The sequence below is a fragment of the Enterovibrio makurazakiensis genome, assembly GCF_050336585.1.
Taxonomy (GTDB): domain Bacteria; phylum Pseudomonadota; class Gammaproteobacteria; order Enterobacterales; family Vibrionaceae; genus Enterovibrio; species Enterovibrio gelatinilyticus.
Window position 1 is genome coordinate 1 of sequence record NZ_JAKJSE010000025.1, and the last position, 57,671, is coordinate 57,671.

The window sequence follows — 57,671 nt, forward strand, 5'->3', positions numbered from 1 at the left end:
TATAGCATTACTCCGAAGAGCTCAACCATCTTGGGTCACTCAGTTCATTGATAAATCTTATGTCTATCAAGTACGAGTGCCCACACAGATTGTATAGGTCAAATTGTTAAAGAACGTTGACTGTAGAAGCGGCTCATTTCGAGTCATCTTCTCATCGTCAGGGCTGCGAATTCTACGCTGCCAGGCGATGAAGTCAAGAAGAAATTTTGAGATTTTTCAACGTTGCTTTCGCAACCTTCAAAACGTCTTGTTGACTCCCTTCAACCGCGAGAAGCACTGGGCTTTTCCGTTGAAGCAGGCGGGCATTCTACTGATTGAGCCGTTAACGTCAAGCGTTTATTTTCAATCAAGTTTTAAGCCGTTTTCGCCATACTGATTGGGTAGGTAGCACTTGAATCATGTGCCGCTCTCCGTGTCAGTGAGGCCGCATTATAGAGACTGAGATCACATTGGCAAGGCTTTTTATCTGTTTTTATTCCGACTGAACACAATTCAACCTAAACTTTAAAAAACACAACAAATTGCAACATTAGATAGGCGTCACATTCACTTACTGGCAATAACACTTCAATAACCGTAATATCGAACCGACAATTGTATTTATTTTAGTCAGCATTGATTTCGATCCTTCATGCTATTTCTTCTAACCGACTTTTAAATTTAATGATTATGAAAACATCTATTAGTTTGTTAATTACCGCTGCCATTGCTTTGATTGGCTTTTTTATCCTTAACAGTTCACAAACTGTGATTACAAGTAACGGGGCATCATTTGCTCTAGGCGCTATTTCTGTTGGTATTGCCCTTTCTCTTCTTTCTACTAAGTCTGCGGGCGAAAGTTCATCTGAACTACCAACTTCTACAAATAGTAAAACCATCTATGTCGGCAACCTGCCATATCGCGCTAATGAAAACGACGTAAAGGAACTCTTTGCCAAACATGGTGAAGTATTTGCAGTTCGTTTAATGAAAGACAAGCGCACGGGTAAGCGTCGAGGTTTTGGCTTTGTTGTAATGGCAGCAGCCGATTCACCTGAAGCTATAGAAGCACTTAACAATGCAGAATATGGTGACCGAACGTTGAAGGTACGTGAAGCTAACGATCCTAGAAAATCGGAGCGCGCTTGATCGGTGAGAAGCCAAGCTTCTTCATTTCTTGATTCAACGCGACTTCATCTTCAACGGCAGCACTGCTGAAAACAGAGTGCAGCAACTGACGATTAAAGGAGGCCTTTGGGTCTCCTTCTTCATTTAGTAAGCCATTCACTCTACTCGCAATGGCTTGCCCGGAATCAATAACGACACAATCGCTTCCCATAACCTGCTCGATCTCCCGCTTTAATAGCGGAAAGTGCGTACAACCCAATACGATGCAATCCACGTGATTAACGAACGGTGCCAATATTGTTGAAAGTGTCGATGGGTTAACAGGAACCCCTCTTAGCTTTGCTTCTCCCATTTGCACAAGCTCGGTAGAGCCAACCATAGTCACTTGGCAGTCAGGGGCAAAATCTCGAACGAGTTGCTGGGTATAGTCACGCTTCACGGTTGCAGGTGTGGCCAATAGGCCGATTCGTTTGCTTTGACTGATCGCTGCCGCGGGCTTGATGGCAGGAACAACCCCCACCACAGGAATTGACAGTCTTTCACGTAGTGGAGGAAGAACAATGGTGCTTGCGGTATTACATGCAATCACGACCAAGGCGATATCATGCTCTGCACACAGTGTAGAGACCATGCCACATACACGCCTTACCAATACATCGTCGGCTAACTCCCCGTAGGGGAATGCTGCGTTGTCAAACGCATAGATAATGTGCTGCTCAGGCATCGTTTTCGCTATTTCTTTAAAGACGGATAAACCTCCGACGCCAGAGTCAAAAATCAGCACACTTTTCACTATCATTACCTTTTCTATGGTTTTCGTCGCAATGATACGTTGTGAACGCAGTCTTTTAAATCTCCGGTTCACTCAGTCGGTAAATCTGATGATGAAAACGCCCTTCCAACACCCACTTATCCACTTCCACCGCTAAAGGCCAAGAAAAGCACGGTGCATCGGTAACTAATGTATGAAACTCACCATCCTCACCACAAGGATCACAACTCTGTGGTAATTCGCCTAACAATTGATGCTCATAAAGACGGCCCAAAAACACCGAATCAAGCTGGGAGGTATCTATTGTCGTAAGGTGAGTCACGATACCTTCTTCTATTATTTCGTTAGCCAATCCAACACTCGACTGCCCTAACAAAGGGAAAACACATTCCCATCCTTGCGGCTCAATATAGCTTCGGCGATATGCTTCTATGCCGTTACAAAACATGTCTCCAAATGCGACTGCGTCAATTTCAAGACCACTATCTTTTATACCTTCAATAATAGCTTGTTGATAAACATTGTTTGGCGGGAACACTTGTTCTAATTCGATAAGCACTAAAGGTAAGCCAATACTCTTAGCTTGCGCCTTTACGATATCGATTGGCGTAGCTTGAAAAGGTACTTCCCCATTCACATACGACGTATATAAACCGACGACTTCATAATCAGGGTTTTGTTGAAGCCGACAAAGTGTGAGCGTTGAATCTTTGCCAGATGACCAACTTACAATGACACGTTTTTTCATTATTACTCTCAGATCAAAAAAGCCGCCCGCAGGCGGCTTGGGATTACTAATACTTAGAAGCGATAGTCCATACTTACATAGTAAGCTCGCTCTGGGGCAGGATAGCCACCAGCAGTTTCATAATCTTCATCGAACAGGTTGTCCACGCGACCTCTAAGTGCCAACTCATCGTTTATCCAATACGTTGCAGCAAAGTCCCACAAGCTGTATGCATCAAGCTTGTCTGCGCTAGCATCTAAAGTGCTCAGATCAGAACGCTCACCCGCATAGATATATGTCAGACTTAAATCGAAATCACTCACTGACATTTCTCCAATCCACTTAAGGTTTTCTTTGGAACGTCGAGGTAACTGCGCACCTTTACTATCCTTAGGATCTTTGTATTCCAGCACCAAAGTATGTGCAAGAATGCCAGTATTGAACAAGGCTTCTATTTCCACGCCACGAATGCGAGCATCAACATTGAAAGCATTCCAATCTGGCGCATAGTAAATAATGAGATTATCGATCTCATTATCGTAAGCAGCTACTGAAACCGTCACTGGTTCGAAGTCTCCAGTCCAACCTAATTCAATGTTCTGAGCTTCTTCTGCCTTTAAGGACGGATTGTCGGCGAACTCTTTATAGTTAGGTGCTTTGAATGAAGTACCTAAGCTCGCTCTCAATTGGTGATTCTGATTCAGTTGATAAATTGAGCCTACAGACCATGTTGTATAATCATCATATACATCATGCTTATCGAAGCGGATATTTGATAGAAGGGTCAGATTACCAAACTTACCAGTCGCACCAACATACGCACCAGTATTCTCTCTTCGTTCACCAGCTATAGATGCATTCCAACCAATAGAGTCACTATCCATTTTCTCGGTACGCCAATCCAAACCACCTTGGATACCTACATTTTCGTTCAGTTGATACTGGTTAGCCCACTGGATATGAGTCTGTTCTGTTTCAATCTTAGAGAATGGGGTTGTCTGGCCTGGCAAACTATCAATAGAAGAATCATCCTGATAATTGAATACTAGAAATGATTGATAGTTATATTTGTCATATTCCAGTTTCGCGGTATAGCTAGTGCTCTCAGAATCTGAATTTGCAACTTTGTATGACATAGAATCAGAGTCAAAATTATTGTATTGACTCGTATTTTCATACCATCGAATAGACGCAAAACCAACCCAGCCTTCTGCGATAGCGTGCTCATAGTTAACCATCAGTTGGTTCCCATCAAAGCCGTGTTTATCACCATCATTTAAACCAGGGTACGGTTGAACATTAAACCCTTCAGTTTCTTGAAAACCACCGGCTACCTTAAGATGACCGTCATCAGAAACATCTGAATTGACTGAGAAGTTGCCCTCTCGGTAATCATTACTACCAATTCCTGCTAAAATTTTCTTTGCTTCAGAGCCGGGTGCTGAACGCGTAATGATATTCAAAACACCACCAATCGCATCTGAGCCATACATCGCAACACCTGAACCACGAATAAGCTCGATACGCTCAATCTGATTCAAAGGAAAACGGTTCAGGTTGATTCCTGCAGTCAATGAGTTGTTCATACGAACGCCATCAACAAGAATCAGAGAGTGACTAGAGTTGGTGCCACGAAGAAATAAAGAGGAATTTTGCCCAATACCACCATTTGAACCCATTTCTACGCCAGGTAAACGACGCAACATTTCGGTTAATGTTTTAGCTTGGCTTTGCTCTATTTCTGCACGAGTCACTACAGATATAGGAGCAACGACATTTTCAACAGGCTGTTCAAATCGAGAGGCGGTAACGACCATTGTGTCGTCGATAGAAGGGGTGGTTGTTTCGGCGTGCGCAAACACAGCCATTGGCAGCATTCCAGCTACCCAATACTTATGAGACATATCAGATCCATTTTCGCGTGTATCTAATGATGTCAGGAAATCCTGAGACCATATTGTAACCCAGCTGATATTCGGACTTAGAGACGACCTACGATGACGACTTCCCATACTCTATGTTCATAGGAATACAGTGTCTGGCTTTTGCCATGTCATTTTCGTTTCTCATTACCGCTGCGCGCCAGTTCTGGACTTACACCAGATTCCCAGCTGGAAGTAAAAAGCGCGCCGATTATAGATAAGTCAGCGCGCCTTTAATACTTAGATTATGAGATCTGCCCCTAATTAGCTTGGAAAGTGCTAGGAAGAAGACATTCGGAAGTTAGTAGTTGATGCTGATGTAATCCACTTCTTCGACATCCAGCTTCATCTTGATGTACACGGTCAAGACAAAGAAGAAGTTTGCAAGTAAGTTAGCAAACCTTGGCAGCGTAGGCTCAAACGTCTCGCCCGACTCATCTAAACGATGAAGTAAGCGGACGGTTTTCTTTGCACCGGTACGACATTGATGTAATGCCATCACAGCAACGGGGCCTCGAGGCAACACGAAGCGCGAGACACGACCGCGACTTTCTTCGTTATAATAGTCATATCGCGCATGCAGCCACTCTAAGTCTTCCTCAAAGATGCCATTCTTGCCACGAACAGAACCATTGAGATGATAAATTTTAGGGTGAAGCGTTTCCAAATCTGCCACGACATCGTCAAAACCCTCAGGCATCTGTGCCAAAACCATCCCTACCAAGCTACACAGCTCATCAGTATGAATTTCGTAATCACACGTGAGTGCAGATTCATAAATAAAGGGGTAACAAATCTCTTTGCGATTTTTCGACTTTTGAATACTCATTGGTCAACTCAGTCTCTTAAGGTTGCGCCAATCTTATCCTAACCGATATGTTTACGCTTCTGCTGGCGAAAAAGTCAGCGAAAAGGCTGGACAATACGGCTTGGCTACATACAATTTGCGCTCATTTTTAGTTATGCAGGTTAGGTAATATGAGCAACACCCTGATTGACACCAGCCAATACCAGGCGCAACTGGACGAAAAGATTGCACGTATGCAATCGACATTTTCCGAGTTCAATGCCCCTGAGTTAGAGGTGTTCCCATCACCAGACAAGCACTACCGAATGCGTGCTGAGTTTCGCGTCTGGCATGAAGGCGACGACCTTTACTACATCATGTTCAATCAGGAAACCAAGCAGAAGTACCGTGTGGATCAGTTTCCACAGGCAAGTCGCATCATCAATGATTTGATGCCACTGCTGGTTGACGCCATCAAACCGATTGAAAGCCTGCGCCGTAAACTGTTCCAAGTAGACTTTCTGTCTACCATGAGCGGTGAAGTACTCGTTTCTATGCTTTACCACCGCCAATTGGATGAAGAGTGGGAGGCCAACGCTCGCACACTCAAACAACGCTTAAATGATGAAGGGTTCAATCTCAACCTCATTGGTCGCGCACGTAAGCAAAAAATCATCCTTGACCGTGATTACGTGTTGGAAAAACTCACTGTCGATGGTCGACCTCTCACCTATCAGCAAATTGAAAATAGTTTTACCCAACCAAACGGTAAAGTGGCTGAGAAAATGCTGGAATGGGCCGTTGATTGCACGCAAGAAAGCACGGGCGATCTGCTTGAGCTTTACTGTGGTAATGGTAACTTTTCACTGGCGTTGGCAGACAATTTCGATCGCGTGCTAGCCACTGAATTGGCAAAGCCGTCGGTTGAGTCAGCGCAGTTCAACATTGCCATCAACAAGATCGAAAACGTACAGATCATTCGCATGTCTGCGGAAGAGTTTACGGAAGCGATGGAAGGCAAGCGCGAGTTTCGTCGTCTGCAACAAGCAGGTGTCGATTTGAAGAGCTATAACTGCAATACCATCTTTGTCGATCCACCGCGCTCAGGCATGGATGAAGGAACCTGTCGCATGGTGCAAGGCTACGATCGTATCCTCTATATCTCGTGCAATCCAGAAACGCTAAAAGAGAACTTAGCCATCTTATCTGAAACGCACACTATTTCGCGTTTCGCATTATTTGATCAGTTCCCATACACACATCACATGGAAGCTGGCGTTCTGCTTGAACGAAAATAAGCCAAGATGACAGACAAAAAAGGAGCCGATAGGCTCCTTTTTTGATATTAGCATTTCGACAATGATGAATTGATACGCTGTGCGAGGCTCAGTTGCTTAACCCCAACAATGACGAATCATGATCGCCACTTACTCGCTGGCTGTTTCTTCTTTCTTGTTCATCGTCAGCCAGCCCATTTTGTGAACGACCCAGAAAGCCAACAGCATGGTGACAATGATCGAGAAGAAGTTACCGCCAAGATCCGGCACTTGCATACGAACAAAAGCGGAATAGCCAAACGCACCCACAAGGAAACAAGCAAACGCGATCAGCGGTGTTCCTTCAGTCAGCGGTTGATTAACGTGTTGCTGGTAAAAGCAGTATACCGACAGCACGAATGCAATAACGGGGAATACGGAGAAGGCAACGCTATCGATAAAAAACGTTGCGAGAGTCGCACTGCCGCACAAACCGGCGAGCACAGCGAGTAGAAGAAATTTACGCTCTGATTGGTGATTCTGTTCCATAATTTTTACCTGCCTGAAGACAACTTATCCTTGAGAGCATTACGTTCACGTTCTTTTCGATACCAATACGCACCTTTTGACAGCATGCGAAGCTGAGTAACCAGTCGCTCTGCAAGCTCAGCACGAGCACGCTTGTCCAAATCCAGCGCTTCAGCACCGGAACTGAACACCAAAGTCACACATGCCTCAGCTTGATTATAGGCTTCTTCACGCGTCAACCCTGCGGTTGCTTCGAAATATTCTGTCAGTTCCGCAACAAAGTGTTGGATCTCTCGTGCGACAGCGGCACGAAATGCCGTCGACGTACCCGAACGTTCACGTAATAGCAGCCGAAGTATATTAGGGCTACTTTCAATAAATTCCATGAAGGTTTCCACCGACGTTCTTACCACACTGCCTTCTGTAGCAATACGTTGGCGAGCTTGGCGCATTAACTGACGCAGCAACAAACCGCCTTCATCGACCATGGTCAAACCCAGTTCATCCATGTCTTTGAAGTGACGATAGAACGACGTTGGCGCGATACCAGCTTCACGCGCTACTTCACGTAGACTGAGGTTGGAAAAGCTCCGGTCTGCGCTGAGCTGGCTAAATGCCGCATCAATCAGCGTTCGCCGAGTTTTTTCTTTCTGTTGTGCTCTTATTCCCATCGCCAGTGTTTACCTCATGAAATCTAAGAGCAAACTATACTCGCTTTTTTTCATCAGTTCAGTGCCTGTGAGTAGCACTTTTTGTAATCCTGAGTTGGATCACCGACTTGGTGATTCATTTTTGCACTTAATGGTACGCACCATCATTGCTCGCGCCACTTTTAGTACATATTGCATTCGATACTTACAAATTTGAGCTATGTCGTTCACATCTTCCACGCTCTAGAATCTGCACTACGTCGTCTTACTCCTGCTCAATAAATAAGGCCAGCCTAATGAAATATACTCATATTGCCGTCAGCTTCCTGCTATTGGGATACTCGTCGATAGGACATGCACAGCTTGCTCCTGAGGAAGGTATCAGTGGCAATTTTTCTTTATTGGCAGCCGTATCGTCGACCGACTCTACTTTATCCACCACTGTTGATGCTCATTTACCAAATGGCGAACAGGCGCGATCTGAAGAGCTTCTCGGAGCCGGACTAGGAAACATCACTTATACCTTTGGCGATGAGTTAAATAAGCAATTATTCATCGGTACATCACGTGAAGATATTGCAACCGGCCTCATCGCATTGGAAATGGGTTACCGCCACTTAACCCATTCAGGCACAACATTCAGCTTGGCATTTTTACCCACGGTATTAACAGACGAAGTATGGCAAGACCCATATAACTGGGACACTTCACGCGAAAAAACAGACAGAAATGGCAATGCATACCTATTGTCATTATCTCACATCAATGGCTCACCATTTTCCATCGATATCGGTTTTGCTAACATCAAAATTGATGAGGAAAAATCAGGGCAAACTCACCTCGATAGGCCTGAACAAAAGAGTATGAATCGTAATGCTCATAGCTATTTTGGCAAACTGAGTTATCAAGAAATGCTCACTGTCACGAGTGGGTATAGTGTTTCTCTGCGCTACCTTCACCACGATACCGAAGGTAACGCGATGACATACAATCACCTCAGTGCTGAAGGAACCTGGTTCAAGCTCCACAATCGCCATAAATTTGCCGCGACACTGGCAACGGGCTTATCCAAATTCGATAAAACTAACCCAATTTTTGAAGAGCAACGATCCGACGCCCAATACTCTGTATTTGGTGCTTACGAATTCGTATCCTTGTTTGGAAATGAAAATTTGTCGTTCGTATCGTTGGCAAGTTACAACAATCATCGCTCCACCATCGATTTTTATTCTTTCGAAGAATATTTCTTCTCCTCGGGTTTCAACATCTCATTTTGATGGCGTTTCGGCAGCCATTCCCATTATTGAACGGTTTTTCATTAATGTAGCGTGATCACCTACGCTGAATAGTAGAGAGTGTATTCTCGTTACGTAACATGGGCGTTACACTTATCACCAAACAACCAGAATATAATGAAAACAAAAGGTCATACGGATATGAGCAAAACGACCCCTACATCGTCCAGCCATTTTGATGTCATCGTGATCGGCAGTGGGCCCGGCGGCGAAGGCGCTGCAATGGGTTTAACCAAAGCAGGATTACGCGTTGCCGTTGTTGAAAAAGAAAGTACGGTAGGTGGAGGCTGTACTCACTGGGGTACCATTCCGTCCAAAGCATTAAGGCACACCGTCAGCCGTATTATCGAGTTCAATCAGAGCCCGATTTATACTGGTGACAATCAACATATTCACAGCACATTTTCTGCCATCTTAGGCCATGCGCAATCCGTGATTGGAAAACAAACTCGTATGCGTCAGGGGTTCTACGACAGAAATCTCTGTACCATTCTGCACGGCACTGCGCGTTTTAGTAACACGCATGAAATGGAGCTCACAGCTGCAGACGGCACCATCGACAAATACACTGCCGATAAGTTTGTGATTGCCACAGGCTCTCGCCCATATCGCCCTAAAGATGTTGATTTCACACACCCTCGTGTTTATGACAGTGACTCCATCCTCTCTCTACAGCATGATCCGCGCCACGTCATTATTTATGGAGCGGGTGTTATTGGCAGCGAGTATGCTTCTATTTTCCGTGGTTTAGGCATCAAAGTTGACCTCATCAATACGCGAGATCGCCTGCTGTCCTTCCTTGATAACGAAATGTCAGACTCGCTGTCTTATCACTTCTGGAATAGCGGTGTTCTGATCCGTAATGATGAAACCTACGAGAAAATCGAAGGCACAAAAGAAGGCGTTATCCTTCACCTTCAATCTGGCAAGAAGATGAAAGCCGATTGCCTGCTGTTTGCCAATGGTAGAACCGGTAACACAGATGCACTGAACCTAAAAGCGGTGGGGCTGAAAGCTGACTCCCGCGGACAACTGAGTGTGAATGACAACTATGGCACTGCCGTTGAACATGTTTACGCCGTGGGTGATGTCATTGGCTACCCAAGTCTAGCCAGCGCTGCCTATGACCAAGGCAGAATTGTTGCTCAGGCGATTGTCGAAGGACAGGCAAATGGTCGACTGATTGACCATATCCCTACTGGTATTTACACCATTCCAGAAATCAGCTCTGTGGGAAAAACCGAACAAGAACTCACTGCAGCTAAAGTGCCTTACGAGGTAGGTCGCGCCCAATTTAAACATTTAGCACGAGCGCAAATTGCGGGTATGGATGTGGGCAGTTTGAAAATATTGTTCCACCGTGAAACCAAAGAAATCTTGGGTATTCACTGTTTTGGTGAACGTGCTGCTGAAATTATTCACATCGGACAGGCCATTTTCGAGCAAAAAGGCGAAGGCAACACGCTTGATTACTTCATCAATACAACGTTCAACTACCCAACCATGGCGGAAGCGTATCGCGTCGCTGCATTGAATGGTTTAAATCGTTTGTTCTAACCAGAGAAGTATCACCTTAGAAACGAAAAAACGGAGCGAATGCTCCGTTTTTTATGCCGTTAACCTATCGACAGACCTCTGGGCTGTGATCTGTATTTTTTAGCCTTCGAGACGCACGATGTCACGCCATGGCAAATCCGTATCACCCATGACAATGAAGTTAGGATTTTCTAACGAATCCCGCTCGTTGTAGGAAAGCGGAGACAGGGTAGTATCGAGAATACGACCGCCCGACTCTTCAACAATGCACTGCGTCGCTGCAGTATCCCACTCTCCTGTCGGACCGAGACGTAAATAACAATCAACCGCTCCTTCAGCAACCAAACACGACTTTAATGCAGCAGAGCCTAGCGGCACTAAGTTGTAATTCAAACTCGGTGCTAACCGTTCAGTGATTGCTTTAATGTTTTGACGTCGGCTGATGGCGATAGACAGTGATTTTACGTCACCATCATGCTTCATGATCGACAGACGGACTTTTTCACCATCAGGCATCACTTTCCACGCACCGAGCCCTTTCGCGGCATAATACGACACACCAGAAACAGGGCCATAGACGACGCCCATAATTGGCTGATTATTTTCCACCAACGCAATGATTGTCGCGAAATCACCGCTGCCCGCAATGAACTCTTGCGTGCCATCTAGTGGGTCGACCAACCAGTAACGTGTCCATGTTTCGCGTTCTTCGAGAGGTACAGAGGCATCCTCTTCAGACAAAACAGGAATATCTGGTGTCAGTGCGCTTAAACGCTCTGTAACAAGCTTGTGTGCAGCCATGTCAGCGCTTGTAACTGGCGTATCATCGCTTTTGATGTTCTTTTCAAAATCGCCACGCTGATAAATATCTAAGATCACTTGCCCTGATTCACGAGCAATCTCTATGACAGGTTGCAATAGCTGTGACAGCTCCATACCTTACTCCTTTTGGGCTCTCACACTACGACTTTGCTTGGCTGACAATGGTCACCTTCACAGACGTCCCTACAAACGGTTAACGGCTGTTCAACTGCCTCAATGCCAACATTAATGCAGTAATACTGCGAGCTTCCCCAAAATCGACGTGCGCTAATAATTCTTCTGCCTGCGCAAGCGGCCAGCGGACCAATTCCAATGGCTCGGGTTCATCGCCCTCGAGCTTCTCTGGGTAAAGGTCCTGCGCCAGTAACAGGGTCATCTTGCTGGAAAAATACGACGGTGCAAGCACCACTTCTTTCAGCGGTATCATATGATTGGCACCAAAGCCAATTTCTTCTTTTAATTCTCGGTTAGCTGCTTCCAAAGCGGTTTCATCAGGATCAATGAGTCCTTTAGGAAAGCCTAGTTCATAACGTTCTGTGCCGGCGGCATATTCTCTGACCAACAACATATCGCCATTGTCTGTCACGGGGACCACCATTACGGCGTTTCGTCCGCTTGGTTTCATTCGCTCATAGGTGCGTTCAACACCATTGCTAAAGCGAAGATCTAACGCTTCAATTTGAAATAACCGCGATTTCGCGACTACCTTCGCATCAAGAATTTCTGGTGCTACTGTCTTTTGCGTCATCATTCTCTCCTGCAGAAGCCTAACCGTTGAAGCTCAACCGGTAACGCCCTTCTCCATCTGGCGCGCCCAACCAACCCAACTGGCCTTTGATACCCTGAGGCAGAGCATCACCCGGAATAAACCACCCGCTTACGCTATATTGCTGGTCCGGTGACAAAGATAAATTAAATTCAGTTTCAAGAGCTTCCGAATCACTGTCTCCACTCACCAATACACGACCGGTATCACACGTTAGTTGTGCCATCACCAGACCAGGTTCAACCGACCCCATTGGCGAGTCAACACTACCTTGCGACCAAGCCAGCGTGCCGTCAAGCACATCACAGAAAGGTTGCTGCAATTGGTAATCACGAAGAGTGAGATCAAACTGCCCTTTTAAACTAACAGGCATTGGATAAGGGATAAATGATTGAACAAAGTGCGCGGGCGCAGAGAGCAGCAATTGATTTGCATACACCCCACTAAAGCCATACCCAACGTTGCCACGTACAGAGAATCCGGGCACGCCGGAAACGCGAACACCGAGATCCGCCTTCCCTGCTAACAGTGCGAGTGGGTTGAACTGCCAATTGATGGCACCAAGAGACTGACCTTGCCAACGAAAATCTGACGCCATGCCATTCCAGATAGTTCCAGATACGCCATTCACTTCCAACCCGTTTACAGGCGGAATGTAGCGAAAAACAAAACTAGCTGGAGTATGCACCACAACACTAGTCAGTAAGACCAGTACAAACACGATACTCATGAGGACTGTGCGCTTCATCTTACCCTCGTCCTAATTGCAGGCGCTTTACTTCAACCAATCCCGACTTATCGGTCTTACCTATATCAATGAACTTCACCTGCACGCCGTGACTCACGGACAAAAAGTCGAGCCAGCTTAACAAGGTATTAAATGGCATGGGTTTCAACCAAACTTGGATCTGCTCTTGCTGTGGCTGAAGACGCACAATTTCAAGGTTGTAGCGCTTAACACTGGTGGTCACAGACTGATTGAGCGGCAATGCACTCGCCTGTCCACGACTTCCCGCAGTAACGCGTAGTGATTGGATTTCAGCCGCTTTACCATTAACCCAAGCCAGCAGATTCTTTTCACTGTTCACACGTTGCTGAGCTTGCTCTGCTCGAGCTTGAAGTGGACTCACTACTCCCCAATACAGGCCGCCGAGAAGTAATACGGCTGTTGCAACGCCCATCAGGCGTTGCTCTCGCTTAGATAGCCCTTGCCAATAAGCCAATATCGTTTTCATTTATGGCTCCTTTCGCAAGACAAATGCACCCGTGACGCTTTGCTGATCACGACTCAATTGCCCTAATTCTGTCGAATACTTCGCGGACAGTGCCTCACGCAGTTTTTCGAAATCACCAAAGTCTTTGCCGCGAGCATTCAGACGCAACTCACCACGATCACGATCGAAGCGCATGGCATCCAACTTGATGCCTGACGCCCCGTCCAAAATCGGGCCCAGTTCGGCAAGCCAAATCATGACACCAGAACTGCTTCCCGTTCCAGATAATCGTGTCACTTCGCTTTCGAGTATACGGCGCATATAACTGGTGGTAGGAATACGTTGGTTTTGAGGCAACAGTGCACGCACTCGCGCCTCACTTTGGGCGCGATATTCATCAGCTTGCGCTTCCATTTGATAGATACCCGCCACTTGCTCAGCGCCTAGCACTGAGAGTAACAAGGCAGCCGCAATAGCAACACTTCGCCAAGGTTTAAGGTGCTTATAGATTTGATTTTGAGGCTTATATTGACCAACGAGCAGATTGTATCGGCTAGTTAATGCGCCTTGCGCAAGTAGCATCATGACCAATTCGGCTGGCTCACTTCGCCAGTTTTCAGCAGCACCCTCTGGCAACTCAGAGTAACTAACAACCGCTTTCATTGGTGCATCAGCATCTTCTTGCTCGTGCAAACTACGCAACCACACTGGCAACCACAGCATTTCAGCCATGCCCCCTGAGGTTTCATCTACGCGCACAAGCCAACGGTCATTAAGCTTCGCGACACTGTAGGCGTCTTCATCAAGCGGTAAGCACAAGCAATCAGGAATAAGACGACGCACAGTAAGACCCGCATCGGCCAAGGCATCAAGCCACTGCTGCATGATGCGCTTTTCAACCACGGCCACATGCGCTTGCTCGGCACTTTTGCTCAACAAAGTAACATGAACTTGATCCACGTCCTGTGCCAAATCATCTTCGAGCAGGAAAGGTAATACGTTCTCTAACTGACGCGCACTCCCAGATGGGATAGCCACTGTCGCTAAGGTAACTGCAGCACTGTCAGCCAGCGCCACCACCTCTCGATCGACAGCATAGTCTGTCAACTGTGACAAACTGTCAGCTTCGCCTGACGCGATCACTTCCTGTTGGCTCGTTGACCACACCAGCCAAGGTATGGGTTCCTGCGTATCGCAGTTAAGCCTTATTGTCAGGATCTCGCTCACTCATTCCTCCAAAGCGGCGACGAACTACAGTCACCGTACCATTATCATCCCTTTGCAACAGCGCTCGTAATCGTAACGACGTGCTGTCGAGGGTTATTTCCGTGTCCAACTCAAAATAGCGGCTTCGCACATCAAGATTTTTTTGTAGCTTTTCTTTATCTTCGTCGCTAAGCCCTGAGAGTACAGGCTCTGCAATAAAACTCGCGATGTCTTTCCAACCATCAACTGCATTTCGCTCGTTGATCAGCTGCTTCGCTTGATCTTCCGACAAGTTAGGGTGCAGCAACGCAGTCAGGATCGGTGCATCTTCTTCCGTCAGCGTATTGATGTTCACCACCAGCTTATTGCTGGGAATGGCACACAGCAACGGGCTCACTTTCTCATAAATTTCACGGGTCACACCGTTAATGGCACGCCATTCTGATATATCAGCAATCAAACCATTGGGAGCAACGTGCGGTATCGGACGTGCTTCGTATTCACTATCTTCAACGCCCAACGGCGATTGAACATTGGTGTTAATATCGATGTATTCCCACGTTGCTGCCGCAACCGTTTCCGCCTCAAAGCTGTCAATGTCTTGCGATTCAATCAACTGTTGCAGCGCAATTACCAGCGCCGGATTGGTGCCATTCTCAGTCGGCTTGATATCTCGCAACCCGTTGACATTAAAACAGGCCTGACGATCGTAAACGTTGCCTGTTGCCTGTCCGCCATCAAGAGGGTAAATCTGATCACGCACAGCCCAAGGTTGACTCAACGTCACCGTGTCGTCGTCACCAAAACTCTCTTCAAGACCAAAACGAGCAAGTGATTCTACCGACTGCGCATACCAATATGCCTGCTGGTAACGAATTTGGCTTTCTGCTCGGTCAAAGTTCACGAACATACGGCTTGCCATGTTCACTGACACCATGGTCATCAAAGCCATGATCAAAAGCACGACAAGCAGTGCAACACCGCGTTGTGATTGTCGGCCGTGCGTTTTCATTATCATTGCACGCCACCAGCAATTGGCGCAGGTAACACTTGCCCAGGCAGTAAATAAACTCGGGTCAACTCACCATAGCGCTCGGTGTCGAGTGTCACTCGGACAGCTTTCGGCATCTCAAGCGGAGTGTCCCAACTTTGCTGCCAACTCTCACTGCCCAGCACTTCAAATTTAATATCTGTGACACCTTCCATCACTGGCATCACAGCAGGGTCAACCGCCGAACTATCATCAGGGTACATCCAACGAACGCGCTCTAACGTGTCATCTTGAATGCGATACCCCACCTTGACCACTTCTCCGCGAGGGAACAGGGCTTGCGGGTTAATCCACCCACCGCGAACAAAGCGTATTCCCTGAGATTCCGATTCATTCACATCATCACCAAGTTCGAGCAATGACTCTTGCGCTTCCTCACCACCATCGCGATATTGTCTCGCCATCATTTGGCGGAAATCGCTATCCATGATCAGTAGTGTGCGTTGCAAGGTTTTTAGGGCATTACCCACTTCTTCTGTTTGCTTATCACTGGCAATCACATTGCTGAATATCTGGTTTGCCGCGACGCTCAACGTGGCGAATATCATCAAGGCCAGCAACACTTCAATAAGTGTAAACCCGCGAGATCGGCGCTTAATTTGCAGGAACATACGTTCTCACCGACACAATTGAGCTACGCTTCGTTTCGTCTTGCCAAACAATCACGTCGATAGCGCGAAGCATGCTGTCTGCTGTCGCCGTGGGTTTAATGGTCCAATACCACTTTCGCCCAGCCATTTCTGAGCTGCCATTCTTTTCTGATGACAACGCTTTTCCTTCCAATACCAACAATGCCAGTTGATTATCAGCCACCATGGCAGCAAAGGTTTTTTCTTCTAGCACACCGAGTGTATTCACATGCTGTCCGGTGGCATTAAGCACCGCTAGCGCAGCCACCGCAAAAACAGCCATGGCTACTAGCACTTCAATCAGGGTAAAGCCGCGAAGTCGCTTCACTCTCTACCCTCATTCAGCGCAGTTATTTTGAACGTCGCCACATCATTTCCTTCCACTTGCCACAGGCGTTTCTCATCGGCTAAAAATGTCAGCGAAAATGGGATGATTTCACCGTTACCCATTAGCACCACTTGTGGTGGTTTTGGTTTTTCCTCTTCTTCAGCAAACATTTCGTCATCAAACAGTTCGGTCCGCTCAAAAAGGCGATCTTCTTCAGCAACAAACCCCGTGACTTGCAAATCAAGCTCGATACCTTCGGGCATGGTGGCTTCAGTGACTGTGCGTCCCTTTTCAACTGGCACCCAGTCTTCTCGAGTTAGACGCACCAACTGGTAGCTGTTGTCATTCACTCGCAGGCCAAACGTTTGACCGCTCAACAACGCTTGTTCAGTCCAAAGCTGTACCAATTGATAGAAACGCTGGGCTTCCCCTTTAGCTTCATCACTTTGGTTTTGCGGAAGGTTGGGCACCACGATCACTGCGCTGATAGCTAACAACAGCATCACAAGCAGAATTTCCAGCAATGTAAACCCGGACGGGCGCCCTCTCTTCATCGATTACTTAAGGTCTAACATGTTCCAGTTACCAATGTCCTGGTTCACACCCTCACCGCCTTCTTGGTTATCCGCGCCCAAGGAGAAAATATCAACGGAACCATGCTCACCTGGGTTGAGGTATTGATAATCGTTACCCCAAGGGTCTTGCGGCAAACGCTTAATGTAGCCATCTTGACGATAGTTACGTGGCTCTGGAGACGAGCTAGGCTTGCTGACCAATGCATCCAACCCTTGGTCTGTCGTCGGATAAACACTGTTATCCAGACGATACATATCTAGCACACCCTCAAGTGAACTAATGTCTGTGACGGCTTTTTGTTGATCCGCTTTGTCTTTGTTACCCAACAGGTTTGGTACCACCAAACTTGCCAGTACACCCAAAATAACGATGACAACCATGATTTCCAGCAGGGTGAAGCCCTGTTGACGTCGTTGCATGTTCTCTCTCCTGAAAAATTGCTGCTCGGCAGCTTATATTGAAATCAAACGCCCACAATATTGTTGAGCTGAATAATAGGCATTAATGTTGCCACCACAATGAAAAGTACGATTAACGCCATCACAATAATCAACAAAGGACCAAAAATACCCAGTGCGATGTTCACTTGAGACTCAAAATCCCTGTCTTGGTTGTCTGCCGCTCGAGTCAGCATTTGTTCTAGCTCGCCACTTCGCTCACCACTGGCGATCATATGCAGCATCATTGGCGGAAACAGTTTCGATTTTTCCAACGACACTCTAAGGCTTGTGCCTTCACGAACTCGGTCAGAGGCTTCCAACACTTTGGTTTTCACCCAAGTGTTTGTCATCACATCAGCAGCCACTTTCATACCGTCCAAGAGCGGAATAGCGCTGGAGGTACAAATTGACAACGTACGCGCAAAACGAGATGTATTAAGCCCTCGCGCAACACGTCCTATTACAGGCATGCTGAGAATATTTCTATCCCAGCCCAGTTTTCGATTTGGGTTTCGAAGCATCATCTTGGTCAGCACGAATGTCGCGACGAATACGACTAACACTAGCCATCCCCACTCGGTGACAAAATCACTGGCGGCAAGTAACACCTGAGTAATACCGGGCAACTCAGCACCCGTTTTTAGAAATTGCCCAACAATATCTGGTACGACCGTCGCCAACAAAAATGCCACGATCGCAATAGCCGCCACGGTCAACACAATGGGGTAAACCATGGCTTGAATCAGCTTGTTCTTCACCTGCTGTCGGTTTTCGACGTAGTCAGCCAAACGCTCAAGCACAGGCCCTAAGTGACCGGATTTTTCACCCGCAGCGACCATGGCGCGAAAGAGCTGATCAAACACATGGGGGTAGTCCCCAAAGCTATCTGACAGGGTATACCCCTCAACTACTCGGGCTCGCACCCCTGTAAGCATGTTCTTCAGCCGTGGCTTTTCCGTTTGTTCCGCGACGGCTTTGATACACTCTTCAAGTGGCATGGCAGCTTGCACCAATGTAGCGAGCTGGCGGGTTATCAGTGCCAAATCATTTGTGCTGATCCCACGCTGAAAACCAGCAGAGGGTTTAGCTTGGTTTTGCTGTTCTTTTTCATGAGTTTGCGCTATCTCCATCGGGACTAGCGCTTTTTCACGAAGTAGTTGGCGAGCCAATCGCGCTGTATCCGCTTCAATCACGCCCTTAACGGTGCGCCCTTTGGCATTTAACGCTTTGTATTCAAACGCCGCCATTACCCCTCCCGCGTCACACGCAGAACTTCTTCTAACGTCGTTTGACCTTTACGCACTTTCATCAAACCATCCGCTCGAATGCTCGGAGAGGATTGGCGAACATAGCGCTCAATGGCCTGCTCGCCCGCTTCATTATGAATGAATTCCTGCACTTGCGTATCCACAACCAGCAGTTCATGAATACCCGTTCGACCGCGATAACCTTTATGGTTACAGGCTTTGCAACCCTTAGCACGGTAAAGGGTCAATGGCTCATGTTCAGCCAAACCAAACCACGCTTTACTTTGCGTATCCGCCTCATAGGCTTCTTTACAATCAGGGCACAAGGTACGAACCAAGCGTTGAGCTAATACGCCCAATAACGAGGAGGAAACAAGGAAAGGTTCAATCCCCATATCACGCAAACGCGTAACAGCACCAACCGCGGTATTGGTATGAAGGGTCGACATCACCAAGTGACCCGTCAAAGAAGCTTGAACTGCAATTTGCGCGGTTTCTAAATCACGAATCTCACCAACCATTACCACGTCAGGGTCTTGGCGCAATATTGCGCGCAAACCACGCGCGAACGTCATATCAACTTTGGTGTTCACTTGCGTCTGACCAATGCCGTTGATATCAAATTCAATCGGGTCTTCGACGGTGAGTATATTGCGCTCGGCGCTATTAAGTTCCGTCAAACCGGCATACAAGGTGGTCGACTTACCCGAACCTGTGGGACCGGTGACCAGTAATATACCGTGTGGGCGCTTAATCAAGGTTTGGAAGCTGTCATGGACAGATGGCGTCATCCCCAAACTTTCGAGGTCAAGTTGAGTGGCATTTTTGTCCAACAGGCGCAATACGACACGTTCACCGTGGGATGACGGCATGGTAGATACACGCACATCAACAGCACGTCCACCAATGCGCAGTGAAATACGACCATCTTGAGGAACACGTTTTTCTGCGATATCGAGACGCGCCATGACCTTGATACGAGAAACAAGCAGCGGCGCTAATTTGCGGCTAGGGCTTAAAACTTCACGAAGCACGCCATCAACACGGAAGCGAATCGATAGACTTTTCTCGAACGTTTCAATGTGGATATCAGACGCGGTTTCTTTGATGGCTTCACCAAGCATGGCGTTGATTAATTTGATGATCGGCGCGTCATCTTCGGACTCAAGCAAATCTTCACTTTGCGGCAGCTCTTCCGCAAGAGCAAAGAAGTCATCGCTGTCAGCACCAATGTCTTGCATCAGTTGCTGCGCTTCGGATGAATCACGCTGATAAAGCTGGGTTAACTTGGGGTCAAAATCTTCAGTGCGAAGCTGTATCGGTGTAAAGCTTTGACCGAGTACACGGCGTACTTCCATCAATACCGCTGGCTTCGGTTGATCTCGGTAATACAACAGCCAGCCACCGTCCGTTCGCTCAACGACCACGCCATGACGCTTGGCAAAGCCAAACGGCAAACGCGTTGCCGCTGTCACCACTTCAGCGTCAAAGTCTTCGCTGATGAAGTCCGTTTCTAAATCTACAGACTGCGTATCCATCACCGCTACCTCAACTCAGCCATGATGGCACGCACTTCCGCAGGCATCGTCAAGTCCACACCGTACTCAGGAAGTATTGGCTTTTTCACGCCAGGCATCAGTTTTACTTCCTCTTGAGCTCGATAAATTTGTTCAGCTCTGATGTAGTTATATTTACGCTGTGAAATTCCATCAGCCGTTAAACCAGTGCGGATGATCGTTGGCTTGATAAATAGCATCAGGTTACGTTTTGTTTTGCCTGATGACGTGGATTTAAACAGGTGACCAAGGAACGGAATATCTCCCAATAACGGGACCTTCTGTTCACTTTCGTTGGTCTGCTCATCAATCAAGCCACTCAGCACAATCATTTGCTTATCCGCCGCCAATACTGAAGTGGTTAGCTGACGTTTACCAAAGCGAATATCAACTGCCCCACTAGCGCCGAGTACGTTAGAAATTTCCTGCTCAATATTGAGTTGAACGGAATCTCCCTCGTTTATCTGTGGCGTGATTTTGAGCTTAATACCCACGTCTTTACGTTCAACGGTTTGGAACGGGTTGTCATTACTTGAACCTGTCGTCGAGCCTGTTACCACTGGTACTTCTTCACCAACGATGAACGATGCTTCTTCGTTATCCAACACCATCAGGCTTGGCGAAGAAAGAATATTAGATTCGCTGTTCGACGATACCGCTGTGACCAACGCCGTCCAGTCACCAAACACGATGCCAGCGGCAAGACCACTCACACCACCCAGAACTTCTGCGATAGCCGTTGGGTCGCCAGATTCCGTGATGGGTACCTCAACCAAATTGTTGTTGTTATCAAAGCGCGACTCTGTCGTGGTTTGATCTTTCGCTTCTTCTTGCGCAGCGAGGTAGTTGGTAACAGGCACGCCCGTATTACCAAATTGAATACCACCGCCATCGAGCGAGCCCCACTGAACACCCAGATTAGCGCCATCGCTTTCTGATACTTCCACGATCATGGCTTCAATCAATACTTGCGCACGACGGATATCCAGCTGAGAAATCACACTTTCCAATGCACGCATGATGTCAGGCGGCGCCGTGATCACCAGTGCATTTGTTCCTTTGTGAGAAGAGATTTTTACATCGTTACCCGCAACCGCGCCTGTTTGACGTTGGCCACCTTGCTTTTCGGCGATCAGGTTTTCAGACACGCCCTGCAATACATCCACCACTTCTTCGGCTTTTGCATAACGAAGATAAATGACACGGTTATTACCCGTGGTTGCCATTTCGCGGTCAAGTTGGGAGATAAGCTTACGAATGCGGTCACGCACTTGAGGTTCACCAGAGATCAACACTGAATTGGTACGCTCATCAGCAACAAAGCTAGGCTGGAGAAGTTGAGGAGTATTTTTACCGTCACCTTGCTTATTCAAACTCTCAACAATTCTCACCATCTCTGAGGCCGACGCAAACTCAAGGTGAACCACATCCACTTCTTTGTTACCCGCTTGGTCAACACGTTCAATGATCTCGGCCAAACGGTTAACAACCGCAGCACGGCCCGTGATCATAATGACATTGGCTGGGTCATAGTGAACCACGTTACCCGCACCCGCGTTGTCAATGAGCTGACGAAGTAGCGGTGACAATTCACGAACAGAAACGTTTTTTACCGAGACAACGCGCGTAACAACCGCATCGCCTTGCACTTTGTCATTATCACCCACCACAGGGATTGCCGATTGCTTCGCGTCTTTGTCGCGAATAACTTTCAACACACCATTTTCCATTTCAACCACAGCAAAGCCATAAACAGACAATACATTGAGGAAAAACTGGTAATACTGATCTTCGTTGAGCACATCGTAGCTACGCACGTTGACCTTGCCACGAACCGCAGGGTCAACAATGATCGTTTTCTCAAGGTTGCGTCCCACAATTTCGATGAACTCTTGAATATCAGTCCCTTTAAAGCTGGCACTAAATTCTGCCGCCCATGCGCCCATGCTCTGCATGGCGAGCATGCCAGCAATCAACCACGTTTTACCTTTCATCCACGTCTTCACTGTGTTCTCCGTTTCAGTCTTACTTAGAGACCGATATAAATTTCGTGCAGTTCACCGCCGCGCTGAACGGTAAGGCTGATTTCGGACGCATCAGACAAGCTTTGCCAAATGCGATTCATCTCTGCAGGGTTGGTTAAGTCTGCGCCATTAATTCCCACGGCTACATCTCCGGGTTGCAACCCTGCTTCTTTAAACAGACGGCTATCGCTCCCCGGACCGAGGCGATAGCCTATCAAGCCATCCTCACCCTGTTCTTGAGACAGCGTGATGTATTTCAGTAATGATTGAGGATTGCTAAGAATTTCAGCTTTGACCTTCGTCAGATCAGCACGTCCCGTGTCTCTTGAATTTACTGCAGGACGCGAAGCCGTGGGGGAGTTTCGCTTCGGCTGTTGCGTTGTTTTACTGTAATCCACTCCTGCCAGCATTAACGCTTCATCATTCCCGTTATTACGCAATATCACACGATCGTTCAACACTTGACGTAAAATAACGCGTGTTCCTTCAATTGCTTCGCCGACACCGTATGTTTTTTGCGCGCCACGATTTGCAATGACCGCTAAACCGCGTTCGGGTTCGGAGCTTGCCACCAATCCAACAAGCGTTAGGTTTAAGCGAGTACGAGGGGCATCAACAACAGGTTCAGGTTTTTTCTTAACTGGCGCCGCTTTTTCACTGAAACGTCCAAAAAAGTGGCGACTCGCCAAATCATTCAGTTGATAAGCGGGGGCTTGTTGCCCAGATTGCGTGATCACTGCCGCTGTTGATAGAGCATCAACGGTAGGAGGCATAACCCAAGACCACACAAGGCGGCCTAGTGTCCAAGCAAGGACAATAATCAGCAAACGTGTTGTCCACTTTGCCGCTTTTGCAGGGAATTCTTTCCCAAGTTGTGGTTGTACCCAATTGCTCAGGCGCTGTATCCCTAAATTCGCAAACATGTTCTTCCTGTCGTAGTACTTCGCATTCCGTTGGCTGCCAGCAGATTGCCTATTTTAGCGCCTAGGTGCAGGAATTATTAAATTGACTGTCCAATTTACCTTTTTTCCACGCACTTGCCGATAAGTGAGAACCCATTTTTGTCTGAATGATTCCATTGCGGCTTGAAAGTTGGACGCTTGAACACCATATAAGAGCCATAATTGTGATGCTGATCGGATTACCTGATTGTGGTAAGTTTAGCCCGTCAAACGTAAAGGAGTGTTTAGTGGGTTCAAAACACGGAAATAGTGACCAAGATTTACAGGTAAGGCTGGATAAATGGTTGTGGGCCGCTCGCTTTTACAAAACCCGTTCCATCGCTCGTAATATGATCGATGGGGGCAAAGTGCATTACAATGGCCAACGTGCCAAGCCTAGTAAAGTGGTTGAAGTTGGTGCAGAAGTTAAGCTCAGACTTGGCTCTGAAGAAAAAGTCGTGATGATTGAAAACATCAGCGGTCAACGTCGCGGCGCACCAGAAGCCCAATTGCTTTACAGTGAAACGCTGGAAAGTGTGGAACGCAGAGAACAGCGTACTTTAGAACGCAAACTCCATGCACATAATCCAAGCCCCGAACGTCGCCCTGACAAAAAGCAGCGGCGCGATATTATCAAATTTAGAAACAGTAACGATTAACGCCGGAGAAGTTATCCCATGGCACACGATAGTCTGCACCGTTACTTGTTCGATGGCGTGTCAGTGCGCGGCGAACTGGTTCAACTTTCAGAAACGTATCAGCAACTGACGGGTGGAAAAGACTACCCTGCACCGGTTAAGCAAATGCTTGGCGAGCTATTAGTCGCGACCAGCCTGCTCACCGCAACCTTGAAATTTGAAGGTAGCATTACCGTCCAGATCCAAGGCGAGGGCCCTGTGTCTCTAGTCGTAGTGAATGGTAATCATAACCAAGTCATGCGTGGCACTTCACGCTGGCAAGACGATCTTCCAGAGTCTGCATCTTTCAAAGAGTTAGTCGGTAAAGGACAAATGGTCATTACCATCGAACCTGAGAAAGGCGAGCGCTACCAAGGTATTGTTGCACTAGAAGCCGATACGCTAGAAGCTTGCTTGGAAGATTACTTTGCGCGCTCAGAGCAGCTGAAAACCCGTCTGTGGCTTCGTACTGGTGAGTTCGAAGGGCAAGCGAGAGCTGCGGGTATGTTGCTTCAGATCCTTCCAGGTGACGAAAGCAAAGAAGAAGAATTTGACCATTTGGCGCAACTTACCGATACCGTGAAAAACGAAGAGTTGTTCAGCTTGGAAGCGCAAGACGTTTTATATCGTCTTTACCACCAAGAAGAGGTGAAAGTCTACGAGCCAGAAAGTGTGACCTTCAAGTGCACATGTTCACGCGAACGTAGTGCATCTGCTATTGCCGCTATTGAACGCCAAGAAGTAGAACAAATGGTCATTGAAAGCGGAAACATTAAACTTCACTGTGACTATTGCGGTGCAGATTATGAGTTCGACAGCGTTGATATTTCAGCCATTTTTGACCAAACCAACCCGTCTTCTGGCACAGTGCATTAATATTTTTCTTCGATAATTAATGAGCAAAAACCCCACAAAAACCGGCTAATTAGTCGGTTTTTTTTTATTTATCACCCGATTCCCAATAAAAATACGCCTTTCTCTAACCTCTTAATTTTGTACAAATATTAACCGATCCAATCTGGCGTAAGTACGCAACATGACGGTAATATAAATAGTACAAACTAATTAATTGAGTTTCATAACCTTAAGAAGTTTGTGGTTATTTTTTGAATTAACTCTCTGAATTGACTAATTCAGCTTGCTAGCATGGACGACAGTTACTTTACATCTTACCCAAGGAGCACCTATGACTGTCATGAACGTCGAAAAAAAGGTTGCACACAATATCGACTTGTCGAAACACGGCATTTTCGATGTTGAAGAAGTTGTTCGTAACCCTACCTACGAACAATTGTTTGTTGAAGAAACTAAACCGGAACTGAAAGGATATGAGAAAGGCACCGTCACTGAACTCGGAGCAGTGGCAGTCGATACTGGTATCTTTACAGGCCGCTCCCCGAAAGACAAATTCATCGTAAAAGATGACACCACAAAAGATACCCTTTGGTGGTCCGATCAAGGTGCGAATGACAACAAGCCTATCGAACAACACGTATGGGATGATCTTAAAGAATTAGTCACACAGCAACTGTCAGGCAAACGCCTGTTTGTGATTGATGGCTACTGTGGCGCAAACCCCGATACACGCCTGAATATCCGCGTGATCACCGAGGTGGCCTGGCAAGCACACTTCGTCAAGAACATGTTTATCCGCCCAACAGAAGAAGAGCTGGAGAGCTTTGAGCCTGATTTCGTCGTCATGAACGGGGCGAAATGTGTTAACGAGAAGTGGCAAGAGCACGGTCTGAATTCCGAAAACTTCACCGTGTTTAACCTGACAGAACGCATGCAGCTCATCGGCGGTACTTGGTACGGCGGCGAGATGAAAAAAGGCATGTTCGCCATGATGAACTACTTCCTTCCGTTGCAAGACATTGCTTCTATGCACTGCTCTGCTAACAAAGGAACTGATGGTGACGTCGCCATTTTCTTTGGTTTATCCGGTACGGGTAAAACGACCTTGTCGACTGACCCCAAACGAGAACTCATCGGTGATGATGAACACGGCTGGGATGACAACGGCGTCTTCAACTTCGAAGGCGGCTGCTACGCAAAAACCATTAAATTGTCGAAAGAAGCAGAGCCGGATATCTACAATGCCATCCGCCGCGATGCGCTGCTAGAAAACGTCACGGTGCGTGGTGATGGCTCTATCGACTTTGATGATGGGTCAAAAACAGAAAATACCCGTGTTTCTTACCCGATTTACCACATCGAAAACATCGTGAAGCCAGTGTCAAAAGGGGGTCACGCCAACAAAGTGATCTTCTTGTCTGCTGATGCCTTTGGTGTATTGCCTCCTGTGTCTAAGCTGACACCAGAGCAAACCAAATACCACTTCCTGTCTGGCTTTACGGCTAAACTGGCAGGTACTGAGCGTGGTATCACGGAGCCAACACCGACGTTTTCAGCATGTTTTGGCAAAGCGTTCTTAACGCTACACCCAACGCAGTACGCAGAAGTGCTCGTTAAGCGCATGGAAGCGGTCGGCGCAGAAGCGTATCTGGTTAATACTGGCTGGAATGGTACTGGCAAACGTATTTCTATCAAAGATACGCGCGGCATTATCGATGCGATCCTCGATGGTTCTATTGAACATGCAGAAACCAAAGACATTCCAATCTTTAACCTGACGGTTCCAACCAACCTACCAGGCGTTGATCCAAGCATTTTAGATCCACGAGATACTTACGTTGACCCACTGCAGTGGGAAAGCAAAGCGGAAGATTTGGCGAAGCGTTTCATCAATAACTTCGTTGAATACACCGACAATGCAGAAGGCAAAGCGCTGGTCAAAGCCGGCCCACAGCTCGACTAAAACTGCACACCAATCATAGCCCCCAACCTTGGGGGCTTTGTTTTTCTCAATCCCGCTTCACGTCATCTTTTATTACCGCTTGAATAACGTCACTTTTTGCGCCAACCTCAACACATCTGCGGTTTATCCCTATCTTCCGCGCGCATAACCAAAGAGAGAACTTCGCCAAATGCGTTTGCTCATCAAGCTGTTTGCTTCATTGCTGATCGTGTTTGTGGTGACATTAGCAACCAGTTTGATTGTACTCAGTACCAACTTTGGGCTGCCTATGCTGAAACAGGCGGTGAGGCTCGCTACACCCTATCAATTGAACGCAGATTCGCTTGAATACTCCGTGTTGGCGCCATTTTCTGTGGCATTGTCTGGCCCCAATTTGGAGCACGACACGGACTCCGATAAAAATCGTTCCGCTGAGTTCATCTCTTTCCGTTTAGCGCCATTTTCATCACTGCTTGGTGAATGGGTATTTGCCAGTGTGGTTGTTCGCGGTGTCGACCTAGACAAAACGGTGAAACACACATGGCCCTCATCGCTTTCTATTCGCCACTTTGCGTTAGATGACGTCAGCTATCACGGCGATGTACTTTCATTTGACCACGCAGACATCCAACTGTCGGATTGGCAGAACAGCGCGGAGACATGGGGAGATTGGCGAGGGAGATTCCAATTATCTACCCCCAAGATCAAGGTTGAAGGCCAAGTGCTCACGAATGTCTTACTCGACAGCGAATACCGAGATGACGTTTGGGAGATTTGGGGATTGTCGCTCAACAGTGGTTTCGGCAATATCACAGGCAGTGCTACCTTGCATCCAGACAACCAGTGGACCGTCCATCAGCTCACTTTGTCAGATGCTCGCATTGAACCATCAAAGCAGCTTCAGCGCCTCTCTGCGCAATGGAATACTTTTCGCCAACACAACAACATCCACATTAAACGGATAGATTTACTGGATGTTAGCGCAGCCTTAGAGCAGGTGACGGTAGAGCACCTCAATTTTTCGGCACAATCCGTGCACCTTAAAAAAGGCGAGTTAGTGTGGGCCCCCAATGCCGCATCTTCGCTTGTGTCATTCAACGCGAGCTTGTTCAATGTAGAGCAATGGCTACTGACCGATTTACTCGCTGAGTTATCGCTATCACCAACACGCGTTGACGTAAGCGCATTTTCAGCCAAAGTGAATGATGAGGGCTTTGTCTCTTTTTCCGGAGCAATGGGAGCGTCTTCGCTCGCACTTAAGACACTGATTGCCAATGGCTTAAACATTGAAATAGACACAGATACTCTCAACAATCTGCATCAAAAATGGACAGCATTTGATTCAGTTTCTGTCGATCAGTTATCGGTCAAACACACCAGCATTGCTCTGCCAGACCCCGACTTTCCTTTGCAGATCATCGGGCTAAATCTACGCGGTCGAGACATGGTGACGAGAAAAAAAGCCAGAGATGGAATGTGGCAAGGTACGCTCACAGCGAGCGCAGCCGCTGCCAGTATTAATCGTATCGCGGTCTCCGCCCCCTATGCCAGCATGCGCGTTGACGAGGCGGGTGAATGGCACTTAGACCCACTCAGTCTCAATTTCCCACAAGGTCAACTGTCGGCAAAGGCGCAAATTCAATTACAAAGCCCCAGCCACCCATGGGCAGCAACTATCAATGGTCTTCGTATTCCTAACTCCCTCTACCAACATTGGCTAGGGGCGCCATTGCCTTTGCTTGGCGAGCATGATGTCGAGATTCAGTTATCAGGACTCGCCGCAGACAAAAACAGCTTCGCGTATAGCTTGAGTGGCGAAGTGAGCGCTACGCCCCACCAAACGCAACTGGTCACACAACCTGAACAGTCGCTCTCTCAGCGTTTGTTAACGTTATTCTTGCCACAGAAACAAAGCGAACCTTCGGTTTCGATTCCCGTAAAAGTCGGAGAGGTGAAGATCATCGCTGATAGAGGCCGCATTGCTTTGACACCGGTGAGTATCGAAGCAACAGCGGAGGCGGCATCGCTATCAGGAAATTGGGATTTGGTAACAAAAGAAGGGGCGCTATCGAACCAAACTCGTTAAGCGCTCAGCTAGCCAAACAACAAGGTTTGATTTTGCATTTCATCTGCCGCTATTTGGTTCGTTTCAGGCATCAACACAAAGGTTCCCGTAAATGTGCCTGCGACTTCTTCACCACTGTATAACGTCACTTCCAGTTTCACTCGTGCTCGGCGGCCATTGGCGAGACGATCTAAATCGCCACTTAAACTGTCTAATGACACCGCAGCGCGGGGACGTTCTGTTATCGGTTTACGATAACGAATATGACTGTCAGCCAGAACAATACTGGCAGAAAGCTGTCGTTCTTTCATCAGCAGCCACACCATGCCCCACCCAGCCAACGTCGCCATACTAAATACGCTGCCAGCAAACATTGAATCATGGGGGTTAAGGTTGGCATTTAGTAGTGCAGACACCTCAAAGCGGTAGCCCGAAAACTGTGTAATGCGAACGCCCATTTTGTCACTGATTGGAATTTGCTGCTGCCAACGTTGCTGAAGTTCATGGCACCATTCTGGGCGACGAACCACATCCGACATAGGGTCAAGCAGCTTTAACATTTGCTGATGCTGAACCGGGCCGCGCTCTTCACTCAGCTCACCTTGGTTGCTAAAGCCATTAGTGCTATAAAAACCAATGGCGTCCTCACGGGCATTGCACACCAAACGCTTCGCACCTTCTTGGCGCGCTAACGATTCCAATGCCATCAATACCAATGCGCCTAATCCACGGCTGCGATATTGTGGTGCAACGGCCATATATCGAATCTGACCATCATTATCAGGGCTAATATAGAGTCGACCAATGGCAATAGGATCGCCTTTTGCGTCGACAATCATACGATGATGCGCAGCCACATCGTATGCATCTCGCTCCGACCCTTCAGGTTGACGCCAAGGCTCACGGAGCATCTTCCAACGAAAATGGAAATAGGCGTTTAGCTCGCTTTCCTTCGTTGGCGTGATTAATCGAAACATGCTCACTCCTCTCCTTGTGAACCCAATAACTGGCTAGTGTTAGGCTTTCAACCAAAACGTGACTGGCCCGTCATTGGTTAGACTAACTTTCATGTCAGCCGCAAAAATACCGTTTTCTGTCTGTACGCCGCTCTCTCGGCAATATTGAGAGAACAACTGATACAGTCTGTCTGCCTCTGCAGGTGGCGCTCCATTAAAACTAGGACGCATTCCTTTATTCGTATCGGCGGCGAGCGTAAATTGCGACACCACCAGCACCTGACCACCGGCTTGCTGAACATTGAGGTTCATTTTACCTTCGTCGTCAGCAAAGATTCGATAGCCCAATACTTTTTCATGTAGGCGATGGGCTTTCTTATCATCATCGCCTTTTTCGACACCCAACAGTACCAGCAAACCTTTGCCAATCGCCCCGACAACTTGACCATCAACAACCACATTCGCTTCACTGACTCGCTGGATTAGCGCAATCATATCAGTTCCTTTCTTATCGTCTTAACTATCAGTAATTTGATCTTTTTCCGGCTCAGCCTCGACAAACCACATCGAACGCTCACCTAATGACGCGGTTATTTCCGCACCTAACAGCACAATACACCAACTGAGATAAACCCAAACAAACAGCAATGGCACCACAGCTAGTGCGCCATAAATCAGCTCATACGAAGGGAAATTCGTCGCGTAGAAGGCAAAGCCTTTTTTACTAAATTCGAACAGTACGCTGGCCGACATGGCGCCAATTAACGCATGGCTCACCCGGATCCGACAGTTTGGTACTAAGGTATATAGCCCCCAAAATGCGAGTGTTGTCAGTATAAAAGGCAAGCCACGAAGTAGCGTCGGCGCCCACATTTCACTGCCTTCAAGATCAAGCAAATTCAACGAGCCAAGGTAAGAACTGACACCAATACTGCTACCGACCAATACCGGCCCCAAGGTTAGCACCATCCAATAAATGGAAAATGACACCACGGAAGCCCGCTTATGTTTCACGCGCCAAATGTAATTTAAGCTCTTATCAATGGCTGAAATGAGCATCAAGGCCACCACGAACAAGAAAGCGACACCGACAGCTGTCATCTTGCCTGCATTGGCGACAAATTGGTTGAGGTATTGTTCGAGTGCATCACTCGATGCAGGAACGAAGTTATGCAACACGAACGTGCGGATTTCGTCGCCCGCTTCTGCAAAACTGGGAAAAATTGATAATGCTGAGAGCACAACCGTGATCAATGGCACTAATGACAACAAAGTCACGTAAGCCATGTAACCTGCACTCACCGTTAGGCGGTCATGAACAATACGGCGAACAAGATGCCGCAAAAACGCGAATAAAATCTGCCCTATCCTGGGCATTAAATGCTTGAGTCGTTCCATTCCTTCAACCATAGTCTCTTGTAAAGAAGGTTTATCATAACGTAAAAGGAGTTTGCCGTGCGTCTTCTCTCTACCCTGTTTCTGGTTTTCACGCTGGTCGGTTGCCAGTCCGCTTATTACGCCACCATGGAGCAGGTTGGTATCCACAAGCGTGACATTATGGCTGACCGAGTCGAAGCTGCATCCGAGGCGCAACAAGAAGCCAGTGAGCAATTCACCAGCGCACTTGATGCACTGACTGAGCTAACCCAATTTGATGGCGGTGAGCTGGAAACCATGTACAACACCATCAATGATCAGTACGAAGACAGCGAAACCGCTGTCGAAAACGTACGTAATCGCATTCAAGGCGTCGAAGACGTGTCAGATGCTTTGTTCGACGAGTGGCAAGAAGAGCTCGACCTTTACTCCAGCGCCAACCTTCGTCGTGAAAGCGAGCGCAAGCTCAATGCAACCAAACAAAGTTATCGCCAAATGCTCTCTGCCATGAAAAAAGCAGAAGGCAAGATGACCCCCGTACTCGACACATTACGAGACAACACCCTGTATCTTAAACATAACCTGAACGCAGCGGCTATCGGCGCTCTCAAAGGCGAGTTTTCGGGCCTAGAGAAAGAAATTAATCGTGCGATCAAAGATATGCAGTTAGCCATCGCCGAATCAGAGCGCTTCCTAACCACCTTAAAGAACTGAATTAGCTTTCAATGTTTCTCGCAGATGAAACACCTTGAGTAAGACAAATTCCCTTATCGTTTGCGCAGGCGAATTTTCTGCCTGCATTCAACGGTATGAAAACCGTCTCTCAACATGGAGGAGAAACACATGGGCATTATTTCTTGGATCATTCTCGGGCTACTCGCGGGTATTTTAGCGAAGTGGATTATGCCAGGGAAAGACGGTGGTGGTTTTATTATGACCACGCTATTGGGCATCGCGGGTGCGGTGGTTGGTGGTTGGGTTAGTTCACTACTTGGCTTTGGCACTGCGGGTGGTCTAAGCCTAGGTAGCATTGTCATGGCAACGGTTGGCGCACTGATCTTGTTGTTTCTATACAATCGATTCGCCAAGTAATCCTTCTCTTTCTTAACGATTTCTTACGCCATATAACGCTAAGAAACACTGGAAATAGAAAGCGTTAGACACAAAAAAGCCTCCAATCATGGAGGCTTTTTTATTCGCTACCGTTGAGTCACGATAGCGCTAGCGTTGGTAAATGAATTACCCGCGGCTTGCGCGTTTACGCTCGTTCTCAGTAAGAAGTTTCTTACGGATACGAATGCTTTCTGGCGTTACTTCTACCAATTCGTCGTCATCGATGAATTCTAGTGCTTGCTCAAGCGTGTACTTGATAGCAGGTGAAAGTGTTTGAGCTTCGTCAGTACCAGATGCACGAACGTTAGTTAGCTGCTTACCTTTCAGACAGTTAACTGTCAGGTCGTTAGAGCGGTTATGAATACCGATAACTTGACCTTCGTAAACTTCATCTGCGTGTTCAGCAAACAAACGGCCACGCTCTTGCAGGTTAAACAGTGCGTAAGTCAGTGCTTTACCTGTTGCGTTAGAAATCAATACGCCATTTTTACGCATACCGATAACGCCAGCTTTCATTGGACCGTAGTGATCAAACGTGTGGTAAATCAAACCAGAACCTGACGTCAACGTCATGAACTCAGTTTGGAAACCGATCAGACCACGTGAAGGCATGATGAAGTCCATGCGCACACGGCCTTTGCCATCTGGAGACATGTCAGTCAATTCGCCTTTACGAAGACCGATTTTCTCCATAACGCCGCCTTGGTTTTCTTCCACAACGTCGATGGTTACTGTTTCAAACGGCTCTTGTTTCTCGCCGTCTACGTCTTTGATGATAACTTCTGGACGAGATACTGCTAGCTCGAAGCCTTCACGACGCATGTTTTCGATCAGGATAGACAGGTGAAGTTCACCACGGCCTGATACGCGGAAACGATCCGGGTTATCGGTTTCTTCAACGCGCAATGCAACGTTGTGTACCAATTCTTTTTGCAGACGCTCAAGGATGTTACGTGAAGTTACGTACTTACCTTCTTTACCTGCGAAAGGAGAGGTGTTTACTTGGAACGTCATGGTTACTGTTGGTTCATCAACAGATAGCGGTGGAAGCGCTTCAACCGCGTTCACGTCACAGATAGTGTCAGAGATTTTCATCTCGCCAAGACCGGTGATAGCAACGATGTTGCCCGCGTGAGCTTGATCGATGTCGTGACGCTCAAGACCAAGATAACCCAGTACTGTACCGACTTTACCGTTACGGGTTTTGCCGTCAGCACCAACGATGGTGACTTGTTGGTTAGGTTTAACCGAACCACGTGTTACACGGCCTACACCGATAACACCAACGTATGAGCTGTAGTCCAACTGAGAGATTTGCATCTGCAGTGAACCGTCAGAATCAACTTCTGGAGCAGAAACGTTATCAACGATAGCTTGGAACAATGGTTCCATGTTCTCGCCAGTTTCGCCTTCTTCTAGGGTTGCCCAGCCGTTTAGTGCTGATGCGTAAACCACTTGGAAGTCAAGTTGTTCGTCGGTTGCGCCAAGGTTGTCGAACAGGTCAAACACCTGATCCATAACCCAATCAGGACGAGCGCCTGGACGGTCAATTTTGTTGATAACAACAATAGGCTTCAAACCGTGACCGAACGCTTTCTGCGTTACGAAACGGGTTTGTGGCATTGGGCCATCCACGGCATCAACGATCAGAAGAACAGAGTCAACCATCGACATGATACGCTCAACTTCACCACCGAAATCGGCGTGTCCTGGAGTATCTACGATGTTGATACGGTAGTCATTCCAGTTAATAGCGGTGTTCTTCGCCAGAATGGTAATGCCACGCTCTTTCTCGATGTCGTTCGAGTCCATGACGCGTTCTTCGTGCTCGCCACGTGTTTCTAGGGTGCCAGACTGCTGAAGCAGCTTATCAACCAGCGTAGTTTTGCCGTGGTCAACGTGCGCGATGATCGCGATATTTCTTAGTTTATCTAACTGTAAGGTAGACATGGGTACTCTTTCACTCAAAAAAGATGTGCCGCCAAAGGCAACTAGCAAACCTGCTAGGAGCACTCACCGCCACTTGATTAAAATCCGGTCGTAATTTAACAGATTTTTACTCAAAACCCACCAACAATGTGACTTAGGATCAATTTATATTCATATGGGCTTATTCATGACACACATTTAGGTGAATAAAAAAGCAGCTCAATCCCTTATTTTCCCCAGATAACGGGTGATTTTTGCGCCACAGCCGCCAAAGCCTCGATATTTCGATCGAGTTCACAGCTCCGACATTACGTATTCATTCCGCTGTATCAGTGATTGACAAGGCCTTCCTAGCACTGCTGAATGATTCAATTGGTTATGCAATCCCTTCCATGCACCATCATGGTGCGGACGCGCACCAAAGTTGATCGCGGCATTGCTCACTTTCAACGCAAATTCGCCTAAATACAGGCATTAACGGGAAATTTAAACTTGGCACGCTTTTCGCTTAAGTGTGCTCAGACCAACTTTTTGGTAGAGCGCATCAACGCGGCTTCGCCAATTTAGAGAACAATGACACCGGAGGTTTATTCACATGTCAGTAGAAAACGTACTCGCCTTAATCCAAGAGCACGAAGTGAAATTTGTTGATCTGCGCTTCACCGATACCAAAGGTAAAGAGCAACACATCTCAATCCCAGCTCACCAAGTTGATGCAGACTTCTTTGAAGACGGCAAAATGTTTGATGGTTCATCTGTTGCAGGCTGGAAAGGCATCAACGAATCAGACATGGTAATGATGCCTGACGCATCTACTGCAGTGTTGGACCCATTTACGGAAGCCAGCACACTGAATATTCGTTGCGACATCCTAGAGCCGGCGACCATGCAAGGCTACGATCGTGACCCACGCTCAATCTCGAAGCGTGCAGAAGACTACATGCGCTCTTCTGGTATCGCAGACACCGTTCTTGTTGGCCCTGAGCCAGAGTTCTTCTTGTTTGACGACGTGAAATTTGCCACTAACATGTCAGGTTCTTTCTTCAAGATTGATGACGTAGAAGCGGCTTGGAACTCAGGTTCTGATTTCGAAGGCGGTAACAAAGGTCACCGTCCAGGCGTGAAAGGCGGTTACTTCCCAGTTGCTCCTGTTGATTCATCACAAGATATCCGTTCTGCCATGTGTTTGGTGATGGAAGAGATGGGTCTGGTTGTTGAAGCACACCACCACGAGGTTGCTACTGCAGGTCAGAACGAAATCGCAACGCGTTTCAACACCCTGACTTCTAAAGCGGACGAGATCCAAATCTACAAGTACGTGGTTCACAACGTGGCACACGCATTTGGCAAAACAGCGACCTTCATGCCTAAGCCACTAGTGGGTGATAACGGTTCTGGTATGCACGTTCACATGTCTTTGAATAAAGATGGCCAAAACTTGTTTGCTGGTGATAAATACGGCGGCCTGTCTGAAATGGCGCTGTTCTACATTGGTGGTATCATCAAGCACGCACGTGCAATCAACGCATTTGCTAACCCAGCAACTAACTCATACAAGCGTCTTGTACCAGGCTTCGAAGCGCCAGTTATGCTTGCATACTCTGCACGTAACCGCTCTGCTTCTATCCGTATCCCTGTGGTACCAAGCCCGAAAGCACGTCGTATCGAAGCACGCTTCCCAGATCCTGCAGCTAACCCATACTTGGCATTTGCTGCACTTCTGATGGCTGGTCTTGACGGTATTAAGAACAAGATCCACCCTGGCGATGCAATGGACAAAGATTTATATGACCTTCCTGCAGAAGAAGCAGCAGAGATTCCAAAAGTTGCTGAGTCTCTGGAAATTGCATTGAAAGCACTTGACGAAGATCGTGAGTTCTTGACTTCAGGTGGCGTATTCTCTGACGATTTCATCGATTCTTACATCGGTCTGAAATCTCAGGACGTTGAAAAAGTCAACATGACCACACACCCACTGGAATTTGAACTGTACTACTCAGTGTAATACGTTCGGTTTCATACCAAATCAAAGGGCTCGCTCACAAGCGAGCCTTTTTTCTATTGTTTATCCATGACTTAGGCGCAAACTGTCCTTTTTACGCTTAGGGTCAACATCATGCGTCGAATATGGCTAATGCTCCTCTTAGGTGCACTTTCAAACACGGCTCATAGCGACGAGTATTATCGTTGGGTCGATGAGAACGGCACGCTACACCTGAGTGATTCCAAACCCGAATTCAGCGTTAACGTTGAAGTCCTCATTCAACCTAATACTGCCAATACTCACTCCCCAGAAACACCGCCCACACCACCAACCCCTCCTACCCCCGACGCACCAGCCATTGCATCTCACATCAAACTCTTGTCTCCAATCAACGAAGCCACCCTTCGAAACAACCAAGGCAACATCAATATCGAGTTGTCTACAGACTTACCACTCGGTAAAGACCAGCGCGTTCGCGCAGTCATCGACGGAAAGCCACAAAAGCCACAGCGCAACTTGCAGATAGAACTGGTGAACATTGACCGTGGTAGCCACACCATCAAGGTGCAACTGTTACAAGATGGCAAGGTTATTGCAGACTCATCCTCAGTAACTGTGTTCCTGCATCGGGCTATTCAACAAAAAGCCCCATCAAAAGGGAAGCCAACCCCTAGATAGCGTGTTCACGGTCACCATGTGCAAGCAATTGAGTGCAAAGCACGTTTTCATCGCTGCACAACCATGCACAATCAAGTAAACTTGATTGCACCATAACGGTGCAGCCAAATAGGAAGGTGATGTGGCCACTCTGACCGAAACTGTAATGGACAATCTGATCACGGCAATTTTGGTGCTCGATAACGACCTCGTCGTCACGTATGCCAACCCTGCCGCTGAGCAGCTTTTGTGCCTAAGTGCACGCCGATTACGTGAACACCCTCTCTCGGATGTTATTCAGCACTGCTCTATCGATCTAGAGCAAGTGAAAGAGACATTGGCGAACGGACAAGGGCTCACAGACAGCGATGTCACTTTAGTGGTGGATGGCCATCAGCGAAAAGTGGAGCTGAGTGCCAGCCCACTGATGTGGCAACGCAGCCCATCCATGTTGCTTGAAATCAAAGCGATCGGTCACCAGCAACAGATCAGCAAAGAGCTTCAACAACAAGCACAGCAACAAGCCGCCAAAGAGTTAGTTCGTGGCCTTGCCCACGAAATCAAAAACCCCTTAGGGGGGCTTCGCGGCGCGGCGCAACTGCTGGAAAAAATGCTGCCAGATCCGAGCCTTGGTGAATACACCCGCATCATCATTGAGCAAGCTGACCGTTTAAGAAATTTGGTGGATCGTTTGCTTGGCCCTCAAAGGCCAGGGCATCGCCAGCAAGAAAACATTCATGTGGTGTTGGAAAAAGTGCGCCAGTTAGTGGAACTCGACAATAACGGTGTCGATATTCAGCGAGATTATGACCCAAGTTTGCCAGACATCGAGATGGATCCTGAGCAAATGGAGCAAGCGGTGCTGAATGTGGTCAGTAATGCCGCGCAGATACTGGCGCAAACCCCCAACCCAGAAATCACGGTGCGTACGCGCACTGAGCATCAAGTGGTCATTGGCGGTAAACGCCACCGTCTCGCTGCTCGCATTGATATATCAGACAACGGGCCTGGTATTGACCCTGAACTTCAAGACACCCTGTTTTATCCCATGGTGTCTGGTCGACCGGGCGGCACAGGGTTAGGTTTGTCCATCACGCGGAATCTTATCGATCAGCACAAAGGCAAAATCTACGTCAACAGCTGGCCGGGGCACACCACCTTTACCATTTTGTTACCAATTCGACGCTAAGGGGAGAACATGAGCAAAGGACTAATCTGGGTCGTTGACGACGACAGCTCAATCCGCTGGGTGTTAGAACGCACATTAAATACCGCCGGTATGGCGTGTGAAACATTTGCCGATGCCGACAGCGTCTTAGATGGCTTAAATCGAGAAGTGCCTGACGTATTGGTCTCTGACATTCGCATGCCGGGTACAGACGGCTTTACGCTTTTGAATCGCCTGCAAGATGAATACCCAACGCTGCCAGTCATCATCATGACAGCGCATTCCGATTTAGATGCGGCGGTCAGCGCTTACCAAAAAGGCGCATTTGAGTACCTGCCAAAACCGTTCGACATTGACGAAGCCGTTGCACTGGTTGAGCGTGCGGTATCCCACAGCCAAGAACAAAAACGTAAACGCTCCCCTAAAGAATCAGTAGAAGCCGCGCCGGAAATCATCGGTGAAGCACCTTCAATGCAAGAAGTGTTTCGTGCTATCGGCCGTTTGTCTCGTTCGTCTATCTCTGTCCTCATCAACGGTGAATCAGGCACAGGTAAAGAATTGGTCGCCCACGCGCTGCACCGCCATAGCCCGCGATCAAGCAATTCGTTTATCGCACTCAATATGGCCGCCATTCCGAAGGACTTAATAGAATCCGAACTGTTTGGGCATGAGAAAGGGGCTTTTACCGGCGCGAACAGTGTGCGTCAAGGTCGCTTTGAACAGGCAAATGGTGGCACGTTATTTCTGGATGAAATTGGCGACATGCCTTTAGACATTCAAACTCGTCTATTACGTGTATTGGCTGATGGGCAGTTTTATCGCGTTGGTGGGCATCAAGCGATCAAGGTCGATGTGCGTATCATCGCGGCTACGCACCAGCATTTAGAGCGACTTGTGGCAGAAGGCAGTTTCCGTGAAGATTTATTTCACCGACTCAACGTTATTCGTGTCCACCTTCCAGCACTGCGTGAGCGCCGTCAGGACATTGGGCAATTAGCCAAACATTTCCTCAAGCGCGCTTCTGACGAGCTAGATATCGAGGTGAAATCTCTTCATCCGACCACCCTAGATCTGATTTCAGGCCTGCCTTGGCCTGGCAACGTCAGACAACTGGAAAACATTTGTCGCTGGTTAACCGTCATGGGCAGTGGCAAAGAGATTTTGCCCGAGGACTTACCACCAGAATTAATGCAGGTGGAGGTTAAATCCGTCAGTGGCGACGTCGATAGTTGGCAGCAAGCGCTGTCTCAATGGGCTCGCTCTTCACTCGTTCAAGGTGACGACAACCTCTTACGAGAAGCTCTGCCGGAGTTCGAGCGCATCTTGCTGCGTGAAGCACTGAATCATACTCGTGGTCATAAACAAGAAGCCGCCAAACTACTTGGCTGGGGTCGAAATACCTTAACGCGTAAGCTCAAAGAGTTGCAAATGCCTTAGGTACTACGAATTTCAACAATTTTGGTAAACAACAATAACAAAACCGCCTTATGGGCGGTTTATGTTTATCTACCGTACTGACGAGATGCTCTGTAGCTCGTATAATTGCCAAAAGTTGATTTAAGGATATTCAGATGATCGCAACCCACCTTCCTTTGACGGACCTTCACCGTCACCTTGATGGCAACATTCGCATTAACACAATATTGGAGCTGGGTCAGAAGTTCGGCATGACACTGCCTGCCGATTCTATCGATGCACTGCGCCCACATGTTCAAGTCATGTCAAATGAGCCTGATCTGGTTGGCTTTTTGTCTAAACTCGACTGGGGCGTCGCAGTACTTGGCGATCTCGACGCCGTTCGTCGCGTGGCTTACGAAAACGTGGAAGATGCATTAAACGCACGCATTGATTACGCTGAGCTGCGTTTCTCACCGTATTACATGGCAATGAAGCATGGCCTGCCAATCCAAGGCGTGGTTGAAGCTGTCATCGATGGTGTACAAGCTGGCAGCCGTGACTTTGGTGTGAAAACCAACCTTATTGGCATCATGAGCCGCACCTTTGGTGTGGAAGCATGCATGCAAGAACTCGATGCTTTGCTCGCACTGAAACAACACCTCGTCGCGATTGATCTAGCAGGCGACGAACTCGGTCAACCAGGCCATCAGTTCAATGACCACTTCACCAAAGTGCGTCAAGCCAACCTAAATGTGACCGTGCATGCAGGTGAAGCTGCAGGTGCGGAAAGCATGTGGCAAGCCATCAACGAGCTGGGTGCGACCCGTATTGGTCACGGCGTAAAAGCCATCCAAGACCCAAGCTTGATGGACTACCTTGCAAAACATCGCATTGGTATTGAATCTGCGCTGACATCAAACGTGCAAACCAGCACAGTAGAAAGCTTTGCTAGCCACCCAGTAAAAGCCTTCCTCGACCACGGCATCTTGGCCTCACTCAATACTGATGACCCTGCAGTATCAGGCATTGAGCTGCCTTACGAATACGAAGTTGCTGCACCACAAGCTGGCCTGACGCCTGAGCAAATCACTGTGTTACAGCAAAATGGCCTTGAGATCGCTTACTTGTCTGACAGTGAGAAAGCCGAACTCAGAGCCCAGGCGGCAGCTCGCGGCTAATCGTGACAAACCGCAAAACGTGATAGGTAAAAACACCAGCAAAAAGCTGGTGTTTTTTTGTTCACAATTCACGTACAATGCCGCCGAATTTTCGCACTACGGCGGCGACAATGCCTTAGTCATCACACGCAGTAAGAGACGTATAATGTTCGATGCACTGTTCACCCTCAATGAAATGGCAGCCGCAGGTCCAGGTCAACTGGCAGCAGCAGCTCTTGCTGTTGTATTGGCGATATTTAGCCTCAGCAGCGGCGCGTAAGCGCTAACGCCAGATACCAAAAAAGCCGCTATTGCGGCTTTTTTCGGTTTTGCGCTCAACAATTCTGCCGTGATTAAATCACGCGAGAAAACTGTTGCTGTCTAGCTCGATCACGCAAGTAAGTGTCAAAGCACATACAAATATTGCGGATCAGCAAGCGGCCTTTCAGCGTCACTTCAATGTGGCTATCAGTCACAATCACCAACTCGTCATCAATGAAGCACTTCAGCAGCGCTAAATCTTCAGCAAAGTACTCATCAAAAGCAATGCTGAACTCACGCTCAATTGCTTTTTTATCTAACGAGAAATTACATATCAGTGATTTGATCACTTCTCTGCGCAAAAGGTCATTGCTATCGAGCATCACCCCTTTCCACAGCGCATGACGTTTTTCATCCACTTGGGCGTAGTATTTTTTAAGTTCTTTTTGGTTCTGAGCATAACAATCGCCAATCATGGAAATCGCCGACACACCCAAGCCCAACAAGTCACAATCGCCCTGCGTGGTGTAGCCTTGAAAGTTGCGGTGCAAAATACCTTCACGTTGCGCCATTGCCAATTCATCATCCGGCAACGCAAAGTGGTCCATACCAATGAACTGGTAACCTGCTCCCGTCAATGTGCCAATGGTTTGCTCGAGCATACCAAGGCGCTCTTGTGGTGAAGGCAAATCGGCATCTTTAATTTTGCGCTGTGCGGCAAACAGGCTCGGCAAGTGTGCATAGTTAAACACAGACAGTCGACCCGGCTTCATCTCAAGCACTTGTGCTAGCGTTTTTGCAAACGACGCACCATTTTGGTGCGGGAGGCCGTAAATCAAATCAAGGTTCGTAGAACGGAAGCCTAGCGTCTTCGCACGCACCACTAACGCCTTGATAAAATCTTCATCCTGTTCGCGGTTAACCGCTTTCTGAACGTCTTTGTTGAAGTCTTGAACACCAATGCTGAGACGGTTAAACCCTTCAGCGCGAAGATGATCAAGCATATCGAGTTCGATTTCGCGGGGATCTACCTCGATGCTGATCTCAGCATCTTGGCTTAAACGGAATTCTTGACGAAGCAGGCCCATCAGTCGAGTGATTTGCGCTTTCGTTAAGAAGGTCGGCGTGCCGCCGCCCCAATGCAACTGAGTGACGTTACGATCACCCAGCATATAAGCGCGCTGGCGTATCTCAAGTTCAAGCGAATCTAGGTATTCATCGGCTTTGTGCGCGTGACGGGTGATCACCTTGTTACAACCACAGTAGTAACAAAGGGTATGGCAGAAAGGGATATGAACGTACAAAGACAAGTTACGCTCAGGATACTGCGCACACGCCATATCAAATTCCGCATCAGTAAACACTTCGTGAAACTCTAATGCCGTTGGATAAGAGGTGTAACGCGGCCCTGAGTAGTTATACTTCTCAATAAGCGCCTGATCCCAAATGATTTGCTGTGTAGACATGTGCGTTCCCGCCAAAAATGAACAACCGGAAAGCGGTATTTTGACACACTCTCCGGTCGCGGATGAATCTTTCCCGTATTGTCGAAGGGAAAACTGTAGGTTTGATCGTAGCAATCAGCTCGCTAAGGTACGAATAGGCGTCATCTTTGCCCCTGTAAATGCGAGGATCTCTTCAAGTTCTGTATGAATGGCTTTCTGAAGCCGCGATTCCGCTTTCATGCGTATCATGTTGTCTTGCATGCGCGTTTTCTTTTCCATCGCTTGACGTGCATCACCACGAGGCATGTCTTTTATCACGTCATATAACTCATACAATGCAGGGAAACGCGCTGGATAATCAACGCGCTTATCACCTTGTAGGTGGTCCATGATCATATAAAGGCGAATAGCGGCTTCCGACAAATCACACTGCTCTTGCAGGGTGGCCATCGCAATCACATCCACACTCTCAATGATTTTAAGGTTGCGCTGTTTGATCGCAGCATCCATCTGCGCAGCTTGCACTTTGGTTTGATGGCGTAATTTTGCCAGCAACCAACCTGCATAAACCGCTAACCCTAAAATAATGGCACCGCCGAGTGCCAGAACACCTAAAGGAAGAGTCTCCAACATTTACTCCTGATCAAATTTGACGTTTTCAAACTCCGCCAGCAAATCATCATCGCCACGGCGCTTTGCTTTCTTCGGTGCTTCATCGGCTTCTGGTTCATCTTGATCAAACAAGCCCAGTTGCTTCATTAGCACTTCAAGACGATCGAGTTTCTCATCCACATAGCTTTGCAAGCCTGCGCCGAGCTTCTCACCGTTTTCAATACGGTCTAACAACACATTTAGTTGTGCGTCATTTTCCAACATCTCCAATTCTTTCTCAGCACTGATGCGACGCACTTTTTTGCCCGCAGCTGATTTAGGATGTGGTTTTTGCTCAACAATCAAAGGCACGGCGGTTTTGCTGCCCAAACGTGGGTCACGTTGCGCATGTGCCGTGCGTTGTTGCTCTACGGTTCCGTCAGAGTGACGCGAGCCTGCTTTCAAGCCTTTGCGTCTGTTTTTACGCTTTGCCGCCAATGCTGCAATGTCGTCTCTGCTTAATGAGCGATCTTTGTATTGCGCTGGACCTTCAGAGCCGACTTTGCGAGCTTTCTTCTTGCGGGTCATGGGTTTTTCTTCCTCAGTAAAATTACGTCGTTACCAACAAAGTCCACGTCAAGACCATCACGATCTGCCAAAAAGCAGAACGTTTCGCGACTAAAAAAACTCACGTGGGTTGGGTCATTCTTGTAATGCCAATGCTTAAACGCATCTGCATCAATAACGAGCTTGGTCATGATTGCCAACCAGCCTCCAGGCTTAACCAGACTCAGTAACAGTCCCCATTCCTTGTGAGGCAAATAAAAGTGTTCAATCGCTTCGGTACAGGTAACGAAATCATATTGCGCCTCCAACACTGACGCGTCGGGCGAGAAATACGGATCGTAAATCGACATAGTGTACCCTTTATCAACCAGCATGCTGGCTAACACGGGCCCTGGTCCACAACCAAAGTCTAAGCCTTGCTTGGAAGCCATACCAAGCTTTTCGCTCAGTGGCGTGGCTACACGACTCAGAAACTGGCGATAGCCTTCATCCTCAGCCGTATTCTCATGCAGGTCGTAGTGCGCTTTCTCTTCTTCCGGTGAAAGTCGGCTAGCAGGATCGGCGAAAACCAGTGAACAAGGGTCACAACGGAAATATCGGCGACGTTTATCCTGCTCAAAATCGACGATATGAGTCGACTGACAAAGCGGGCAATCAAGGGTCATTGGAGATTTCTACACCAAAGTGAATGGCGGAAATGTAACAGAAAGATGGATAAGAAAAAAGCGACAGGCAAAGCCTGTCGCTCTAGAGCGTTCTAATGAACGGATTGTACCGCTTTAATCCCTAACAGTAATGCCACATCCCGGTGAACAATTTTCCATTTGTAATGAGGCGTCCTGCCATTTTTTATTTGAGTAAAACTCACAACATCCTGTTGCCTTCGCCGTCCTAGCGCGTGTCCCTGCTACCGTCCTAGTAGATGTCCTTTTGTCACGCGTTCCCTCACGCTAATGGTCTTCCTGACGCAACACATCCGAGTGACTATGGCTTTTCCTAAGCCTAATTCCATTTGAATCCTGAGGCCGCCCTGCCCGCGTCTTCCTGACTGTCCGTTATCCGTGTCGTCTTCCTCATCGACAAAAATAATTTTACGCCAATCCTAAACACAAAATAGGCGCGAACTCACAATTCCAATACAAGTGAAATCACCATTAAGAATATCTAATTGAAAGATAGGTGAAAAAAATAATAACGGGCAAGTATTTAGGCAAGAAACTCACCAGCGGATGGACAATCGCTTACAAAGCATTGAGAAAAACATTACTGCTTAACGCAAAAAAGGCAGCTTCCGCTACCTTTTTAACTATTTCACGCGCTAACACATTGGTTAATTAATGCAGTCCGCCCACGTATTTTGAAATAGCGTCAATCTCTTTGTCTGACAGCTTGGTGGATACAATACCCATCATGCCGTTCAAGTCGTTGTTTCGAGTCCCATCGCGGAAAGCCATCAGCTGCGCTTTCACATAATCAGCATGCTGACCGGAGATTTTAGGGAACCCAGATAAGGATGTGCCGTTACCACGTGGTCCGTGACAAGCAATACATGCGGCAATGCCACGCTCGCTGTCACCAGCAAGGTAGAGTTGCTCGCCCAGTTCAACGGTCGACTCAGGCGTTACGCCCGGCTTTGCAGTTTGGGTGGCGTAGTAAGCTGCCAAGTCTGCCATGTCTTGCTCAGACAGTGCCGCCACCATTCCAGCCATCACTGGATTGTAACGACCTTGCTCACCACCGGACGTCATACCGAGCTTAAATTCTTTAAGCTGCTTAAACAGGTATTTTTCGTGCTGACCTGCTAGAACGGGGTTTGCCGGAATTAAGCTGTTACCGTCGGCACCGTGACAAGCTGCACAAGTGGTTGATTTTGCTTTACCTGCTTCTGCATCACCCTGTGCATAGGCGGTAAAACTCGCAATTAAAGTGAGTAGTAGCGCTAATTTCTTCATGACATTCCATTTATAATTATCAAGCTTCCATACCACGATGCCCACGCCATCATGATACAATCATCGAGCAAAAACCGAGCACGGTCATTTTACACAATTTCACATAAAAGTAATCAATCGACTACATAAAGTCGAGACGGAGTTAACAGTGAATCCTTCACTCAACTATCGCAACACACACTTTATCACCAGTGCCCCAGATATCAGGCACTTGCCGCCAGATACTGGTATAGAGGTCGCGTTTGCCGGTCGCTCTAATGCTGGTAAATCTAGCTCAATTAATCGACTTTGTGATCATAAAAGCTTGGTTAAGGTGAGTAAAACGCCGGGTCGCACACAATTGATCAACTTGTTTAAAGTAGATGAGGGATGTCACATCGTCGACTTGCCGGGCTATGGTTTCGCGCAAGTGCCGTTAGAAATGAAGAAAAAATGGCAGCAATCTCTAGGTGAATATCTACAAAAACGTGAACAACTGAAAGGGTTGGTTGTGTTGATGGATATTCGTCACCCACTGAAAGACCTCGACCAGCAAATGATCTTCTGGGCCATTGATTCAAACCTGCCAGTGCTCGCACTACTCACCAAGTGTGACAAGCTGAAAAGCGGTGCGCGCAAAGCAGAACTCACTAAAGTCAGAGCAGCGGCTGTCGATTTTGGTGGCGACGTAGAAGTCGAGCTTTACTCATCACTAAAAGGGATTGGTGTCGACAAACTACGTAAAAAGCTCGATAGCTGGTATTTCCCAGTATTTGACACTGGCGTCGACGACGCGATCGAAGCCGAAGATGCTGTTATCTCTGAAGATATTTCAGCAGAAAAAAGCACAGGTGAGTCAGCGCCTGAGTAACCAACTTGTTTGTCTATGAAAAAATAAAACCCCACCATGAGGTGGGGTAACGGGAGAGAAATAGGAGGTTTTTTCTTATTTGTTATATTTTGAGTGTCATCCAACATCTGACTATCCGCAAGTTGCCCCTGCAAACAAACCTGCCCACTTCGCCCTTAAAACCATACACCATCTCTTAGTTTGCGAATAAACGTATGATTTCTTTACGCCATTGTCCTGATCTTGAAACTTATTTTTAATCGATAAATATCAATGAGACCAAAGGACTTTTCGCTGATATCCGTTTTGGAAGTAAATTACAGTTTGAATGAATAAAAAAAGACCGACCTGAGTGATCAGATCGGTCATACATAACGTGAGGGTCATCAGGGAAAGGAAAATGCCGATCACCCCAATCACATCAAGAACAAGAAGCGGATATCATTATAGCTTCACAACACTCAAATTAAAGTAATTACTCTAATATAAAGAAAAAAATCCCATGAACCGTAATGAAAATTACAGTAAACAACTGTTAAATATGAATTTTACTGAGAGATGATTAGATTAAAGAAATGAGGTCTTACACAATAAAAAATGCCCCGGTCGACATACATCAACCGGGGCTGCTGAATCAGCCAAATCCAATAACGTGAAACAAAAGGTCTGAAAGATAGAACATCTTACCTCTGTACCCTACGCCGTTAACTGTATATCAATTGGTCGTTTAAGAAAACCCTTTACGTAGTTTTTTTTCATCAAATTATAAAAAATAGGGCTAGTTGTGTTCATTTTGTTTCATTACATCAATAAAAAAGCCTGCTTTTGCAGGCTTTTTTCGCTATAGAATTTAAGTTGTTATGTGATCTGGCCGAACACAAACGCATTGAATTAGTGGGCTTGATCCCAGTTTTCGCCGCTACCAGAGTCTGCAACCAAAGGAACATCAAGCAAAGCTGCTGATTCCATTAACTTACAAACCTGTTGCTCTACATCAGACAGGTGTTCGGTATCTACTTCCAACACCAATTCATCGTGTACTTGCATGATCAAAGCGACACGCCCTTCCGGTTGTTGTCCAATCCAGCTATCAACCAAAATCATTGCGCGTTTGATAATGTCAGCCGCGGTGCCTTGCATTGGCGCATTGATCGCTGCGCGTTCAGCGCCCTTACGACGCATACCATTGCTAGAGTTAATTTCAGGCAAATGCAGACGACGGCCAAAGATGGTTTCAACATAACCTTGCTCTGCGGCTTGTAAACGCGTGGCTTCCATATATTGGAGAACACCAGGATAACGCTCAAAATAACGATCCATATACTGTTGCGCTTCACCACGTGGGATACCTAGCTGCTTGGCAAGCCCAAACGCACTCATGCCATAAATCAAACCAAAGTTAATCGCTTTCGCGCGGCGGCGCATTTCTGAAGTAACTTCGCTTATCTCTACGCCCATCACTTCCGCCGCAGTGGCGCTGTGAATATCTTTGCCATGACGGAAAGCATCAAGCAGCGCTTCATCACCAGACAAGTGCGCCATGATACGAAGCTCAATTTGAGAGTAATCGACAGCCAGGATGGTTTTACCTGCAGGGGCAATAAACGCTTGGCGAATACGACGACCTTCATCATTTCGAATAGGAATGTTCTGCAAGTTCGGATCGGTTGACGATAAACGGCCCGTTGCTGTTACTGCTTGGTGATAAGAGGTATGCACACGTTTAGTGGCCGGATTCACCATTTTAGGCAATTTATCGGTATACGTGGATTTCAGTTTCGCCAACCCACGGTATTCCAAAATGCGTTTTGGCAATGGGTAGTCCAACGCCAGTTCTTGCAGTACTTCTTCATTGGTTGATGGAGTGCCAGACGGTGTTTTCTTGATAACAGGCAAGCCCATTTTTTCAAACAGAATGACTTGAAGCTGTTTTGGAGAACTCAAGTTGAATTCTTCACCCGCCAGTTCAAAGGTTTCTTTCTCAAGTACGTCCAGACGCAACGCAATTTCTTGAGACTGCTTGCCCAGCATGTCGCTATCAATCAACACGCCATGACGTTCAATGCGAGACAGGACTGGCACCAATGGCATTTCGTATTGTTCGAAAATGGTTTTCAGTTTGTCATCTTGTTGCAGGTGAGCCATCAACACATTGTGCAGTCGCAACGTCACATCGGCATCTTCTGCCGCATACGGTGCCGCTTGCTCCATGTCGATTTGGTTGAAGGTCAGCTGTTTTTTGCCTTTGCCTGCAATCTCTTCAAAGCTAATGCAGGTATGTTGCAGGTAACGCTGCGCGAGGCTGTCCATATCATGACGGCCTGCCACGCTATTGAACACGTAAGACTCAAGCATGGTGTCGTAAGCAATGCCTTTCATGGCGATGTCATAGCGCGCTAGCACGCTAGCATCATATTTCAGATTCTGGCCAACTTTCAGTGCGCCAGCATCTTCAAGCCATGCTTTCATTTCAGCCAGCACCCAGTCTCTATCTAGTTGCTGAGGGGCATCTAAGTAATCATGTGCAACGGGCAGATAAGCCGCTTCACCTTCTGCGACAGCGAAAGAGAGACCGATTAAGTTGGCTTCCATGTAATTTAAGCTGTCGGTTTCGGTATCAAAAGCCACAACGTTTGCGTTGCGAAGCTTGTCCATCCAAACTCGGAACGCTTCTTCTGTCAGAATGGTCTCGTACTGACTGCGATCAATACTGGCCGCAGAGAAGCTTGCTGCCTCTTTCTTTTCTGAACTCGCTGAAACACCTGGTGTTACAGCGCGTTCGGCAACCGCGTCCATACCAGCATTGCCGCTTTGTGCTTCGGCAAGCCAACGTTTGAAGTTCAGCTCAGTGAACAATTCGACTAATTTGGCGTTATCCGGTTCACGGTTGATCAGTGCTTCCGGTGTGAAAGGCAGTTCGCAATCCAGCTTGATGGTGGCAAGTTGATATGAGAGGAGCGCTTCCTCTTTGTTGTCTTCCAGCTTCTTCGCCATGGTCTTCGAACCACGAAAGCCGAGCGCTGCAATTTTATCAAGGTTAGCGTACAGCTCTTCCAATCCACCGATACCGGCAATCAACGCCGTCGCGGTTTTATCACCTACGCCTGGAACACCGGGAATGTTATCGACTTTATCGCCCATCAGTGCCAGATAATCGATGATGTATTCAGGGCCAAATCCATATTTATCATGCACACCTTGAGGCGTCATGATGACATTCGTCATGGTGTTGATCAGAGTGACATGCTCATCCACCAACTGCGCCATGTCTTTATCACCCGTGCTGATCAAGATCGGCATACCGGCTTTTGAACCTTGGGTTGCCAAGGTGCCGATCACGTCATCGGCTTCAACGCCTTCGATCACCATCATAGGGAAACCCATGGCTTCGATGATCGCATGCAGTGGCGCTATTTGCCCACGCAGATCATCAGGCATTGGAGGACGATGAGCTTTGTATTCCGCATACATGTCATCACGAAAGGTTTTGCCTTTCGCATCGAAGATCACCGTGACATTCGACGTTGGGTATTGTTTTACCAAACTGCGTAGCATGTTAACGACGCCATAAATCGCCCCTGTCGGCTCACCTTTAGGGCTCGTCAGATTGGGGGATGCGTGGTACGCACGGTAAAGATAAGAGGAGCCGTCGACCAGAATCAACGGACTGTCAGAAGTCGTCGCCATAACGTTATAAGCTAACCAGAAAATGATTGATGAGCTAGGATGCCACGACTCGCCAATTCTGTTAACCCGCGATTTCGATCTATATACCCAAACCACCACAGAACGTCGACTGTCTCTGCTTATTGATTGGCAATGATTAGCAGGTGATAGCGCTCAACCATCACACAATCCGCAGTAATGGAAACCACCCTGTGTATAAATGATGTCATCCCAGCAGGCACCCGATTTCACTGTGGATAAGTTTGTTGGTATTTATTTTTGCCCATTCAGATCATGCGTAAATAACGTGCAAAATGAAAAATTATATCTTTTGTTTTTATGCACTTAAGGTTAAGTCATTGATCATGATCAGGATCACTTCTCGATCATCGACTGTGGAAAAAGAAATTGTACACAGATCCCTTCGTCTAAATTTATTTCACAAGCTAACCCTAAATTCTGTGAGCAACAGGGATTCAAATGATCATCATTTTGCTCATAGACTAGGCTTTGTTTGATGATTAATTCAGCAGAAGCTCGCCAAGCCGTGGCGACGCTATTCTTGACGAAGAGGACGCATTAGTGAAAAAAGTGGCAGTCATCTTAGCCGGCTGTGGCGTGTACGACGGTTCTGAAATCCAAGAAGTCGTGTTATCCCTACTAGCCATAGAACAAGCAGGTGCCAGTTGGCATTGTTTTGCGCCTGACGAAGAGCAACACCATGTGATCAACCATCATGCTGGTGCGCCAACTAGCGAATCACGTAATACACTCCAAGAAGCTGCACGCATTTGTCGTGGCGAGATTTCCCCAATTACCGAGTTAGATCCCAATGACTTTGACGCCTTGTTGCTGCCTGGCGGCTTTGGAGTGGCTAAAAATCTCAGTGATTTTGCTGTGAATGGCACCGCCATGACGGTTCAGGAAGATGTTTTACATATCTGCAAAGCATTTGCGAATGCAGAGAAGCCAGCGGGTTACATCTGTATTTCCCCAATCTTGATCCCGAAAGTCTATGGCCCCGGAGCCAAAGGGACGATTGGTTCAGATCCAGACACAGCAGCAGCCTTTGATGCCATGGGCGGTGAACATATCCAGTGCCCTGTTGACGACTTCGTTCTGGATCAAAGCCGACGATTACTTTCCACACCAGCTTATATGCTTGCCACCTCAGTCAGCGAAGCCGCTTCGGGCATTAACAAACTGGTTGCGAAACTGGTGGATATCGCCTGATTCAGCAAACTAGGTGAAGTAGGGAGTCATTCATGAGCATTAGAAAAGAAAACGGCGACACCTAGGAGGGTGTCGCCTGCATGAGGAAAACTGCAAGATAACTATCAGCAGTTTCATGCAAATACATATACTGGAAGCAATGTGAGCAATGTCGTGTGTTCTTTGGCGAAGAATGCCTTCGTCATCGAACGAAATAAATAGTAATCATTCTCATTAGCATTTGCTAGTCATTATTATGTATTTTTAGCATTTCATTCACTAGGTGTGATTTTCTTCACAAAATGGAGGCGATATTGATCAAGTGCGTCTTTCTTCTCTAAATGCTCTATCTGGTAGTGGTTGTTCAGTAACAAACACAACATGCCAGCAAAACAGTTCCGCGACTTCACTCTTAAGCTGGTGTAGCCATGCTGGGCAACCCAACGCTCTTGAGCATGAAGCAACGTTTGCGCAATGCCTCGACGTCGGCCTTGTTGTGTCACCCCGCCCAACCAACTGTAGAAACAATCATCATCTAGCTGATAGCCAATTTTCACGCCACATAAATCTCCTTCATGTTCCGCGATTAACACCAGATAAGGCTTATCACCAAGACGCTTTTTGAGCGATCCTAATGTTTCTGAACGAGCAAACTCCCCAATATTACCAAGCACTTCGATGGCTTCTGCCAAGGTACCTTCTCGAATAATCATGAAATATCCCTTAATGACGCTGTACTTACTTTCTTATTTCACGAGTATATACGAGTCACTCAATATCAGCCGACAACAAGGTTCAGGTACAAAAAAGCCGATCTTGCGATCGGCCTTTTTAACCCTCATCTGTGTCGTATTAACAGTCGCTAAACCAGCTTGGTTTCCGCGGCTTCGTTAACACGTGTCATTCGACCTACTAGGTAGTTCAACAACACACCGTACATAGGTACAAACAAACCAAGGCTGATCACCAGTTTGAAGATGTAATCCACCACGGCGATTTCCGTCCAGTTCTCTGCCATGAAGGCGTCAGGGCTGTTGTAAAACGCAATGGCAAAGAAGGCCAACGTATCAATGGCGTTACCAAAAATGGTCGAGCAGCTTGGCGCAACCCACCACTTTTTCGTCTGACGAAGTCGGTTAAACACGTGAATGTCGAGAATTTGCCCCAGCATGTAAGCCATAAAGCTTGCCACGGCAATACGTGCAACAAACAGGTTAAACACGGTCAGATCGGCGAGACCTTGGTACTGCCCTTGATAGAACAATACAGACAACACATAAGAAATCAGTAGCGATGGCACCATCACACTGAAAATAATCTTACGTGCCATGCCTGCTCCGAAAATACGGACAGTCAGATCAGTCGCCAGAAAAATAAACGGGAAGGTAAATGCGCCCCACGTGGTGTGAAAACCAAAAATGGTGAACGGCAGTTGTACCAAGTAGTTGCTTGACGCAATGATAACAAGGTGGAAAACCACCAAGTAAGAGAGGGCGTTGCGCTGTTGCGCGGGCGTAAAAGTGCTCATTGTGAACCTTTTTGTCATTGGGGGCGAGGGAACCCAAACGTACTATTTATGCCAAGCCTTCGGCTCAACACGTGATTTTATCGACTTCATGTTGCACATAGCACCATAAAGAAGGTGGCGAATTATACAGCAAATTATGCGCTTGCCAACCGCCTTTGTGAAGGGAACTGAGTACTTCGGTTTTCTCAGGAAACAGGCAGTTGTTGACTGAGCCACCCTTGCAAAAAAGCGAGCTCGTCATCCCCATCTTGACCAAGACGTTCTAGCCAAATGCTGGCGCTGTAATGCTCGGCTTTGAGCAAAAACGTCACCCCTTCAAAGTCCACCAGCCACGTATGCAAATCCGCATCTGTCTGTTTGTCTTCAGGTGTGGCACCGATAAGCTCACAGAATGTGTTTAAGTAAGACGCCGCATTGTCGAAATCCAACGCATTCGCAGCAATCACCAAACGCCCTTCATGGGCATCAAAGAGGGTTAACACAAAATCGGGGTTATCCATAACTCACATCATCCGGATTGAGGGTGATGTGATCTTCAATCACATCTAAAAATGCATTGCCGTATTTTTCAAGTTTGCGCTGGCCCACGCCATTCACTGCTAGCAGTTCACCTTGCGATGTCGGGATCATTTCGGCCATTTCAATCAAGGTCGCGTCGTTAAACACCACATATGGCGGAATATCTTCTTGATCCGCGATGGCCTTACGTAGCTTACGCAGCTTGGCAAACAGCTTCTTATCGTAGTTTCGCTTACCCAGTTTATCGGCTTTGCTTCGAGGCGACAGGCCCAAACGAGGCACAGCCAACTCCAGTGCCGTTTCACCACGCAACACAGGGCGTGCTTCTTCGGTCAGTTGTAACACTGAGCTTCGTGCAATGTTTTGCATTAAATAGCCACGGTGGATCAGCTGGCGAAAAATACTCACCCAATACTCGTGGCTGTGGTCTTTACCCAAGCCATAGGTACTGATTTTATCGTGACCGTGCTCTTTCACGCGCTGATTTTGCATACCACGCAGCACTTCAACCGTGTAACCCACGCCAAAGCTTTGATTAACGCGATACACGCAAGACAGCGCTTTTTGTGCCTGCTCAGTGCCATCAAATAAGGTGGGAGGATCTAAGCAAATATCACAGTTTCCGCAAGGTTTCTCCCGGTATTCGCCAAAGTAGTTCAGCAACACCAAGCGACGACACGTGAGCGCTTCAGCAAATGCGCCCATGGCGTTAAGTTTATGGCTTTCAACCTGTTTTTGCGGTCCTTCCGGTTTCTCTTCCAAGCAACGATGCAACCAGCCGATGTCTGACGGGTCATAGAACATCACAGCTTCAGCAGGCAAGCCGTCGCGCCCAGCGCGTCCGGTTTCCTGATAATAAGATTCAATATTGCGGGGAATATCGTGATGCACCACGAAACGCACATTGGGCTTATTAATACCCATTCCAAACGCGACGGTCGCCACCACGATTTGTACGTCGTCTCGCTGAAAAGCTTCTTGCACCCAGGCACGCTGTTCGTTGCTCATGCCCGCATGATAAGCGGCTGCACGCAGGTTTTGGTCGCACAACTTTTCTGCCACTTGCTCGACTTTCTTACGGCTGCTGCAATAAATGATGCCACTTTGCCCACTTTGCCCGGCGAGAAACTGAGTCACTTGCGCCAACGGTTTGTGCTTTTCGATCAAGGTATAGCGAATATTGGGGCGATCGAAACTACCCAGAAAGGTATGGGGTGCATCTAAAGCAAGGCGAGAACAAATATCCTGACGAGTGGTGTCATCCGCCGTGGCGGTCAAGGCCATCACAGGCACATCAGGAAAATGCTGTTTCAAGCTGCCAAGTTGAGCGTACTCAGGACGGAAGTCGTGTCCCCACTGAGAGATACAGTGCGCTTCATCGACAGCGATTAGGCCAATCTTGGTGGTCTGTAAACGCTCAATGAAATCACGCATCAGTACGCGTTCCGGCGACACGTACAACAATGACAAGTTTCCTTCACGCAGCGATTGCCACGTTGCCGCCTGAGCTTCTGGGAGCATTGATGAGTTAATACACGCAGCTTGCACGCCGTTGGCGAGCAATTGATCGACCTGATCTTTCATCAGTGAGATCAGTGGAGAGATAACGATCGTCACACCTTCCCGCACCAAAGCAGGAATTTGGTAACACAGGCTCTTACCGCCGCCTGTTGGCATGATGACAAGGCAATCTTGACCCGCGATCGCGGCATCAATGATTTCTTTTTGACCGTCTCGGTAGCTGTGATAGCCAAACACCGACTGCAAAACAGATTCATCTTGTGCAAGTTCCGGCGTTTGCGCGGCCGAGTCAGTTACGGTCATGATACCTCTCAACTATGAATTGGCGCTCATTCTAAACGCCCAACGCTCATGTTGAAAGCCATGCTGTCGTCGCACACGATTTTCTCAACAATATGTCACCTTAAAGGTGTGCATAGTCATGCATCCTCCATATACTGATTGTTGCAGCCAAACCGTTTAGATTTGATGGAAATATGGCACTTACACACCATGCCAACCATGAATACCCCTTATTTTTCGCTGCCCGCACCGCCTTTTGGCGGTTTTTGCTCTTTGTCCTAAATCGAATGTTGAGATCTCGCAGTGAATGATGCGCAACAAACACGCAGAGGCGTACTGCTCGCCCTTGGCGCCTACACCATGTGGGGTATCGCCCCTATCTACTTTAAAGCGTTAACTGACGTCCCGGCATTGGAAGTCGTGATGCACCGTGTGCTGTGGTCGTTTTTCTTTCTCGCCATCATAGTGAAAATGAGTGGCAGCTTTGCCCGCGTCAAGCTGCTACTCAAAGATACCAAGCGTTTAGCACTTTTAACCATCACGGCCTTAGTTATTGCCGCCAACTGGCTCATTTTCATATGGGCCGTGGGCAACAACCTCATGTTAGATGCAAGCCTTGGCTACTTCATCAACCCGTTAATCAACGTGGTGCTCGGCATGGTATTTTTGGGTGAGCGCTTTCGCCGCTTACAATGGATTGCCGTCGTCTTAGCCTTTTCAGGGGTCGCCATTCAGGTCATTACCTTTGGTTCACTACCATGGGTAGCTCTGGTATTAGCCAGCAGCTTTGGTTGTTACGGTCTGTTGCGTAAAAAAATTAATGTGGATGCAGCCACCGGATTGTTCATTGAAACCGCGGTGTTATTGCCAGCATCAGCCATTTATTTGTTCTTTATTGCCGACAGCGCGACCTCAAACATGCTCGACAACAGTTGGAGCATGAACCTGCTACTGATTGCCGCAGGTATCGTCACAACCTTACCGTTGTTGTGCTTTAACGGCGCTGCCACCAAATTGCGCTTATCAACGCTGGGCTTTTTCCAATACATCGGCCCAACCATTATGTTTTTTTTGGCCGTGGGTCTTTATGCCGAGCCTTTCACTGCCGACAAAGCCACGACATTTATCTTCATCTGGACGGCACTCGTCATTTTTACCTTCGACGCCATCAGGCACCAGAAGAAACAACGGGCCCAGTCCTAATCTCGCTGTAATTGAAAGGAACGGCACCGCAAGGTGCCGTTTTTTTATGCGCTTGCGATCTTCCTATCCTGCTGCCTTTACTGGCGATTTTCACCCATTGCCTCGTTAATCCGACACCCTTATCGTCCATTGCCGAACTATACTCAGAGACTGACCATCTTGGCGTTAAAAGGAATTCGAATGAAACGACCCTCTTCCCGACTTTTCTCCACATTGGCACCTGTATTCGTGCTTAGTTTGATGATGACTGGTACCACGAACGCCACCACAGAAGGTCAAATTACCGATGCGGTGGCCCCTGAACTTGCCACCGGTAGCGTAATGCGCAAAAGCGTAAAAGGCACTGAGTGGATGGTCGCATCAGCCAACCCTCATGCCAGTAAAGCCGCTGAAGCCATTCTAAAATCAGGCGGCAATGCCATCGATGCGATGGTTACCGTGCAAACCGTTCTGGGTTTAGTTGAACCACAAAGCTCTGGAATTGGTGGCGGCGCATTTTTAGTATATTGGGACAACAAGGCACAAGCGCTCACTACCTTCGATGGTCGCGAAACCGCGCCAATGGACGCCACACCTAAACTATTTCTCAACGAAAACGGTGAGCCACTTAAATTTTATGATGCCGTTGTGGGAGGCCGCTCCGTAGGCACACCTGGCACACTGCGTTTGATGCACGACACCCACGCCAAATATGGGAACTTATCGTGGCGAGCAGTACTGACGCCTGCCATCGAATTGGCCCAATCCGGTTTTGAAGTATCCCCTCGTTTAGCGGCACTGATTGAAGGAGATGCCGACAGGTTGCGTCGCTATCCCGCCACGCATCAATACTTCTTTGACAACAACGGTCACCCACTAAACATTGGCGATCGCTTAGTGAACCTAGAGTACGCCAGCACTTTAAAAATGGTGGCCGAAGATATCGACAATTTCTATCAAGGTCCTATCGCGGATGACATCGTCGCCACCGTGCAACGCGCCGCCGGCAACCCTGGTGTATTGAGTAAAGATGATCTCGCAAACTACCGCATCATTGAGCGTGAGCCCGTTTGCGCCCCTTACCACCAATATCGAGTGTGCGGCATGGGTCCGCCCACCTCTGGCGGCATAACCGTTGGTCAAATCCTTGGCATCGTCAGTCACTTTCCTATGAAAACCCTGGGTAAAGACAACCCAGAGAGTTGGCGTTTGCTCGGTGATGCTTCACGTTTGGCCTTCGCCGATCGCGGGCGTTACATTGCCGATGCAGACTTTGTCCCCGTACCGACAGAAGGCTTATTGGCTCCTGCATACCTAAAAGCACGTGCGGCACTCATTCCCGAAGAGGGTGCCATGACAGATATCGCCCCCGGCGTGCCCCAATTTAGCCATGCCAAACACACACCACCGCGGGCTGATGACCAGTCCATCGAATTACCGTCCACCAGCCATTTCTCC

Annotated in this window: 54 protein-coding genes and 1 riboswitch (1 of these 55 running past the window's edge); of the genes, 19 read left to right on the top strand and 35 right to left on the bottom strand. The window is 47.6% G+C overall.

Going from position 1 to position 57,671, the window contains the following annotated elements; translation table 11 throughout:
- Positions 1–669: 669 nt before the first annotated feature.
- Positions 670–1,128, top strand: a complete 459-nt coding sequence (locus tag L4D06_RS18620; RefSeq protein WP_028024320.1) for an RNA recognition motif domain-containing protein — start codon at positions 670–672, stop codon at positions 1,126–1,128.
- Here L4D06_RS18620 and murI read toward each other — a convergent pair.
- From murI to L4D06_RS18640, 4 genes are all read right to left on the bottom strand, one after another.
- On the bottom strand, positions 1,106–1,906 hold the full coding sequence (gene murI, locus L4D06_RS18625; RefSeq protein WP_429740692.1) for a glutamate racemase: 801 nt from the start codon (positions 1,904–1,906) through the stop codon (positions 1,106–1,108). The genes L4D06_RS18620 and murI overlap by 23 nt on opposite strands.
- A 49-nt stretch (positions 1,907–1,955) precedes the next feature.
- Entirely contained in the window at positions 1,956–2,627 is a 672-nt protein-coding gene (locus L4D06_RS18630) for a Dph6-related ATP pyrophosphatase (protein ID WP_429740693.1), read from the bottom strand.
- A gap of 53 nt (positions 2,628–2,680) precedes the next feature.
- Entirely contained in the window at positions 2,681–4,510 is a 1,830-nt protein-coding gene (locus L4D06_RS18635) for a TonB-dependent receptor domain-containing protein (protein WP_429740694.1), read from the bottom strand.
- A gap of 45 nt (positions 4,511–4,555) precedes the next feature.
- Positions 4,556–4,755, bottom strand: a riboswitch (cobalamin riboswitch).
- A 74-nt stretch (positions 4,756–4,829) separates the two neighbouring features.
- Positions 4,830–5,357 carry an ATP--cob(I)alamin adenosyltransferase gene (locus L4D06_RS18640; protein WP_028024316.1) on the bottom strand — a complete coding sequence of 176 codons (528 nt, stop codon included), beginning with the start codon at positions 5,355–5,357 and terminating at the stop codon, positions 4,830–4,832.
- A 149-nt stretch (positions 5,358–5,506) separates the two neighbouring features.
- On the opposite strand from L4D06_RS18640, the gene trmA reads away from it, so the two are divergent.
- Positions 5,507–6,613, top strand: a complete 1,107-nt coding sequence (gene trmA, locus L4D06_RS18645; RefSeq protein ID WP_274166921.1) for a tRNA (uridine(54)-C5)-methyltransferase TrmA — start codon at positions 5,507–5,509, stop codon at positions 6,611–6,613.
- 129 nt (positions 6,614–6,742) lie between these two features.
- Here trmA and L4D06_RS18650 read toward each other — a convergent pair whose 3' ends face one another.
- Together L4D06_RS18650 and fabR are read right to left on the bottom strand one after the other, a co-directional pair.
- The gene (locus tag L4D06_RS18650; protein ID WP_274166922.1) at positions 6,743–7,120 is read right to left on the bottom strand and encodes a YijD family membrane protein; all 378 of its coding nucleotides are present in this window, start codon (positions 7,118–7,120) and stop codon (positions 6,743–6,745) included.
- Between the two features lie 5 nt (positions 7,121–7,125).
- Positions 7,126–7,770, bottom strand: coding sequence for an HTH-type transcriptional repressor FabR (gene fabR, locus L4D06_RS18655; protein ID WP_274166923.1), 645 nt, complete (start codon positions 7,768–7,770; stop codon positions 7,126–7,128).
- 275 nt (positions 7,771–8,045) lie between these two features.
- On the opposite strand from fabR, the gene L4D06_RS18660 reads away from it, so the two are divergent.
- Together L4D06_RS18660 and sthA are read left to right on the top strand one after the other, a co-directional pair.
- Positions 8,046–9,026, top strand: coding sequence for a DUF2860 family protein (locus L4D06_RS18660; RefSeq protein WP_429740695.1), 981 nt, complete (start codon positions 8,046–8,048; stop codon positions 9,024–9,026).
- 159 nt (positions 9,027–9,185) lie between these two features.
- Positions 9,186–10,601 carry a Si-specific NAD(P)(+) transhydrogenase gene (sthA, locus tag L4D06_RS18665; protein WP_274166925.1) on the top strand — a complete coding sequence of 472 codons (1,416 nt, stop codon included), beginning with the start codon at positions 9,186–9,188 and terminating at the stop codon, positions 10,599–10,601.
- A 99-nt stretch (positions 10,602–10,700) separates the two neighbouring features.
- Here the strand turns inward: sthA and cysQ are convergent, their stop codons facing one another.
- From cysQ to gspC, 14 genes are all read right to left on the bottom strand, one after another.
- Positions 10,701–11,516, bottom strand: a complete 816-nt coding sequence (cysQ, locus tag L4D06_RS18670; RefSeq protein ID WP_274166926.1) for a 3'(2'),5'-bisphosphate nucleotidase CysQ — start codon at positions 11,514–11,516, stop codon at positions 10,701–10,703.
- Positions 11,517–11,595: 79 nt separating this feature from the next.
- Positions 11,596–12,150, bottom strand: coding sequence for an ADP compounds hydrolase NudE (gene nudE / locus L4D06_RS18675; protein WP_429740696.1), 555 nt, complete (start codon positions 12,148–12,150; stop codon positions 11,596–11,598).
- Positions 12,151–12,169: 19 nt separating this feature from the next.
- Positions 12,170–12,916, bottom strand: a complete 747-nt coding sequence (locus L4D06_RS18680; protein WP_274166928.1) for a type II secretion system protein N — start codon at positions 12,914–12,916, stop codon at positions 12,170–12,172.
- A gap of 1 nt (position 12,917) precedes the next feature.
- Positions 12,918–13,403, bottom strand: coding sequence for a type II secretion system protein M (locus tag L4D06_RS18685; RefSeq protein ID WP_429740697.1), 486 nt, complete (start codon positions 13,401–13,403; stop codon positions 12,918–12,920).
- Positions 13,404–14,609 carry a type II secretion system protein GspL gene (gspL, locus tag L4D06_RS18690; protein WP_274166929.1) on the bottom strand — a complete coding sequence of 402 codons (1,206 nt, stop codon included), beginning with the start codon at positions 14,607–14,609 and terminating at the stop codon, positions 13,404–13,406.
- Positions 14,581–15,606, bottom strand: coding sequence for a type II secretion system minor pseudopilin GspK (gene gspK / locus L4D06_RS18695; protein ID WP_274166930.1), 1,026 nt, complete (start codon positions 15,604–15,606; stop codon positions 14,581–14,583). Before gspK ends, gspL begins: the two co-directional genes overlap by 29 nt.
- Complete coding sequence (gene gspJ / locus L4D06_RS18700; protein WP_274166931.1) at positions 15,603–16,250, bottom strand: type II secretion system minor pseudopilin GspJ; 648 nt, start codon at positions 16,248–16,250, stop codon at positions 15,603–15,605. The genes gspK and gspJ overlap by 4 nt, the downstream gene beginning before the upstream one ends.
- Positions 16,234–16,596, bottom strand: a complete 363-nt coding sequence (gene gspI / locus L4D06_RS18705; protein ID WP_274166932.1) for a type II secretion system minor pseudopilin GspI — start codon at positions 16,594–16,596, stop codon at positions 16,234–16,236. The genes gspJ and gspI overlap by 17 nt, the downstream gene beginning before the upstream one ends.
- Entirely contained in the window at positions 16,593–17,150 is a 558-nt protein-coding gene (gene gspH / locus L4D06_RS18710; protein ID WP_429740698.1) for a type II secretion system minor pseudopilin GspH, read from the bottom strand. Before gspH ends, gspI begins: the two co-directional genes overlap by 4 nt.
- Before the next feature lie 3 nt (positions 17,151–17,153).
- On the bottom strand, positions 17,154–17,591 hold the full coding sequence (gene gspG, locus L4D06_RS18715; RefSeq protein WP_028024302.1) for a type II secretion system major pseudopilin GspG: 438 nt from the start codon (positions 17,589–17,591) through the stop codon (positions 17,154–17,156).
- A gap of 44 nt (positions 17,592–17,635) precedes the next feature.
- Complete coding sequence (gene gspF, locus L4D06_RS18720; protein WP_429740699.1) at positions 17,636–18,859, bottom strand: type II secretion system inner membrane protein GspF; 1,224 nt, start codon at positions 18,857–18,859, stop codon at positions 17,636–17,638.
- Entirely contained in the window at positions 18,859–20,397 is a 1,539-nt protein-coding gene (gene gspE, locus L4D06_RS18725) for a type II secretion system ATPase GspE (RefSeq protein ID WP_274166935.1), read from the bottom strand. The genes gspF and gspE overlap by 1 nt, the downstream gene beginning before the upstream one ends.
- Before the next feature lie 5 nt (positions 20,398–20,402).
- Positions 20,403–22,421, bottom strand: coding sequence for a type II secretion system secretin GspD (gspD, locus tag L4D06_RS18730; RefSeq protein WP_274166936.1), 2,019 nt, complete (start codon positions 22,419–22,421; stop codon positions 20,403–20,405).
- A gap of 23 nt (positions 22,422–22,444) precedes the next feature.
- Positions 22,445–23,362 (bottom strand): type II secretion system protein GspC, encoded by a 918-nt coding sequence (gene gspC, locus L4D06_RS18735; RefSeq protein WP_429740700.1) that lies wholly within the window; start codon positions 23,360–23,362, stop codon positions 22,445–22,447.
- Between the two features lie 266 nt (positions 23,363–23,628).
- Between gspC and hslR the strand changes: the two genes are divergently transcribed.
- From hslR to L4D06_RS18755, 4 genes are all read left to right on the top strand, one after another.
- Positions 23,629–24,039, top strand: coding sequence for a ribosome-associated heat shock protein Hsp15 (gene hslR / locus L4D06_RS18740; protein WP_429740701.1), 411 nt, complete (start codon positions 23,629–23,631; stop codon positions 24,037–24,039).
- A gap of 18 nt (positions 24,040–24,057) precedes the next feature.
- The gene (gene hslO, locus L4D06_RS18745; RefSeq protein ID WP_274166939.1) at positions 24,058–24,933 is read left to right on the top strand and encodes an Hsp33 family molecular chaperone HslO; all 876 of its coding nucleotides are present in this window, start codon (positions 24,058–24,060) and stop codon (positions 24,931–24,933) included.
- Positions 24,934–25,243: 310 nt separating this feature from the next.
- Positions 25,244–26,875: a phosphoenolpyruvate carboxykinase (ATP) gene (gene pckA, locus L4D06_RS18750; protein WP_274166940.1), complete on the top strand. Its 1,632-nt coding sequence runs from the start codon at positions 25,244–25,246 to the stop codon at positions 26,873–26,875.
- Positions 26,876–27,044: 169 nt separating this feature from the next.
- Entirely contained in the window at positions 27,045–28,940 is a 1,896-nt protein-coding gene (locus L4D06_RS18755) for an AsmA family protein (RefSeq protein WP_429740702.1), read from the top strand.
- Between the two features lie 8 nt (positions 28,941–28,948).
- Here the strand turns inward: L4D06_RS18755 and L4D06_RS18760 are convergent, their stop codons facing one another.
- From L4D06_RS18760 to L4D06_RS18770, 3 genes are read right to left on the bottom strand one after another with little or no spacing between them, the layout of a single operon-like run.
- The gene (locus L4D06_RS18760) at positions 28,949–29,896 is read right to left on the bottom strand and encodes a bifunctional GNAT family N-acetyltransferase/hotdog fold thioesterase (RefSeq protein ID WP_274166942.1); all 948 of its coding nucleotides are present in this window, start codon (positions 29,894–29,896) and stop codon (positions 28,949–28,951) included.
- Positions 29,897–29,935: 39 nt separating this feature from the next.
- Positions 29,936–30,370 (bottom strand): D-aminoacyl-tRNA deacylase, encoded by a 435-nt coding sequence (gene dtd / locus L4D06_RS18765; RefSeq protein WP_429740703.1) that lies wholly within the window; start codon positions 30,368–30,370, stop codon positions 29,936–29,938.
- Between the two features lie 21 nt (positions 30,371–30,391).
- Positions 30,392–31,285 carry a virulence factor BrkB family protein gene (locus L4D06_RS18770; RefSeq protein ID WP_274166944.1) on the bottom strand — a complete coding sequence of 298 codons (894 nt, stop codon included), beginning with the start codon at positions 31,283–31,285 and terminating at the stop codon, positions 30,392–30,394.
- Positions 31,286–31,330: 45 nt separating this feature from the next.
- Here L4D06_RS18770 and L4D06_RS18775 point away from each other — a divergent pair, with 45 nt between their 5' ends.
- Positions 31,331–31,966: a DUF2959 domain-containing protein gene (locus tag L4D06_RS18775; RefSeq protein WP_274166945.1), complete on the top strand. Its 636-nt coding sequence runs from the start codon at positions 31,331–31,333 to the stop codon at positions 31,964–31,966.
- A gap of 129 nt (positions 31,967–32,095) precedes the next feature.
- Entirely contained in the window at positions 32,096–32,344 is a 249-nt protein-coding gene (locus tag L4D06_RS18780; protein ID WP_274166946.1) for a GlsB/YeaQ/YmgE family stress response membrane protein, read from the top strand.
- Between the two features lie 147 nt (positions 32,345–32,491).
- On the opposite strand, the gene typA is transcribed toward L4D06_RS18780, so the two are convergent.
- Positions 32,492–34,315, bottom strand: coding sequence for a translational GTPase TypA (gene typA / locus L4D06_RS18785; protein WP_274166462.1), 1,824 nt, complete (start codon positions 34,313–34,315; stop codon positions 32,492–32,494).
- A 574-nt stretch (positions 34,316–34,889) separates the two neighbouring features.
- On the opposite strand from typA, the gene glnA reads away from it, so the two are divergent.
- The 5 genes from glnA to add all read left to right on the top strand — a co-directional run bounded on the left by glnA (position 34,890) and on the right by add (position 40,679).
- Positions 34,890–36,299, top strand: coding sequence for a glutamate--ammonia ligase (glnA, locus tag L4D06_RS18790; RefSeq protein WP_274166461.1), 1,410 nt, complete (start codon positions 34,890–34,892; stop codon positions 36,297–36,299).
- 111 nt (positions 36,300–36,410) lie between these two features.
- Positions 36,411–36,956, top strand: coding sequence for a DUF4124 domain-containing protein (locus L4D06_RS18795; RefSeq protein WP_274166460.1), 546 nt, complete (start codon positions 36,411–36,413; stop codon positions 36,954–36,956).
- Positions 36,957–37,101: 145 nt separating this feature from the next.
- The gene (gene glnL / locus L4D06_RS18800; protein WP_274166465.1) at positions 37,102–38,124 is read left to right on the top strand and encodes a nitrogen regulation protein NR(II); all 1,023 of its coding nucleotides are present in this window, start codon (positions 37,102–37,104) and stop codon (positions 38,122–38,124) included.
- Positions 38,125–38,133: 9 nt separating this feature from the next.
- Entirely contained in the window at positions 38,134–39,540 is a 1,407-nt protein-coding gene (gene glnG / locus L4D06_RS18805; RefSeq protein WP_274166459.1) for a nitrogen regulation protein NR(I), read from the top strand.
- A gap of 134 nt (positions 39,541–39,674) precedes the next feature.
- Positions 39,675–40,679: an adenosine deaminase gene (gene add / locus L4D06_RS18810; RefSeq protein WP_274166458.1), complete on the top strand. Its 1,005-nt coding sequence runs from the start codon at positions 39,675–39,677 to the stop codon at positions 40,677–40,679.
- A gap of 332 nt (positions 40,680–41,011) precedes the next feature.
- Here add and hemN read toward each other — a convergent pair whose 3' ends face one another.
- From hemN to L4D06_RS18835, 5 genes are all read right to left on the bottom strand, one after another.
- A complete protein-coding gene (hemN, locus tag L4D06_RS18815; RefSeq protein ID WP_429740704.1) occupies positions 41,012–42,385 on the bottom strand; it encodes an oxygen-independent coproporphyrinogen III oxidase in 1,374 nt (457 codons plus the stop codon).
- Between the two features lie 114 nt (positions 42,386–42,499).
- Entirely contained in the window at positions 42,500–42,997 is a 498-nt protein-coding gene (locus tag L4D06_RS18820; RefSeq protein ID WP_429740705.1) for a DUF2489 domain-containing protein, read from the bottom strand.
- A complete protein-coding gene (gene yihI / locus L4D06_RS18825) occupies positions 42,998–43,543 on the bottom strand; it encodes a Der GTPase-activating protein YihI (RefSeq protein ID WP_274166455.1) in 546 nt (181 codons plus the stop codon).
- The gene (locus L4D06_RS18830; protein WP_274166454.1) at positions 43,540–44,187 is read right to left on the bottom strand and encodes a class I SAM-dependent methyltransferase; all 648 of its coding nucleotides are present in this window, start codon (positions 44,185–44,187) and stop codon (positions 43,540–43,542) included. The genes yihI and L4D06_RS18830 overlap by 4 nt, the downstream gene beginning before the upstream one ends.
- A 669-nt stretch (positions 44,188–44,856) precedes the next feature.
- Positions 44,857–45,474 carry a c-type cytochrome gene (locus L4D06_RS18835; protein WP_274166453.1) on the bottom strand — a complete coding sequence of 206 codons (618 nt, stop codon included), beginning with the start codon at positions 45,472–45,474 and terminating at the stop codon, positions 44,857–44,859.
- 148 nt (positions 45,475–45,622) lie between these two features.
- Here L4D06_RS18835 and yihA point away from each other — a divergent pair, with 148 nt between their 5' ends.
- Positions 45,623–46,324, top strand: coding sequence for a ribosome biogenesis GTP-binding protein YihA/YsxC (yihA, locus tag L4D06_RS18840; RefSeq protein WP_429740706.1), 702 nt, complete (start codon positions 45,623–45,625; stop codon positions 46,322–46,324).
- A gap of 613 nt (positions 46,325–46,937) precedes the next feature.
- Here yihA and spfP read toward each other — a convergent pair.
- Positions 46,938–46,985, bottom strand: coding sequence for a small protein SpfP (gene spfP / locus L4D06_RS25505; protein WP_438616993.1), 48 nt, complete (start codon positions 46,983–46,985; stop codon positions 46,938–46,940).
- A gap of 209 nt (positions 46,986–47,194) precedes the next feature.
- Positions 47,195–49,990 carry a DNA polymerase I gene (polA, locus tag L4D06_RS18845; protein WP_429740707.1) on the bottom strand — a complete coding sequence of 932 codons (2,796 nt, stop codon included), beginning with the start codon at positions 49,988–49,990 and terminating at the stop codon, positions 47,195–47,197.
- A gap of 561 nt (positions 49,991–50,551) precedes the next feature.
- On the opposite strand from polA, the gene elbB reads away from it, so the two are divergent.
- Positions 50,552–51,202: an isoprenoid biosynthesis glyoxalase ElbB gene (elbB, locus tag L4D06_RS18850; RefSeq protein WP_274166450.1), complete on the top strand. Its 651-nt coding sequence runs from the start codon at positions 50,552–50,554 to the stop codon at positions 51,200–51,202.
- Positions 51,203–51,453: 251 nt separating this feature from the next.
- Here the strand turns inward: elbB and L4D06_RS18855 are convergent, their stop codons facing one another.
- The 4 genes from L4D06_RS18855 to recQ all read right to left on the bottom strand — a co-directional run bounded on the left by L4D06_RS18855 (position 51,454) and on the right by recQ (position 55,052).
- Positions 51,454–51,894 carry a GNAT family N-acetyltransferase gene (locus L4D06_RS18855; protein ID WP_274166449.1) on the bottom strand — a complete coding sequence of 147 codons (441 nt, stop codon included), beginning with the start codon at positions 51,892–51,894 and terminating at the stop codon, positions 51,454–51,456.
- A gap of 149 nt (positions 51,895–52,043) precedes the next feature.
- Entirely contained in the window at positions 52,044–52,709 is a 666-nt protein-coding gene (locus tag L4D06_RS18860; protein ID WP_274166448.1) for a 7-cyano-7-deazaguanine/7-aminomethyl-7-deazaguanine transporter, read from the bottom strand.
- 185 nt (positions 52,710–52,894) lie between these two features.
- On the bottom strand, positions 52,895–53,209 hold the full coding sequence (locus L4D06_RS18865; protein ID WP_429740708.1) for a DUF3630 family protein: 315 nt from the start codon (positions 53,207–53,209) through the stop codon (positions 52,895–52,897).
- Positions 53,202–55,052 (bottom strand): ATP-dependent DNA helicase RecQ, encoded by a 1,851-nt coding sequence (recQ, locus tag L4D06_RS18870; RefSeq protein WP_429740709.1) that lies wholly within the window; start codon positions 55,050–55,052, stop codon positions 53,202–53,204. The genes L4D06_RS18865 and recQ overlap by 8 nt, the downstream gene beginning before the upstream one ends.
- 282 nt (positions 55,053–55,334) lie before the next feature.
- Here recQ and rarD point away from each other — a divergent pair, with 282 nt between their 5' ends.
- Both rarD and ggt read left to right on the top strand, forming a co-directional pair.
- Positions 55,335–56,234: an EamA family transporter RarD gene (rarD, locus tag L4D06_RS18875; RefSeq protein ID WP_274166445.1), complete on the top strand. Its 900-nt coding sequence runs from the start codon at positions 55,335–55,337 to the stop codon at positions 56,232–56,234.
- Between the two features lie 180 nt (positions 56,235–56,414).
- Positions 56,415–57,671 carry the 5' portion of a gamma-glutamyltransferase gene (gene ggt / locus L4D06_RS18880; protein WP_429740710.1) on the top strand. 528 nt of this gene lie beyond the right edge of the window, so 1,257 of the gene's 1,785 nt are visible here — the first part of the coding sequence; the start codon lies at positions 56,415–56,417; its stop codon lies off the right edge, out of view.

Coding starts and splice junctions, on each gene's coding strand:
- pckA (WP_274166940.1), top strand. CDS start 25,244: ATGACTGTCATGAACGTCGAAAAAAAGGTTGCACACAATATCGACTTG.
- glnA (WP_274166461.1), top strand. CDS start 34,890: ATGTCAGTAGAAAACGTACTCGCCTTAATCCAAGAGCACGAAGTGAAA.
- L4D06_RS18685 (WP_429740697.1), bottom strand. CDS start 13,403: ATGAAAACGATATTGGCTTATTGGCAAGGGCTATCTAAGCGAGAGCAA.
- L4D06_RS18635 (WP_429740694.1), bottom strand. CDS start 4,510: ATGTCTCATAAGTATTGGGTAGCTGGAATGCTGCCAATGGCTGTGTTT.
- yihI (WP_274166455.1), bottom strand. CDS start 43,543: ATGACCCGCAAGAAGAAAGCTCGCAAAGTCGGCTCTGAAGGTCCAGCG.
- cysQ (WP_274166926.1), bottom strand. CDS start 11,516: ATGGAGCTGTCACAGCTATTGCAACCTGTCATAGAGATTGCTCGTGAA.
- L4D06_RS18630 (WP_429740693.1), bottom strand. CDS start 2,627: ATGAAAAAACGTGTCATTGTAAGTTGGTCATCTGGCAAAGATTCAACG.
- hemN (WP_429740704.1), bottom strand. CDS start 42,385: ATGTCTACACAGCAAATCATTTGGGATCAGGCGCTTATTGAGAAGTAT.
- nudE (WP_429740696.1), bottom strand. CDS start 12,150: ATGACGCAAAAGACAGTAGCACCAGAAATTCTTGATGCGAAGGTAGTC.
- sthA (WP_274166925.1), top strand. CDS start 9,186: ATGAGCAAAACGACCCCTACATCGTCCAGCCATTTTGATGTCATCGTG.
- gspH (WP_429740698.1), bottom strand. CDS start 17,150: ATGAAGAGAGGGCGCCCGTCCGGGTTTACATTGCTGGAAATTCTGCTT.
- gspC (WP_429740700.1), bottom strand. CDS start 23,362: ATGTTTGCGAATTTAGGGATACAGCGCCTGAGCAATTGGGTACAACCA.
- L4D06_RS18760 (WP_274166942.1), bottom strand. CDS start 29,896: ATGTTTCGATTAATCACGCCAACGAAGGAAAGCGAGCTAAACGCCTAT.
- murI (WP_429740692.1), bottom strand. CDS start 1,906: ATGATAGTGAAAAGTGTGCTGATTTTTGACTCTGGCGTCGGAGGTTTA.
- L4D06_RS18650 (WP_274166922.1), bottom strand. CDS start 7,120: ATGGAACAGAATCACCAATCAGAGCGTAAATTTCTTCTACTCGCTGTG.
- L4D06_RS18855 (WP_274166449.1), bottom strand. CDS start 51,894: ATGATTATTCGAGAAGGTACCTTGGCAGAAGCCATCGAAGTGCTTGGT.
- gspJ (WP_274166931.1), bottom strand. CDS start 16,250: ATGTTCCTGCAAATTAAGCGCCGATCTCGCGGGTTTACACTTATTGAA.
- recQ (WP_429740709.1), bottom strand. CDS start 55,052: ATGACCGTAACTGACTCGGCCGCGCAAACGCCGGAACTTGCACAAGAT.
- gspE (WP_274166935.1), bottom strand. CDS start 20,397: ATGGATACGCAGTCTGTAGATTTAGAAACGGACTTCATCAGCGAAGAC.
- L4D06_RS18660 (WP_429740695.1), top strand. CDS start 8,046: ATGAAATATACTCATATTGCCGTCAGCTTCCTGCTATTGGGATACTCG.
- L4D06_RS18820 (WP_429740705.1), bottom strand. CDS start 42,997: ATGTTGGAGACTCTTCCTTTAGGTGTTCTGGCACTCGGCGGTGCCATT.
- gspG (WP_028024302.1), bottom strand. CDS start 17,591: ATGCAACGACGTCAACAGGGCTTCACCCTGCTGGAAATCATGGTTGTC.
- L4D06_RS18835 (WP_274166453.1), bottom strand. CDS start 45,474: ATGAAGAAATTAGCGCTACTACTCACTTTAATTGCGAGTTTTACCGCC.
- trmA (WP_274166921.1), top strand. CDS start 5,507: ATGAGCAACACCCTGATTGACACCAGCCAATACCAGGCGCAACTGGAC.
- L4D06_RS18755 (WP_429740702.1), top strand. CDS start 27,045: ATGCGTTTGCTCATCAAGCTGTTTGCTTCATTGCTGATCGTGTTTGTG.
- glnG (WP_274166459.1), top strand. CDS start 38,134: ATGAGCAAAGGACTAATCTGGGTCGTTGACGACGACAGCTCAATCCGC.
- polA (WP_429740707.1), bottom strand. CDS start 49,990: ATGGCGACGACTTCTGACAGTCCGTTGATTCTGGTCGACGGCTCCTCT.
- gspF (WP_429740699.1), bottom strand. CDS start 18,859: ATGGCGGCGTTTGAATACAAAGCGTTAAATGCCAAAGGGCGCACCGTT.
- L4D06_RS18830 (WP_274166454.1), bottom strand. CDS start 44,187: ATGACCCTTGATTGCCCGCTTTGTCAGTCGACTCATATCGTCGATTTT.
- gspK (WP_274166930.1), bottom strand. CDS start 15,606: ATGATAATGAAAACGCACGGCCGACAATCACAACGCGGTGTTGCACTG.
- fabR (WP_274166923.1), bottom strand. CDS start 7,770: ATGGGAATAAGAGCACAACAGAAAGAAAAAACTCGGCGAACGCTGATT.
- L4D06_RS18865 (WP_429740708.1), bottom strand. CDS start 53,209: ATGGATAACCCCGATTTTGTGTTAACCCTCTTTGATGCCCATGAAGGG.
- L4D06_RS18620 (WP_028024320.1), top strand. CDS start 670: ATGAAAACATCTATTAGTTTGTTAATTACCGCTGCCATTGCTTTGATT.
- typA (WP_274166462.1), bottom strand. CDS start 34,315: ATGTCTACCTTACAGTTAGATAAACTAAGAAATATCGCGATCATCGCG.
- glnL (WP_274166465.1), top strand. CDS start 37,102: ATGGACAATCTGATCACGGCAATTTTGGTGCTCGATAACGACCTCGTC.
- add (WP_274166458.1), top strand. CDS start 39,675: ATGATCGCAACCCACCTTCCTTTGACGGACCTTCACCGTCACCTTGAT.
- L4D06_RS18680 (WP_274166928.1), bottom strand. CDS start 12,916: ATGAAGCGCACAGTCCTCATGAGTATCGTGTTTGTACTGGTCTTACTG.
- L4D06_RS18770 (WP_274166944.1), bottom strand. CDS start 31,285: ATGGTTGAAGGAATGGAACGACTCAAGCATTTAATGCCCAGGATAGGG.
- dtd (WP_429740703.1), bottom strand. CDS start 30,370: ATGATTGCGCTAATCCAGCGAGTCAGTGAAGCGAATGTGGTTGTTGAT.
- hslO (WP_274166939.1), top strand. CDS start 24,058: ATGGCACACGATAGTCTGCACCGTTACTTGTTCGATGGCGTGTCAGTG.
- L4D06_RS18640 (WP_028024316.1), bottom strand. CDS start 5,357: ATGAGTATTCAAAAGTCGAAAAATCGCAAAGAGATTTGTTACCCCTTT.
- L4D06_RS18795 (WP_274166460.1), top strand. CDS start 36,411: ATGCGTCGAATATGGCTAATGCTCCTCTTAGGTGCACTTTCAAACACG.
- L4D06_RS18780 (WP_274166946.1), top strand. CDS start 32,096: ATGGGCATTATTTCTTGGATCATTCTCGGGCTACTCGCGGGTATTTTA.
- L4D06_RS18860 (WP_274166448.1), bottom strand. CDS start 52,709: ATGAGCACTTTTACGCCCGCGCAACAGCGCAACGCCCTCTCTTACTTG.